Consider the following 57,671-nt stretch of genomic DNA (forward strand, 5'->3'; position numbering starts at 1 on the left):
ATCGCCACCACGGTATCGACATTGCCCGCCACCGGAGACGAGATCCGAGACCAGCTCCCGTTCCTCTGGGTGCGTCTGGTGAGTGGAAGCACCGATATCAACGCGGTCACCTATACCGCGAAAGTTCGTGTGGCGGCGATCGCCCAGACACGCGCTGCCGCGCAGCAGCTCGCTTCCAGTGCTCGCGATGCTCTGCTCGCCACGCCCGCGACCAGGGTGAACGGTGTGCTGATCGACTGGGCCGAAGAAGCGGCCCCAGACGATGTGAAGTACTTCCCGCCCACCCTGCAGCGCAGCCAGGGTGTGGCGGATCTACCGAATCTGGATCCGATCAATCAAATGGTCGAAATCGGGTTCACGCTGCACGCCCGCCGTCAGTAATCCGCTGGCGCGCACACCTATCCACGAAATGGAGAATCCATGCCTGCTACCAATCTGACCGCGCTGAAGGATGCCCAGCGCGAGCTGCTGCTCAAGCCGCTCGACGCCGCGGTATTCCTCGCACCGTGGTATACCGCCGCCCCGGCCGCCTTCACCGATACGAGCGGTGCTCTGCAGACCTTGCCCGCGGCCTACAAGTCGGTCGGTCTGATCGATAAGAAGTCCGGTGTCGCGTTCGCGCGCAACGTGGTCGCCGCACCGATCGAGTCCTATGGCGAGCTGGAGCCGGTCCGCAACGACATCACCAGCGACACCACCACCATCGAGTTCGAGCCGCAGCAGACCAACGCCATGACGCTGGCTCTGACCACCAACGCCAACCTGGAGCAGGTCAAGGCGGACGCGCAGTCCGGTGAGGTGTTCTTCGCGCAGCCGTCGTCCGAGCAGATCACCTACTACTCCGCGATCGTCATCGCCAAGGACGGCAACGACGCCGCGCCGATCTACGTGTTCAAGGTGATGCCGAAGGTCGCGGTCACCAAGTACGCCGGTGAGCAGTGGACCCCCACCACCATCATCTCCCAGAAGCTCACCCTGACCGCGTTCAAGGACGACACCGCAGGCTACTCCGTCGCCCACGGTTTCGGCGGCACCGGCTGGAAGAGCCTGCTCACCAAGGCCGGAATCGAAACCGCCACCGTGTAATTCGTGGTCCCCAATCGTGGTTGTTCGCCGCGTGTCTCCGGTCGCGGCGAACAACCACCCCTTTTGCCGCAGCACCGGAGAGAAGAAAGGTCATCATGTCTGCCATTCCCACCGAATACCCCGTAACCCTGACCGACGGCGAAACCGAATACCAGGTTTACGACGCCACCGCGTTCGTCAACGCGGTGTACTCGCGCGGCCACCGGCATATCACCGGCGCCGAAGCCGAACAGCACTGAGTTAAGCCCGCGAAGACCGCTCTGCTTTGCGGCCGGATTTTCCGCCGCGAAGCCGAGCGGTGTTCGCATCCCTATCAACCGGAGAAAACCATGGCATCACCACGCAAGAGCCCCGCGAAAACCGGCATCAGCGATGAAGGCCGCTTCTACGAGATCCAGCAGGAGCTGACCGCGAAACGGCGCGGCCCCTACCAGCTCACCAGTGATATCGCCATCCAGCCGATGACCCGCCGCCAAGCCAAAGCCCTGCGCGAAACCCAGGACGAGGAGGAGCAACTGGCCATCCTGCTCGGCGATCAGCACGAGGCGGTCGAGGAACTGTTCGACGACCGTCCGATCGATGAGTGGATCGCTTTCCAGGAAGACCTCTATGCCCACTTCTTCGGCCAGGGCTCCACGGAGCTGCCGGGGGGATCAGCGGGCTCGTAGAGTTCTGGGATCGTTTCGGTGCCGCGCTCGACTACGACCTACTCGAACGCGGCATCGATGTCCGGGACTGCTTCGGGCCCGAAGACCTCCGCACCCGCGATTGGCGCACCATCTGGCGGTTCAAAGACCGGCTACCGCGCGGATCGCAATACAAGACGGCACTGGCGATGGACCTGCAGCTGGCCGAAGAACTCCTCGCGCTCGAAACCGATGACGAATTCCCCGAAGCCGAGGACCCGACCCCTGATGGCTACACCCTCGACACCTATCTGCTGCTGACGGTCATCGACGGGCTACAAGGCGTGCAAGCCGCGGTCATCGCCGCAGCAGGCGCCGACCCGCCTCAGGTCAAACCGATGCCCAGGCCGGTGACCGCGCTGGACAAGGTCCGGGAAGAACGCAGACTACGATCTCTGCAAGATCTGATCGGAGTGTTCTCCGCCCAGCCGCCCGACGATACGCCGGACGGTACCGCGGAGCAGGAAGTGAGCGAGGTTCGGCGTGTATAGCAGCGGTGGCACTGTGGATGAGCAGTGGGCGCCGGATGAGGTTACGCCCGAGCCGGTTCTGCACCAGGGAGAATGATGGACTTTTCAGACTATGTGAATCATAAGCTGTTGTGGGACTCTGTCGATTCTCTCGATAACCCGGAACTGCAGTATCGCACTGTGGTCGACGGTGTGGTTTTGGAGATCCTGATAGGAGATTTTCCCGCGGAGTCCGCATACACACTTCTGGTCGATGGTCGCCCATCTGGTGAATTCGATTGTTGGCCCGAGTCGTGGACTCGGCAGTTCCGTAATTTCCAGGCGTAATTCGTAATACCTCGCTTCGTCACATCGATTCGTAATCTCTTGGCACGCGATCTCAGGCACGGATGCGCTGATCAACAGATTCCCCTTTCGAGCGCAGGCATCGGGGAAAAGCGCTTGTCGCCCCGTTGGGTTCCGGTGCTTCCTGGATGGTCGCAATGGGTGCTATAGGTCGGATACAAGCCCTTCTGGATATCGAAGCGCGTCGAATGATCTCTCCGGCGGAATTGTTCTGAACCAGAGTGGCGGCAATGCCCTCATGCGGGACTCGGTTATTTCATTCATTTTCGTCTTTTATTCAGCACTGGTTATCGGGTGTCAGATGGATTGTTCCACTCCGACGCAAGGGGTCTGAGTGCTATCTATTCATAACTCTCCTCTGGTGTGGTATCGGATGAAATGTAGCTCCGGGGAGATTCGCATTTCGCGGCATATGGTGGCCGCCTCTGCGATGCTACGACAGGTGTATTGATAATGATTTCTAACGATGGAAGAAAGCCTCCTGGTGAGTCTTCTGGAGATCCAGAGTCAAGGCGACATGTGTCCCGTTGGGAAGAAGACCGGGAAATTTATGAAGATTTGCCGTTCGGGCCACCTGATTCGCACCCGGTGCCGAGTAATGAGAATTTAGGTGAGTTCGCGCCGAAAGCTGGGGAGACACATGATGAGGCTGCCGTGCGTATCAGGAAGTGGTACGACGCGCAGGCAGCATCCATTCCCGAACTGGACAAGGAAGGTCTGGCCAGGGGACTGTCAACGGAAGAAAGAGCGCGTCGCGCACAGGGGATCCGGCATGACGCTCGTATGACCGCACGCGCAATGGATCCGGACCGTATCCGGGTACGTGAGCTTCGAAAAAGGGACTACAAATTGTACGGCAACCCCGATGGGCCGGCCTTCGATGATCTCGTCGAGAAGTATCGGAATCGAGGCCTGTCCGATGACGAGGTCTTCGAAACGATCATCGGCAGTTCGAACCGGACGAATGCCGAAGTCAACCAACAGCTGGGGGTGACAAGGGAATCCGAGGCAAATAACCGTTCCCGCCCGTCGTATCCTCCGGGCGGGGCTTCTGCCAAGGCAGCAGGCTCACCACGCAAGCAACCGGGTGCTGGCCCAGGTACCCCGCACCGGGATCAGATGAAGAAGCCGGGATGGCTCGGAAATCTCACGGGCAGGCTGAAGAACGCCCCATCGGCTGCGGCAGGCAAGTTCAAGAACCTGCCCGGTAAGGCAGGGCAGGCCGCTGGTGGCACCGCGGCCTTGCTCGGTGGTGCGGAAGCGGCGGCCGGGATGCTGCCGGAGTTGTCGGCGGCGATGAGCAATCCCATGGGGGCCACCGGGCAGCTGCTGGGTGAAGTATCCGGTATGGCGGGTCTGCTCGATAACACGGGCGGCGGCCAGGTTGCTGCGAGCCCGGCAGGAGGTGGCCGGGGCGGTTCTCCTGCCGCGGGGAAGGCCGCCAAGTCGAAGGGTGGCGGCGCGGCGAAGGCCTCGGCGGAGGCGGCGAAGAAGTCCACGGAGGCGATGAAGAAGTCCACGGAGGCGATGAAGAAGTCGACCGAGGCGGCGAAGAAGTCGACCGAGGCAGTGAAGAAGTCGACCGAGGGGTTCAAAAAGTTCTCCGGGGAGCTGAAGAAGTCGGCCAAGGCGCATAAGAGCGCGTCGTCGGCGACGAAGAGCATGACCGGGGCACAGAAGAACCTGAACAAGGCGATGCGGGCGAATCCGCTCGGCATGGTGGTTACCGTGATCACCACCGCGATCGGCGTGATCGGGTTGCTGGTGGACAACTGGGACAAGGTCAAGGTGGCCTTCGAATGGGTGCACAAGAATGTGTTGATCCCGGTCGGTAAATGGTTCTCCGACACCTGGAGTGGGACCGTTGTGCCCATGTTCAAGACCAGCATCGACACCGTCAGCGGGTTCTTCAGCGGGATGGGTGAAACGGTCCAGGGGGTGTGGAACGGCATCGTCGGCACTATCCAGGGTGTCGTGCGGACCATCGCGGACCTGGTCGGTAGTATTCCGCTACCCGTTACGCAGAACATCGCCGCAAGCCTGAACAACTTCTTGGGTCCGGAGAAGAAGGCCGATGGTGGCATGCTGCGGGGTCCGGGCGGACCACGCGACGATGTCATTCCGGTGCTGGCTTCCAACGGTGAGTACATCGTGAACGCCGAGTCGACCGCCAAGAACCTGCCGCTGCTCGAGGCGATCAACAGCGGTGCCACACCGAAATTCGCTGACGGTGGACGGGTGGCGCATTCGAGTTTCTCGGATTGGGCCGGGCAGTCGGCAACCGACGCCGTGAGCGGTTTCTTCTTCGGACCTGAAGGCAAGCCGGAACCCGAGTACGACGAGGACAAACCCCGGACACCTGAGCAGGCACGCGAGGATGCCGTCAATGGCATGTTCGACGGATTTTCCAACGCCGCAGGAATATTCGCATCGGGGATGGTTGGCAGCGTCATGTCCGAGCTGAATATCAGCCGTGTTCCGCCCTTGGTTCAGGGCCTCGTCAAGGCGGGTATCGCTATCGACGAGCACCGGGAGCAAGAGAAAGATCGCGCCGAGCGGAAAGCGCAAGCAGATGCGGAGAAAGCACAAGCAGCGGCGGAGAACGCGACCGGTGATGGTCAGACGGAGGCGGAGACCGATGCCGAGACCACACCGGAAAACGAAAAGGGTCTGTCGGAGAAGGCCGCGACGTTGATCGATCTCGCCAAAAGAGTCGAAGGCGCCCCCTACGACCCGGGCGGGATGCATTGGGGCGATTGCTCGGGTGCGGTATCGGCATTGGCGAACTTCGCGGCGGGCTTGCCGCCCTTCGGTTCCCGGTTCGCTACCGCCAACCAGCCCGGGGCGTTGGCCGATCGCGGTGCCAGGCATGGTCTGGGCCCGGCGGGCAGTTTGAACATCGGCTGGTATCACCGCGGCGGCGAGGACGGGCATACCGCTGCCACGTTGCCCAATGGTGTGAACTTCGAGATGGGTGGTCGCCGCGGGAACGGTCAATACGGTGGTTTCGCCGCAGGCGCCGACGACCCGGTGTTCACCGATCATGCTCACTTCCCGCCGGAGATGTTCTTGGCCGCGGGAGGTTCGGTATCGGGTGCGGGGTCTTCGATCGGGGATCTGATCCCGGCGTGGTTGTCGGATGGGGAGTTCGTGGTCAATGCCCGCTCCGCGGACGCCAATCGCTCACTGCTGCATGCGATCAACCAGGATGCGAGCGCGTTGTCCACCCTGGTCCAGCCCACCCCGGTCCCTACCAGGGCATTGGTGGGTGCGGGTGTCGGTGGCGAGAGTTTGGATCAGTCGACGACCATTCATCTGTCCACTCCTGATGTGGATACCGCGTTCCAGAAAGCCAAGACCTGGGAAGCGCAACGCGCACTGACCTACACCAGCCGGTGGGGGTGATCGGGGGAAGGCGTCATACAGTAGCGCGTTCCTGGGGTGGGGGGTCCGTTTCGACGCTCGTCATGGCCTCGTTTTCGGCCGGGGGCGTGGACATGCCAGCGGAGACGACTACATTATCCATTCAGGGCCAGGCCGAGGGTCTTGCGCCGAACCCGACAAACCCGACCCAGTGCTGACAGGAAGTTTCGATCATGTACGCCGACCTCGATGGTGCCGCCGCGCTCGCCCGCATCGCAACGGGATTTGATTGGACCTGGACACTCGAGGATGTGCCACGATTCTGTGCGATCACAGGCTGGAAAATAGTGATTCGTGACAAACTGGGGATTGAATTCGCCACCGATTTCGACGTCAGACGTCCTCAAGCAAACCTGTTCACTGATAAGGGAATGGCTCCTGAACTTGCTGCGGCAGGTGAGGAGATCGAAAATATCTCGATAACCGTAGCGGATTTGACTGCGGCTTCGCACTCGTCAACAGAAGCGGAGGTGGTGGAGTGCTGCGGACTTGTCGGACAGCGACTGATTACAGAGCTGGGTCCACCGAGGCGCCGGGTATACGAGACTGATCAGAAGCTCATCTGGGACCTATCGAAAGTTTCCATCCGCTTGTATCCGGTAACAAACGCGGTGATTCTGGGCTTCGTCAATCCTGCTTTTCAAGAGTGGATAGAGAAGCAGGCGGAGCTAGACGATATCGCGCCGGTCAAAGCCGGTGGTGCGTTTCATGTCCAGTGTTAAGAGTTCCCCGGCTGGGTAGCTGGTTGGGGCGCTGGTCTTATGGAGTGAATTTCTATTTTCGGCCAGACTATTTCCGATATGGCGATGCTGCTTTGTGAGGTACATCGATCATCGAACCTGCTGTTTTAGAGGGTCTGATTAAGCCTCGGGTTTCGAATAGAGTCCGTTAGTTTTAGTAGTGACTGTATGTGTCTCTCGTGAGAGGATCTATGAGTATGAAATCAGATATCGAAGGTGCGGTGCGCCTAGCTCGCACGGCCATGGAGTTCGACTGGACATGGCAGGCCGAGGATCTGCCACCTTTCTGCGAGAAGGTCGACTGGCAGGTAAGCGAGATCGATGAGAACGGTGCAACCTTGGTAACGACTCTTGATGTGTTCCGTAAGGATGCAATCGTCTTTTTCTCGGCCGATTCTTCTGGAAGGATCAGCTGGATGACATTGTTCGTCGCAGACGTCGAATCTGATTGTAGAGGAGTGAAACCGTCAGCAGAGCAGGCTGATATTTATTCGTTACTAGAAACTCGAATTATCAAAGAATTGGGTCCGCCGGATCGACGCTTGCCAGATCGGGGTGAGCCGAAAACGACTTGGGATCTGGAAAATGTATGCATAGAACTATATACGGTTAACAGTTCGATAGCATTTCACATTGTGAACCCAGAGTATCAGGAGTTGCTGGATGAACCGATTCTTCCGTTTTAGTTAGGCTCTCCCTGTGAGGTCCGGGAGAGCTGAAGAGGATATCACTGGCCGAGGTTGGCCGCGCGGATATCGTCCTGTGTCAAATCATTGAACAGAAGCAGCTGGTTATCGCCGGTTCGAGAGTGGCGCTCCTGGTGGATATCTCACAAATAGGAAATCTGAACGTTTCGATTCAGGGACCCTTTTCATCCTTGCTGCTGGTGGCGACCCGAGGTTGCCACCAGCAGTGTGTATCGTTTGCCGATATGGCAAAACCCCCTGGTAGAGAATATTATTGACAGAATCTACTGTTCGCCACCAAGAGGTTTTATGTGTTGCTCTGCCCTGCTGTGCTGTCATTGAGCCTTTTCATACTCGTGTGGACTGAATCTCGCGGTCCTGTAGGGCGTGGATGGCCTTGGTCAGGGGACCGGCCTTGTGCGGGCAGCAGCGTAGTTTGTGCAGCACCTTCCAGGTTTTCAACTGCGCGTTGGTGCGTTCGCCGCGGCCTCGCAGCTGCGCATGCTCATGGTTGGCGTCGGTCTGCTATGCCGGTTTGCCGCGCCCTTTGCACGGGGTGACAAACCCATCGATACCGTGATATCCCTTGTCCGCCAAAACGATCAGCCCGCAACGTTAGAGGTCGCGCAGGATCTGCCAGATCCACGCGGCCTTGCTACAGTGCACACTGTCGGGCAACGCGCCCGACGCCCACATGATGTATCTGTCGGGTGTGGCGATGATCTGGATGTTCATCCCGTGATTACGGTGCTTGCCCGAGTAGTAGGGTCGGTCGGCGGCCACCCGGTCGATCGGGATCAGCATGCCGTCCAGGGTCAGGCAGATGTGCCCGTCCTCCAGCTCCACGGTCTCGGCGACAGAGCGCCACGCGGTGGTCGTCGACACCTCGAATCCTGCCCCGAGGTCGCTGAAAGTTTCGGCTTACACAGGTGGGCCAGCACGAGCAGGGCCTGGCGGGCCGGGTCGAGCTTGAGTCAGGCCGAACCGATCGCGCGGCGGTGCCGACGGATCAGCTGCGCGACGAAGTGGAGGGTCTGAAGTGACTACGACAGCGCGGAACGGTAGAACAACACAGAAGCCACTGGTCGGACGGTGATCTCGGCAATCCCGCTTTACCAGGGGCTGCGCTTTTCGATCACGCGACACGCCGCACCAAACATCAACTGCCACAAAGTCATCCATCACAGATGAAAATGACTCATTATCACCTTCGACTCTAACTCGGATGTTGGATGTGATCCGTCGTCACCATATCAGGATCGGTTCGGCGTGACGACTGCTTGCCCCAGGTAGGTAAGCCCTTTCGGTTCCCAGCGCTCGCCACGATGCGTACGTATGGGTGGTGTCCGGGCTCGCCGCCGCGTTCACCGCCATCAAGGTGGGGCACCTATCCGCAAGCCATTCGGCCACTGGTTGTGCTATGCGGATGGCCGGCATCCGCGTAGCCGTCGAACGAGTTGTCGCCAGCCTGAAAACGTAACGGATGCTCAGCGCGGCGGGCGGTCGCTACTGCGCGCCGATCGGTAGGTGTTGACCAAGGCAGTGTTGTGGCTCTCCGAAGTTGACAGAAGTCACCACCAAGTCCCTGGCCAGGCTGCTTGAGATCGAACGCCACTGTCGCGGTACCTGTGCCGATCGGCGGGCATAGACCGCTTTCGCGCAAGCGGTGTCGGTACTGCGATGGTTGCTCGACCTCACCGGAGTCGTGCAGCAGGACTGTGGCAACGATCATCGGCAAGCCCACCGATTACAACTACATGCACGAAAGTATCGACGTACTCGCAGACTGAGTCCCAGATCGTGGTGCGGCATTATGTGAGGCGCACTTGTCCAGGTGCGAGTGTATCGGGGTGGGCGGCACATTCATTCTCCATCGACCGACTTCACGAACTTTATCCACGATTCGCAATGTCCAGATACACCGCACGTGACGAGTAGTCGCTTCGGTCGTCGCAGATGCGACCCAACCGCGAGCACAACACCACCGCGTTGCGCACCCATGCCGGTGTGCGCGAGGGACTGTCTGCCCGGGCCCGTTAATGCCCCACCGGTACGGGGTGATCTCCGCTATGAGGTCGAATCCGAGGTGGACACGGTAGCGGTGAAGAAACCTGCTGGTGGGCAGTTGCCGGAACAGCAGAAAGTGGCCGATAAAGCGTACAACAGCAAGCGAGCCATCGGTGAACGCGGCAACTCCTTGCTCGAAACTAAATCCGAGGTACTGCGGTGCGGCAGCCTGTTCCCTTGACGGATCGCAGTCATCGTTGTCGTTTCCTTTGTACTATTCCGCACTGAGTGCCGTCGGAAAGCATGAATTCATAGCACACCGATTGCTTGAAAGGCTTGTTGATCGTCAGTAGCGAGTTATTAATGCCGCAGTGGAACCTATTGGTAAGGCTGAAATTTCTGAAAATTCTAGCTCCGCCACCTTTCTAAAAGACTCGGTCGATCTTCATGGGATTGATCGATGTTGTCCGCTGCGTTTGTCTTCATTCGATATCCAATGTAACCACAGGTGCTTAAGTGACGAGGAAGAAATGGCCAGACCTCCGGGCAAGGAAAATCGGCTCGCGCGCAGTTCCGATTGATTTATCTCCGGCGGCGCGGGCGGAAATTAAAGAAATTCAACAGATTAAACAAGAATCCCTTAAGGAGGAGTTGGAGCACAGGGAGAGGGAAGTTAAGAGGTATTACGAGGAGGAGATAGGTGTCGAGAATGGCATAGGTACCGGGGGGGATGAAGGCGCCGAGGAGAATGAAGGTGCCAAAAAGAAAAAGAAGAAAAAAGAATCTATAAAGAGGTATCTCGATAGCATTAGGGGAGGGTCGGTATCGGGATCTAAAATTAGAAAACTCGAAAATCTTACACAGCTATATCTGCAGACCTTCAATAATCTTAACCGTCTGAGTGAGGAAGCTGGCGAGGTGGCTGCGCGAGATTATATCGAGCAGCGCATTGCGGAGGGGGGTGGGAGTTTTGTAATAGAAGGTGATGATGAGCGGCCAGGGAAAGATAAAAGGAATGTATTCGATCTGGTAGCTGTCATTGACGGAAAACTTGTTTTGATAGAGGCCAAAGGCCCTAGTGCGGGGCTAGGTAGCAGATGGGTTAAGGGTAAATCTGGAAACCATGTCTATGCTCAACAGGGGACACGGGAATATCTGGAGGCTACGCTTGCTAGTGACGAATATCTTCTACAAAAGCTGAAGGATGACCATCCAGAGATCTACCAGGCGTTATACGATGGCACAGCGCAGATCGAATACCGGATGGTTCGAGCTACCAAGGCTGGCGGGGCTAATACTCAACTATTTGATATCGGAGAACATCCAGTTGGACTGCCCGCTCGGTTCCCGAAGGGTGCAGTGCCGCCCGAGGGGTATCGAGGTGAAAAGGGTCTTCAGTCTGAAAGTAGGAGCATTCCGGATAGCCGAGGCGCTGGAAGCAACGGGGGCAAGCCAGGTGACAGGAGGAGTGCGCCGCAGCGGACCGGGTTTGCTGCAACAGCTCTACTTGCTGGGGCGTTCGTATCCGCTATGGTGTTCGGTGGTGGTAGCCCGGAGGCGCATGCTGCTAGCGCTCACGACACCACTTCGGTGGTGCAAGCATCGAATGCGCATGTTGTTTCGGCGAATTCGGCTACGGCAGGTCTGAAGGATTGGGCTGCTTCGGCGCGGGATTCGGCTGGTGTGCACAAGCTGTTCAAGGAGGGGGTGGGGGGGAGCGGGACGCAGAAGCTTGCTTCGGATGTGGGGATGTTCTCGGGGGTGTTGCAGAGTATATCTATCGCTACTCAGGTGTGGGCTGTCGCGCAGTGGGCGTTCAATATCGCGATGAATGCCAACCCGATCGGTGCTCTGCTCGTTGCCGCCCTCACTCTCGCTATTACCAATATCACTCTGGTGGTGACGTATTGGGATACGTTCAGGTCGGCTTTGGACTGGGTTTTCAAGAATGTTTTGATGCCGATGGGGCAGTGGTTCTCGGATACCTGGAATGACACTTTGGTTCCGATATTCCAGTCGTGTGCCGATGCTGTTTCCGCGGTCTTTCGGACGATTGCCGACTCGATATCCGGTGCGTGGAATTGGATTGTCGATCAGGTCAGGGGTTTCCTGCGGGGGTTTGCCGATTTCATCGACAGGATTCCGTATGCCGGGATCGGGCCGAATCCCCATGAATGGGCGGACAGGATTCGGGAATTCACCGATCCGGGGCAGGGGGACGACGACGGGGTGCCGCGGGATGAGGGCGAGCCGGGTGAGTATTCGGTGCTGGCATCAGCACCGGAGGGCGCGTCTGCTGTGGACGTGGCGTCGCGGCCTCAGAATGTGCCGGTGCCGGAGACGGCCGACTATGGCGCCGCCCCGGGGTTCGCTGCTGGTGGCCTGGTTTCTCTTCCGGTGTGGCGCGGGGTGGGTTGGGGGCTGGAGATACCGGAATCGCCGGCAGGTTTCGCAGTGCCTCACGGTTCTGTCGAGGCAGGCGCCGATCGTGCGGGTGCGGGGTCGGGGCAAGCCCGGCGCTCTGTGAGCCGGCGGCGTCGCGCAGGTAGAGCGCGTGCTTCTTCGGTGGCGGCGAGGGCGAGCGGAACGGCCGCTCTCGTGGCCGCTGCTGCTGCGGCGCACCGTGCCGGCTCGGTGATGCGGGCTGGGGTAGTGGGCCGGAACGCTGGGGGAGTATCGGGTTCCGGTTCTGGTTTCGAGGTCGATGGGTCCGATGCCCTGGCTGTGGATCGTGCTTTCGCCGCTTCCTCGGTGTTCGAGCATTTCGCTTCCGGTGATGGAGATGGCGCGGCTCGGTTGTTGGCTGCGGGCGGGTCCGTTTCCCGTGGGAGTGGGTCGGCCGGTGGTTTCCCGGATGCGAATCTGTCTTTGTTGCAGGTGATTTCTCAGGATGCGGGCGTGTTGTCCGGAGTACGTGGGCGGCAGGTCGTACCGACTCGCGCGCTGGGTGCCGGTGGTGTGCGCCGCCGTAATACCCGAATGGATCGTTCGTTGGCGATCCGTATTTCGGCGCCGGATGTGGATGCCGAGTTCAGGCAGGTCAAAGCGAATACGGCGCGGCGTGCGTTGACGTACGCCGGTCGCTGGTCGTGATACGCAAAGTAAGAAATGAGGTGAATCTCTGTGGCACAAGCCGCGATGATCGAAGTCGAAGGTGTCGATGGTTCGCACTGGACGCTGGCGGGTCCCGGTCAGGGGCGTGAGGGTGTCGAGCTGGGTACCACGCCGACCGGGCTTTATGACGCCCCGGTGACCACGATCTGGAACTCGACCGCTTTCCAGATCGGCGCCACCTATGGTGGGGCGAATTGGCAGAAGCGGGATGTGGTCTTCGGTGTCAATGTGTACGAAACTGATTCCGCCAGTTGGGAGTCGGTGGATTCGGCGTGGCGGAAGGCGTGGGCGTATGACCGTGATACGAAGCTCGTCGTCACCACCGAGTACGGTGCTCGCACGCTGCATCTGCGGATGTCGCAGCAGCCGGAGTTCAAGCCGCAGCGGGATCCGCATCTGAAGAAGTGGGGGCAGGTCACGATGACCTGCACCGCTGGGGTGCCGTGGTGGGTGGAGGAGGATGTCACCGCGACCGCGATGTCGACGATCGACACTCGTGGTGCGGGGCAGTCCGAAACATTGTGGCTGCCGGTGTCGAACCCGACCGATCAGCCGCTGTGGCCGCAGTGGGTGGTGACCGCGCCTGGGGTGTGGACTCTGCCGGATTTCTCCTGGACCGAGGATGCGGATAAGGCGCGGGTGCTCACGTTGCCGACGTTGGTGGCTGGCCAGGACGTGACTGTGGATACCGATCCGATGGAAGAGATGATCGTCGCCGCCGACGGCAGTTCGGTGTGGGCGCGGATGAACGGCAAGATGTTCCTGCATTCGGTGCCCGCGTGGACTCCGGAGACTCTGGTTCCGGTGACGGTGCGGGGTGCGGCGGCCGGGGCGACGGTGCAAGTGCGTTGCCCACGTAACTGGTCGCGGCCGTGGGGGCTGCAATGACCGCGCCTGCCGTCAGCGCCTCGGCGCTCGACCGGATGGAGACCATCCACCGTGATGCGCTCGCTGTCCGCGGAACTCGCAAGAACAAGCGGCTCGAACCGCCGCTGATCCGGCTATGGGACGGTGACTGGAACCTACGCGGTATCTGCCGGGCCGAGATCTCGGCCACCTTCACCTGGTTGCTCAACGAATCGGGCACCGGGCAGTTGGTGTTGCCTGCCGAGCATTATCTGGCCGAATGGATCATGAACGCTTCCGCGCGCTCGACCCAGAACGTGCACATCACCGTCGACAAGGATGGTGCGCGGTGGGGTGGCCGGATGAAGACCGCGACGCTGCAGAAGTCCGATACGGGTGTGAAGAGCGTGATCGTGCAGTTCATGCACGATTACGAGGAGTTGAAATGGATTCAGGCCTGGAGTAATCCGTTCCTGCCCGCGAGCTTCCAGTTCCCGAGAGTGTTCATGTTGGCCGGGCCGTCGATCTGGTGTTTGAAGCTGTCGCTGTTTCTCAATATCCTGCGGAAAGAAGCCAGCTTGTGGGCTTTGCCGGATGACCCGCTGGATCCTTCGCAATGGATCAACCTCGATCAGTCGAACTGGTCGATGGTGGTGGCGCCGAGTGGCTTCTTCTCCGACAGTTCTATCTGGACAGTGATCTCGTCCCGGTGGAAGGGCTGGCACGAGATGGCCGAGAGCACGCTGGCGGACGCTCAGCTCATGGTCACCTGCCGCCGCTACCTCGAGGGCGATCCGCCGCCCTGGCCGGGCGCGAACCTGCGCCATGGCTGCCTGGTGTTCGACATCGTCGACCGGTCGGGGTACTACAGCGGCACCTCGGAAGGCGGTTCGCTGGTCGACGGGCTGGTGCACACAGTGCAGAACTTCGTCAACGATATGGCCGAGCAGGAGCCGAGTATCCTCCCCGACCCCAATGCCCCGGAGGAGTATCACCAGCCCGACTGGTTGGGGACCAGGCCATCCAACCCCTGGGTGATCTACCGCGAGTCGGAATACACCGGCATCCAGACCTCGGAGTTCACGATTTCGCCTGCGACCGCGGCGCAGATCAACTGTGGCGGGCACAGTATGCCTGGCGTCAACGAGGTCATCTCCTCGGTGGTGCATATGATCGGCAATCTCACTTCCGCGGTGACATTGAGCATTCCCGGTATCGGCGGGGTGGGGGTCAGCCTGCCTGGGATGGGTGAGCCGTTGGACGCGTTCCTCAAACCGCTGTACGAGGACACGATCCTGGCGTGGATGTCGTATAAATCGCTGCTGCGTCCCTCGCAGATGGGCTGGTCGCACTATTTCGAGTTCTTCCAGTCCGGCGCGGACAAGGCCTACACCTTGTCGTCACTGGTGGCGATCCGCCAAGGCTTCTGGGAGACGCGCGGGACCACCTCGCACAAGATCACGGTCATCGATGGCGCGCCGTACTTCATCGGTGAGAACGGGCAGGGTCATTTCTTCCTCGGCGACCGGATCGGCGCCACGGTCGAAGGGCTGCCGAAGGGGCAGATCTTCGTGGAGCAGGTGACGGCGCTCGATCTCAGCTGGTCGCGCGGTGTTACGCCGTCGTGGCATATCTCGATCGGCACCGACAAAGTGCGGGAAGACCCGGTTGCCAAGTCACTCAGGCACATTCAGACCATCATGGGCGATTTGCATGAACTGGGAGTCATGTGATCGCCATGCGAGATCCGGAGAGAAACAATGCCACTTCCTTTACAGCACGAATGCGACCCCAACGATCCGGAGCAGGCGTTCCTCTGGGCGCTGATCGGATTGCCCGGCCCGCGCAACGGTCCGCTCCTGGTGCCGCAGCAGGTGCTGGGTAAATGGTCGAAACATTTGTGGGATCTGGGTTTCCGGCATCATCCCGAGGAGCAGACGCTGGAATATCATCCGTCCGTGCCCGGTGGGGAGCACTGGTTGGCGCAGTCCGGAAACTGGGTTCCGGTCGGTACGCCAAAGCCCGCCGCGATGACCGCGCCATCGGTGACCGACCTCTCGCTGGATGAACGGCGAGAACTGGTGCGGCAACTCCAGGCATCGGGTGAACTGGCCCATCTGATCGACCGTCGCGACCTCGCCCCCGATGTGGCCCACGACGGCACGTTCGAGGGCGAGGCGGGATGACCAGCCCCGATCGTCTCGTTCCCCAAGGCGCTTATAGCGGGCCCGGCGCGGGCGGAGAGATCAGCGGCGTTTCGCAGATCACCCAGGACACGGCGAAATCCGCGATGTCGAGTGGCATCGTTCAGTCCTTCGGCAACATCGCGATCAATTTCGGCGCCGTCATCGATGCCGGGGTGAAGGAATTCGCTGCCGACCTGTGCGATGCGATCACCGGCGCGACCGGTGGCCTGATCGATCTGAGCGGCTGGGCGTGGCAATTGCGCGCCGACGCCGACCAAGCCCTGCGGGATTCGGTGACCGCGCAGCGCAGCGCCTCGGGCGCGCAGTCCACCGCCGACAACCAGACGGTGATCATCGAGGCGACGAACTCGAAGATGCAGGTGGTGATCGACGGGCTGCCGATCAAGCCGTACTGGGAAACGATGAACCTCACCGAGGAGACATCGTTTCCGCGGAACCTGCTGCACAACGCGGTATGGGAGCTGTCGGCGTCGGGGACCACGGTGAGTGTGGACTACACGCCCGCCTACACGCCACCGGCGAACACTATGGAGGGTGCGTTCATCCGCTGCCTGTACAGCGGGGGGCGCAAGGTCGTCAGCTATATCCCTGATGCGGTGTCTTCGCCATGTGAGCTGTACGTGGTTGTCGGCCGCATGCTCGACAGCGGCGATATCAAGATCGAATGGGTGTCGGCGAACCAGACACCGGAGATCACCGCCAGCCGGGTGGAACGCACTATCGAATTGCCTTCCGAACTCGTCTTCGAACAAGGGGAGACGGCGTTCGTCGGCATCCACCAGCGTGGTTCGGGCAACCGCAGGCCACTGCTCGGGATCGAGGCCGCCGATATCCCCCGCCCGCCGACGGTGTGGCCGCCGCAGCTCAACGCGCAGTTCCCGACCTCGTCGGTGTTGAGCGCCGGGGTGACGCTGGCCGCGGGCACCTTGGATTTCACCTCGAGGAAGATCCCGTACGTTTCCTTCGGCAAATCGTCGTCGACCGGGGATCCGATCAAACTGAAGTTCTTCGAGGACTTCGAATCCGGCGGCATGCCGAGCGCGTTGGTGCGGTTGTCGGCCCGGGTGGCGAAGGTGTCCGACGGTGTGTTCGTGGTGTCCGGGTTGGACGACGGTCTGCGCCGTTATCTGTACGGCCAGCGGCTCAACTACGACGACCATATGGTGACCGGTCGCCTCCGCAATCCCACCGATCAGGGCGCGCGATTGTTCGTGCGATCCGACGCCGCCAACAGCTCCTACGTTTCCTTGACCGTGACCAGCGGCTCGCTGAGCATCGTGCGCTGGACAGGAGGGGAAACCGCCTCGGTGCTGGCCTCGGTGCAGACCACCACCGCGGATAACGACGAATTCCGGATCAAAGCGGTCGGTGATGTGTTCACCGCGGAGAAGAAGATCGGCGGCGTGTGGACCCAGGTCCTGACGCACACCGATTCGGGCAATGCGCTGCCGAAGGGGTCGAGCTACCGCTACACCGGGCTCGGCACCACCCGCTATTCCTGGGTGAACGGCGGCGGATGGGGCGATTGGAAGGCAGAAGACCTGTGAACCAGAACTGGGTTCTGTCCGGCTCCGGCGGTGCGCGATGACCAGTCCTGATCGGGTACTGCCCGAAGGCGCGTACAGCGCCGCACCCGGCGCCGCGCGTATCAGTAGCCTGGCCAGTGCCGCCGCGCGCTCCGCACACGATCAGATGTCGGCTCAGCTGGTGCGCTCCTACGCCGCTATCCCGGTCAATCTGGCCACGGCAGTGCGCATCGGCCTGCACGAATTCGCCGCGAGCTTCTGCGAGGCGGTCACCGGATTCACCGGCGGGCTCATCGATCTGAGTGGCTGGGCGCGAGTCCTGCGCGACCAGGCAGCGCAAGCACGTGCGGAGGCATCGACCGCGCAGGATTCGGCGATGCTCGCCGAACAGCTCGTCGCACAGACCGAGGAGGTCGCCCAAGCCACCAGTTCCCGGGTGCAGGTGGTGATCGATGGGCTGCCGATCAAGGCGTACTGGGAGACGATGAACCTCACCGAGGAGTCATCGATACCGCGCAGCCTGCTGCATCAACGGGCATGGGATGTCTCCGACAGCCAGAAGACGGGATATACCAGGTACTCCTACCAGTACCTCGCCTACTACGACCAGAACAATCTGCCGGTCTACAACACGCGGACGTTCTATGTTCAGTTCACGCCCGCGTATACGCCGCCGGCGAACACGCTGGAAGGCGCCTATATCCGCTGCCGCTACAGCGGCGGCCGGAAGATCGCGACGTTCATGGTCGAGGCGGTCTCCTCGGCGCCGTGCGAGCTGTATGTGGTCGTCGGCCGCGTACAGGACAACGGCGATATCCGGATCGAATGGGTTTCCGACGATCAGACACCGCTCATCACGAACTCTCGCTTCGAGCATTCGGTGGAACTGCCTGCCGAAATCCTTTTCGATGTCGGTGAATCGGCGTTCGTCGGCATCCAGCAGTGTGGTTCCGGCGCGGTGCGGCCGCTGCTGGGGATCACCACGACGGATCTGCCGCGCGCGGCGACCGCGTGGCCGCCACGTCCGACAGCGCGATTCGCGGCCTCGGCGCCACTGGCGGCGGGAACCACTGTGGCGGCAGGCACACTCGCCTTCTCGTCCAACAGCGTGCCGTATGTCGCGCTGAGTAAGGAACTCGTCACCGGCGACCCGGTGAAACTGGTGTTCTACCAGGATTTCGATACCGGCGCGATCCCGACGGCCTTCGCCAGGATGTCCAGCCTCGCCGCCACCGTCTCCGGCGGTGTCTTCGTGGTATCCGGCAGCACCGACGGACCTCGCCACTACCTCTACGCACAGCAACTGAACTACAGCGACCACATGGTCACCGGCCGGATCATCAATCCGACGGTGCGCCACGCCTGGCTCGTACTCCGCTCCACCGCGGACAACAAGAGCTTCGTCTCGCTCAACGTCACCCAGAACGCCCTCGTGCTCTACAGGTACACCGATGGCACCTGGACCTCGTTGACCAGCGTGGCGACCACCGTCACCAGCGGTGAGGTGTTGCGTGTCAAGGCAATCGGCACCGAATACATCGCACAACGCAAGACCAGCTCCGGCTGGGTGGACGTACTCACCTACACCGACACCGGCAACTCGCTGCCAAGCGGGCCGGGCTACCGCTACACCGGCCTCGGCACCGAACGGGCGTCCTGGGTGAACGGTGGCGGTTGGGACTATTGGAAAGCAGAGGATCTATGACAACACCTGTCACCATCGGCGGCCACGAGCTGGCGCTCGACGTGGACAACGGCATGCTCGTCGTCTCCATCGTGGCCGACGGCACCACAACCCGGCGCGGCAGCATCTTCATCGGCGAACTCGACCCCATGCCCGATCCGGTCTTCGTCGAGCCCGATCCCGTCGCACCGCAGTCCGATCCGAACTGAGGAAAACCGTGACCCAGAAACAACTCGGCTACGACCCGTCGAATCTCACGCTCGTCCTGTCCAAAGGCGCGGATTTCGTGCACACCATCGCCCTGGAGCCCGGTTCGGTATTCCCGGACGGCACCCAGGTGCGCATCGAGGTCCTGAATGCCGCCGACGCGGTGCTCGACACCTGGCCCGCGGTCATCGACGGCCAGGATGCCGTCTTCACCGTGCAGTCCGAACGGGCCGATGCCATCCCCACCGGCGCGAAATACCGCCTCTACGTGTCGTATCCGACCACCCCGACCACCGACTACCTCTGGTTCTTCGGAGCCATCCGCCGCAAGCAGTAGCACCGCCACTGCTTGCTCATCATTTCAACTATCCCAGGAGATTCATCATGACCATCGCTGTCGCCACCACCCGCCAGGCACTCGCCGACGCCTACAAGAACATCGCCGGATCCAATATCGCGTTCGTGAGCGTGCACACCGCCGACCCCGGCACAACCGGCGCGAACGAAGCGACCGGCGGCTCACCCGCCTACGCCCGCAAACAGACCACCTGGACATCCGCGACCAGCGGCGTGATCAACGGCTCCCAAGTGACCATCGACCTGCCCGCAGGCACCTACACCTACATCGGCCTGTGGAAGACCTCCACCGGCGGCACCGCCGACTTCATCGACAAGGTAGCGATCAGCTCGACCACCCTCGGCGCGCAGGGCCAGCTGCTGATCACCCCGACCTTCACGATGTCCTGATCGAAAGGCACGGCATGGCAACGCAACAACTGCGCACGCACGCCGTGCCGCCGGCGCCGCCCGTGACCGTGGCATCGGCGCCGGCGGCGGCCACCACCGCCGTACCACCCACGGCGGTGCGCACGGTGATCGACGTACAGGTGCCGGTCATCGAGCCCTACTCGATCGCCGGATACACCGGCAGCGGACACAGCACGGTCACACTCGACTCGGTGCGCGCCGCACCCGCCGCCCCCTTCACCGGATACGGCGACGTAACAGCTCACCAGCGGTGGACGGTCCCCACCCCCACCACTCTCGAGCACACCGGACACGCGGCAGCCCAGATCGCCATCGCAGCAGGCCCCGGTGTACTCGAGGCCGAACTCAGCGGAAGCGGTGACCCCGGCGCGGCAATCGATGCAAGCATGGCGACCGGAGCGGATTCGGATGGAACCGCATCGGTATACCTCACGGTAATCGCCACCGCCGAAGCGATTTTCACCTGTGAAGGACGCTTTTCGGCATTACCGCCGCTACACGTGGGCTACGGGGCCGAAGGCGCATTGTCCACCGGTATCGCGGCGGCCGGGAAAATCCCGGCCACAGCCGCGCACACCGCAGCAGGCACGCTGGCCGCCGCCACCGGCTCCCCGTCGCCTGCTTCGGCGAGCGGTTCCCTGACCGCGACCACCGGCCTCGCCGCGAATCACACAAGTAGCGGCGAACTGGCCCAGACCTACGCCGTATACGCGACATCGTTCGCCATGCCCGCGGCAGCAGGCACGCTATCGGCCGAGGCGAAGACCAGTTTCCAACCTTCGTCGATGACGAAATCCGGTACTTGGTCAGGGCTGAACACCGGCTGGAGCACCATCTCCGGTTGGGCCGCGGACACCAGCGGTTACCCCGGCTCATCGGTTGTGGGCGGTAACGGTCTGCTCTCCCTTGGCGGGAAATCCGATGCCACGATCACCGCGGCCGTGGTGTTCACCGCCAGCGTATTCAGCCAACCGAATCTGACGCTTCAGTTACTACTGAACAACGTGGTGATCGCCACCGGCATACCGAAAGCCGCCACCGCGAACGCGGCGACGACGATCACCGTTTCCGGTGTCGCGACTATCGCGGCCGGCGATGTCATCACTGTGCAGGCGACATCCAACAATGTAGTCACCACGTACAACCCGGTCGCCCACGCCGACACGGCGTCCTACGTGCGCATCACATAGCGGTGATTCGAGGAAGGGCAGTGTGGGCGGGGGTCGCCGCGGGCACCGATTCCGTGGTGACTTCCGCCCGCCAGGCAGTAATCCAGACAGCCGGGTGTGACTGCAGAAATAGTCATCTACCTGCACTGTTCAACGCTTTCTTGTGATCTGTCATGGAGTGTGGTGCTAGGCTGACGAGCCGTCGGAGATTGACCCCGAAAGTGCGTTATCCCGCCCGGCACAGCAGGCATCGTTGTAGTCACCGCGTACAACCCGGTCGTCTATACCGACACGGCATCCTTCGTGCGTATCGCTTAGCGGTGGCTCGAGAAGGGTAGTGCGGGTGGAGTCGCTCCGGGCACAGATTCCGCGGTGACTTCCGCATGCCGGGCAGTAGTGCAGAAAACTGGATCTCCCTGAAGATTTCCATCTATTTCGATCCAGATTTCGATCGAGGCTCCGCCATACGGCGGGGCCTCTGCGACTCCCGCGTCAGGTCATCCGGAACCCTCGGCTGCATACCTGGCATCTCCCCGGAACCTTTACGAACGGTTCGTCGTAGATGGCCGGTTGCTGTACGGCTCTACCAGCCGCTGATATGGCCAGGAGCCCAGCTGTCGACAGCAGTTCTGGAACCCATATCACGTGAATTGAAAATTTCGAAATCTCGAGGCGGCCCGGATGTTCCGGGTCGCCTCTGTTTTGCCTGTCTTCCTCCCTGGTGGGGGTGATCGGGTAGCGAGCCTGTGAAGGTGGTGAGGTCATGGCGATCACCGGGTTGTTCGGTCTGTATGCCGTGGAACGCGAGCATGAGCGGTTGCGGCAGTGGGCGGATCGTCGTAGTGCTCGTCTGGCTACGTTGATCCCGGCCGGCGCCGACTCGGCCGAGCAGTCCGCGACTGGTGGTGGGAAGGTGCACACCTTCCATGGGATGAATCCTGATTCGGCTGCTCGCATGCTCGAGCGTATCGATGTGCGTCGTGAGTTGGTGGCAGGTGCTCGTGAGGTCGTAACTGTCGCTGATTCCTTTGATTTGGGTGCGTCGGTGCAGTCGCCTGCAGTCGCGGAGCCTGTTTCCGAGGGTGAAGTGCCGTCGGGAGTGCCTGGGCGGCAACCGTTGCCGATCATGACCCCGCTGGGTTGGCAGTTGCCGAAGATCGCTTCACCGGGTTCGGGGTTGCAGTTCGTCAACGGGCCGTACTTGTCGCCGCTGGAAGACCCGAAGACCAGGGGTGTGTACGCGCTTTTGAAGGGGTCGGAGAAATTCTGGCGGGAGGAAGCCGAATCCCTGTCGCCGGATGACCCGAAGTACGACGCCTACAGGGGTAGTGCGGAACGAGCGGCAGAAACCTTGCGTGACTTCGAGCAGAACTGGGCGGAAGCTCAGCAGGAAAGCGATCAAGGGTCCTCTGCCACCACCCCGGATTCGTCGGGTTCGGTGGGTGCTGGGTCGCAGGCGCCGCAGCACGGTATCCCTGACACGAGTTTGCTGGATATGCCGGACACTACCGGTCATGCCCCGGGTGATGTCTGGGAAGGGTCCATGCTCGATGGGCGACCGGTTACGTACAGCATCCCGGAAGGCAATGGCACCAATACTGTCGATCTGGAGATCCTCAATCCTAACGGCACGGTCGATCGGTACGGAAAAACCCATAAAAGCAGTTACTGTACCGAACGCGCCGAAATACCCCAGGTAGTATCCAACCGGTATGATCAATTAGTAATGGAGTGTATCGAATATGCCATCCGTCCCTCTCGATGAGCAGCATCCAATCGATATGAATATAGGAGATGCCGTTCTTTGTGAAATGAATGACGAAGAGTATTTTGCGGAACTTTCGATTGAGTTGGTCGAAGGCGGAATCAAAGTGGTGCTTGCATCGGATCTTCGCTCCATGATTGTTCCTGATGACGATCTCTATCAGGCGGTTGGCCAGTTGGCCAATGCGCATGAACGGTCCGGGTCGGGGCTCATTAAAGCAATATATGAATTCCAAAAGAATTCTAATGGAGAATGGGATATGGTTGGTCGATTTTCATATAACAAAGCATGATATCGGTCTTGGAGCGTGTCTTATTGATCCGGAACTGAATGTTTGTGGTTGTGGGGTGTGTTCGTGTAGATCTGCGGTGTGGGCAGGGCTCCGGCGTTCTTGATTTACCCCCGCTGACCTGAGCTGATACGCCCCGGTGACACGCCAACCCAGATGCGATAGGACACAGGCACTTTCAGGTATCGATGAAGGTTCCTAGGCCAAGATCGATCTGGAGTGCCCGTGCCCGCAGTAACAGTATCGCCGATATCGATTCCCGACACACTCGATCGCCACGACATCATCGGGATACCCGATGATGCGCGCCCTGGTTTGCTGGAAGTGCTCGCAACAGTGCCCGACCCAGGGCTCCGGCAAAGTCCGGTTCCAGCAGGTGAAGAGTAGTTCGTTGAGGTCGCTGAGTGTCGGTTGATCGGTCTCAGGTCTGTTCCTGGCCGCAGCGATCTGCACGTTGGTCCCTGGCGGGATGAGCCTTCACGGACACCGGCCCTGGATCTGCCCTACCTGTTCCAGGTAGGGCAGATGGTGCATGCCATCGACCGGAGAGCACCCATCGACCGGGGCAATCCAGCGCCTTCGGTCTGCCTCGCGCCGGAGCGGTATCGGTTGGTTGCCCGATCGATACCGTCGACTGTGTTCTCCGTGCCGGATGCGCCGGGTTGGTCTTCTGGGTGTGCCGCATGCCTGAGTGCGGCAGTATCGGCCTCGTGGGTATGCATCCCGGCGTTGCTGTTCGCAGGCGCTGGGGATCGATCGTGAAAACGTATCTCTAGCTGCGGTTTTCCGTCGATTTCGATTCAGGTGTTGACAACTCGGTAGTCCTTAAGCCAAGATCTTCGCAGCGCCAGAGCTGCGCCCAAATCCCGAAAAACCGGGAACACTCCCTCCCCCAAGAACTTCCGATCAAGGCTCCGCCCACACCCGGCGGGGCCTTTGTCATTCCCACACCAGGCCAACGCAAACCCTGGCCCCACACGTGGCACGCCCCCGAAAACCCGTCGACAACAACGACACGCGGGCAGAGCCTGCCACCACACCACGCCCCGATCACACACAGGTCTCCCGCTACCCCTCACACCCAGCGGTCGCAGACCCAGCCGGCGCATCGGGGCGTCCCACCCCGCCCCCGGTCCCCTGTACCGGGGGCGGGGCCCCTACCGGCACCACAACAACTGCCGGAAAGACCAACGCGGTCAGCGGCCCCTTGCCCTGACCGCCCACCACATCCACCCGCATCACACCCGAGAAGGAGGTGAATCCATGGGCACCATCATCCTCGCCCTGCTCGAACTCGTTATCGACATCGCACCGGTACTCTTCCCGCTCCTGGGCCTGTGATTTCGCCCGACCCGGCCACCCGCACCCCAGCGTGCGGAGGGCCGAACGGATGCGCCGCATCCGGATTCCGCACGAACTATTGCCACAGGTGGTGACCACACGCCTTGTCCGACAAGGAAATCATCGAATCCGTCCAGTTCGCCAACCATCAACCCACACCGAACTACGTGCCGACCGAGGGCGGTCAGCTGGTGACCCCGGAGTTCCTGGCATTCATCCAACAGGCATTGAGCGGCACACTCGCCGACAACGCCGAAACCCAGGAACTGGACCCACAGGTCAAGGCACTGGCCGAAGAGCTGTCGGTGATCCACCTACCCGCCTGGCAGAGTAAGAACTCACCTCGGACCGCGGAAGCCACCGTCACCGGCATCAAGCAGGCGACACGAGTAGCGGAATATCTCATCCAACGCGGTGTACGCGTACACCCCGAGCTGGAGGAGATCCGCTGGGTCGCCACTCCAGGTGGCCCACCCGGCGCGTTCGACACCGGCATCCACATCACTAAAGATGCCGACGGCCGATGGCCCGCACCGGACCCGGAATCGTTCTACGACTTCGACGATATCGAGGTCACCCAAACTGATGCAGGCGCCTGGTGCGCCGTGCATCCCCGTGGCCTTTCCTTCCAGGCCGCGACCAAGACCGAAGCCTATGCGGGTGTGGTCGATCAGCTACGACAGCGGATCGAACAAGCCCGAGGGCAGCAATAGCTCACGAAAGGCGGTGACGCGGTGACCGAACGAATCGTGTTCCCCGACATCGAGAAGACGCTGGTCGACTACCTGGCCGCGGAACTCGCGGCGGCCGCTGACCCCTCGACAGTCGTCACCCGCGTGCCGGACCCGCGTCCGGCCCAGATGGTCCGGGTGGTCCGCGACGACCGCAAGCAGCGGTTGGATCACGAGGACGGATACGGCAAGCGTGGTCCGAACCTGATTCTGGACCGCCCACGGGTGATGTTCGAATGCACCGACGACTCCGGCGGAGCCGCTGGATTGGCCGCGCTGGTTCGGGCGATCCTGGCCGGTGCGTCCCCCGGTTATCTGGGCACGGTGTGGTGCGACGCCATCGAGGATGTCGGCGTCGAGAACGACACCGATCCGGAGACCGCTGCCCCACGGTATGTGATCACCGCCGATCTGTTCGTTCGCGGCTCGATTCTCACCTGAATCCGCGCGATACGGCTCTGCCGGGTCGCGCGGTCCCCCAAAACGTGCGGGGCGCTGTCCTCGCCCGACTCCCGTATGGGAGCCGAACCGAATAACAGAATCCCGATGGGCCTGCGCAACGATCCCAAAGGGAGAAAACGAAAATGGCTCTGCCTTCCAGCAAGTACATCGGCGCCGGCACCCCGATTTCGGTGACCGGTGGTGTGTTGGTCGCCCCGCTGGGCGCCACGCTGCCTATCGGCACCTCGGAAACTCCGGATGCCGCATTCAAGCCTCTCGGCTATGTGTCCGAAGACGGTATCGAGTCCAAGGGCGAGCGCCGGATCGAGATGGTCAAGGACTGGAACGCCGATATCATCGCGAACCTGCAGACCGAGCACTCGGTCCGCTTCGGTCTCACCCTGTACGCGGTGTGGGACCAGGATGTTCTCACCGAGGTCTTCGGCGAGGGCAATGTCACCCCGGCCCCGGCCACGGCGGATAACGGCAAGCTGTACACGGTCACCGAGACCGGTTCGGTGCTGCCCGCGCGCTCGTGGGTCTTCGATATGAAGAACGAGAACAAGAAGCTGCGGATCGTGCTGCCGAACGCCAAGATTTCGCAGGTCCAGGAGCGGAGGTTCGTCTCGCGGGAGCTGGCAGGCTTCACCATCACCGTCGAAGCGTTCAAGGACGACGCCGGTGTGAAGGCCTACCGCTACCTCGACGACGGCATCGTCACCGCCTGATAAGCCCCCAGCGGCGGCGGGATTCACCCCTATGCGCAGGCCCGCCCGCCGCCGCTGGGCCCTTTACCCAGAAATCGCCTGCGTACCACTACATATAACGAAAGGGTCTGTGCGCCATGACTTCCCCGAAAGCCCCGATTACGCTCAACCGTCCGACCCAGGTGAAGGACGATTTCGTCTACCAGGTCGACGGCGCCGAACTCCGGCTGCCCTCCCTGTCGTATCTCAAGCCCGGCCTGATCCGTCGTATCCGCCGACTCGGCGACGTCGACGCGATGTACACCCTGCTGGAGCTGACGCTCTCGCCTGAAGCGCTGGCCGTGCTGGATGATATGGACCCGGACGCCTACCACGAGCTGCTGGATGCCTGGCGCACCCACTCGGGGGTCAACCTGGGGGAATCCTGAGCCTCGATGCTCTGCTCGAAGAGCATTCCGAGGCGATCGAATACGACCTGATCACCCTCGGCTTACGGTTGCGTCAGCTGGGCAGCGAACTGTTCGGCTGGCGTGACCTCAAGGCCATCATCCATGGGCTGCCCGCCGATTCCGCGCTACAGCGTTCGCTGAATCCGGAGAACAGTCGCTGGCAGCTCGACAGTATGTTGCTCGCCGATATGGCCGATTCGCTGCGCTGGCTCATGTGGTCGAAGACCGAAGACGGGGTCCGTGGCCGGAACCGGCCGGAGCCGATCCGGCGGCCGGGCAAGAAGTCCGAGCGCGAGCGCGTCGGCACAGCTGTCGACATCGATCAGATGAACGACTTCCTCAACTGGGGACGGTAAAGGGCCGCCTGCGGCTGTATTTCTGGCCGCAGGCGGCGGCGATCCGCGGAAGTGGCCGAGAAAGTAGATGTGAATGTGGAGAAAACGATGAGCTCCAATGTGCGGATACCGCCGGACTCTAGGCGCCTTTCGGCGTCTGATATCAATACTTCTCGGCCCGAGGGGTCGCGCCCGGCGCTGATGTCGATGCCCGACATCCTGGCGATGGCGACCAACGGTCACCCCGCGCCGGGCCGGAAGCTGACCCTGCCCAGCGGAGCCGTATGGGCGGGCGGCGCGACCAGCGGGACATCGGTGATCACCGTGCCCGGTGCCGAGGCGACCGAGTTCGCCGCCGACACGGCGGCGAACGAGATCACCGGCGGTGCGGGCCGGATCGATTCGCTCGCCCGTACCTTCCACGAGATCCTCAGCGCGGTACCGACGTTCGTCGCGAGCTGGATCAGCGGCACGGTAGCCAGGGACGCGGAGCGGGCCAAAACCGGTATCAGTACCAGGATCGTCAAGGTCACTTCCCGCACTACCATCACCAACCCGGCCGGGAGCCCGACCGACCATGGCGCGGGTGATGTCATCGAGCAGTTGCCCGATGACGCCGCCGTGGTGGGTGATTCTGGTATCGACGACCGGACACCGATCCACCGGGCGGCAGGCGGCAAAGTATCCGGGCCGGGCGGGTCGCGCGAGGATGCGATCCCGGCCTGGCTGTCCAACGGCGAGTACGTGGTCAATGCCGCGGCTACGTCGAATACGCTTCCGTTGCTCGAGGCGATCAACGCGGGCTGGGTACCCTCGCCCGCGTATCTGTCGGGCATGGTGGCCGGATTCGCGGACGGCGGCCTGGTCGGTGATGCCGCATCGGCCGAGCGTTGGCGTGACCTGCTCGCGGATAATCTGCAGGTACCGAGCAAACCGGCAACCGAAGGGTTCCGCCCGCAGGATTTCGGCCTGTTCGGTTGGGCCGCTGATGCGCTCGGCACGCTGGGGAACTTCGCCGCCGATGCCGGTGGCGCGGCCGGCGCGGCGGTCGGCTCGGCTGTCGCACCGCTGTTCGCGCCGAACGGCCTGCTCGGCACGATGCTCGGTGGTTCATACACCGCGTCGACCGAGCCGACAGCTACCCAGCGCCGGACTTCGGATGTCGGCGCAGCGCCGGACCCGCTGACCGCGTCTCTGCGCATCGAACCCAAGGGAATTCCGCAGGGGCCCGCGGGCCAAGGGGTGTTCACCACCCCGATGGGCACGCTCGCAGATCTGCCCGCAGGCACCCAGAGCGCAGGGCTCACCCAGATGGGTGCGTTGGCCGATGCGTTCGGCCGTGGCCTCGAGGGCGCCGCTATGGCGGCAGGCAGCCGAGTCGGCGCCGCACTCGGCGCGGCGATCGGCCCGGCTCTCGGCCCTGCGGGCGTATTGGCCCCGGAGATCGGCGCCGAGCTGGGCAGTCTGATCGGTTCCCGATTCGGTGGGAGCCTGCGTGCGTCGATGACCGTATCGGGCCAGACCGGTCCGAACCCGGCGATCATGAGCAAGGACGGGACAGCGGGCACCGAGCTGGTGCCCGGTGTGGGGCTGGGCGGCAATCCGGCCGAGGAGAGTTTCGCACCGAGCCAGGTAGACGCAGGCGGTGTTGGTGGTGGCGGAGGCAGCGTCGGTGGTGGCGTGGGCGGTAGCTCCCAGCCGTCCTCCTCGGGGAGCGCGAATGGCGGCACCGGTGGCGGGGAGTGGAAGTATGAGCCGGACGCCATAGAAGGTGTCACCAGCGGTCCGTCCTGGGTGCACACACCCCCTGGCAGTAAGGCCAGCATCGCTTACCCGGCGGATCCGAACGGCCCGCTTGTCGTGCCCGATGTCCGTGGCGGCCTTTCTGTTCAGGACATTGTCAACGACCTGCGCAAACATCCGAAACTGTCGATCGGTGAGACCGGTGACGCGGCGGTGCCCGCAGGCGAGGCCGATGAGGCAGCCGCACCGGATACCGCGGTACCGGATACCGCGACACCGGACATCGCTGTTCCCGCTGTCGATGGTCTGGAGACTGATACACCCGAAAATCCGGTCAAGTATTACAACCAGTACGAAGGAAACTTCAACGATCTGAGCAAGCTGGCTGGTCAGAAGGTCGGTTCGGACTTCGGCAACACGGTCGATGCCATGCTCGGCGGAGGCCAAAGCCTGTTCGGTGGGAAAGAGGGCATATTCGGCACACTGGGCGCCCGGTTCGGCGACGCGATCGGCACGGCGTACGAAGACGCCGACCCCGACAACAACTGGTTGCACACCATCGGCACGATGGTCGGTAACGCCACCGGTATTCCATGGACACCGCTGGATCAGCAGCCGCCGCCTCCACCCACCTTCGAACAGCAGCTCGGTATGGTCGCCTTGCAGAGCGGTATCAGTGGTCTGCAGCAGGGCGGCCTGGTCGGCGGTATCACCGGCGCTGTTCGCGGTGTCGGGTCGGCGCTCGGCAGCACGGCAGGTCGGACCCTTGGCACCTTGGCGGCTCCATTCCTTGGTCCGGCGGGTGCGTTGGCCCCCTTTATCGGCGAGATGATCGGCTCCGTAGTCGGCTCGAGCGCCGCCGATTTCCTCACCAAGCCGATCGAGCTGGCGGCCGGTGCGGCCAAAGAGGAGATCGGCAGCGGCTTCGGCCTGGTCGATCTCGCCAAAGGCCAGGGCGGCCGGACCGCCCGTGGCGATATCTACAACTTCAACGGCATGGATCCCAAGAGCGCCGCTATCGCGGTGGAACGGGTCCGCCGACGCCGCACGGTGGCACAACAACGCGGAGGAGGCCTCGGCAGATGACCCACCAACTACTCGATGTCCACGACACCAAGATCGTGGTCTGGGACGTGAACGGCCGGGTATGGCACCTGTCCGGCGCGAATGCCGGACGCGAGGGTGTTCGGCTGTCCAATCAGCGGGGGTTCATGTTCGCCCCGACACAGCTGCTGGTATCCGAGGGCGCACGCCAGGACGGCGCGACCTTCCTGCGTTCGGTGCGCGCCAAGAAGGAGTGGGATTTCCTGGCGGTCATCGCGCCGTCGGCGAAGAACACCGGCGCCAACGCGGTCCGGGATTTCCACGCCGTGCACGATGCCTGGTTCCGTGGCTGGTCCACCGATACACCGAGCACGCTCGGGTTCTTCACCCGGCATCAGGGCTGGCGGTTCCAGCAGGTGCAACTGGACGCCGAACCCGAACCGATCAGCGAGATGGATCCGGCCCGTAACGCCCTCGCGGTGTACCGGATGTCGGCCACCGCCATGGACCCGCTGCAGCACCATTTCGAGGAGACCTCGGTATGGACCAACAGCGCGGGCCTCGGCGAGGGGATCGTGCGCGCCCGCAACGCTGCCGACCAGCCCGCATGGCCGCGCTACACCATGAACGGGCCGGGGCGCTGGGCGATTCTGGACCCGACCGGCGGCGATGAGCTGCGCCTTGTGCAGACACCGCTGTTGGAGGCCGGGCAGACGCTGCGCATCGACACTCATCCGCGCCATCGCACCGCACAACTGTATTCGGCTACCGGCTCCACCGAGCGGAACGTCTGGGCGCAGCTGGCCGGGCGCCGCTGGCTCGCCTCGTTGCCGCCGTGGAGTTCCACCGATATCACCGTCCAGGTCGAGGGCGGCACCGTGGAGTCGAGCTTGATCGTATCGGTGACGCCGCGGTCGTCGAGGCCGTTCTGATGGGGGCGCCGATGTGGGACCCGCAGGCCGAAGCACTGCGTATGGACCAAGTGCGACAGGCCGAGCTGGAAGAGTATCGCAATCCCGAAGTGCTGGTCCGTTATTGGGACAAGCTCATGCGTGAAGTGGGTGAGGAGCACAGCTACCTCTCCCTCGAATTCACCTATCCGCGCAATGCCGCGGGTGGTTTGAAGATGATCTGCCCGCGCGACATGGTCCACTTCGACCACCTGTTCAACAATCCTGACGGCGAAGACGCGACCATCCCGATCACGGTGAACACCAAGGGATTCCGTTGGGACGGCTATATCACCAAGGCGTCCATCGTGCGCGATGAGCACGGCGTGGAGACCGTTGATATCGAGGCCATCCACTGCTGGAATCACATCGCCACGATCTGCTGCTGGGCCAGTCCCTTCGCACCGATCCTGGCGCAGTTCCCACGGCATATGATCCAGTTCGGTCCGGTGCGCACCATCATCACCAACTACCTCACCGCGAATCTGATGCGGCTGCAGGCGCCGGGCTGGGCACCGCCGGACTCGGGGGACGATCCGGACTGGGACGGGGTCGGTAATACGCTGTTCCCGATCGCGGTGGTTCCGGTGAACCCGCTGACCGATACCAGTGGGTGGAGCGCCGCCTCGGCCCGGTTCGATATGGCCGACAAGCTGTTCGCGCCCATGCTGGAGGACTCGGGTGTGCTGCTCACGGCCCGGTTCTTCCTGCCGGGTGAGGACGAGCAGCCCGCACCGGAATGGTTCTACCTGGACCGGCCGACGGTCGTGTTGGAGACGGTGGACAAATCGGGTGTCACCGGCCCCACCGGCTCTTTGCTGGACGGAATCATCTCCTGGATCGAGGAGTTCAGCGATGACGGCACCACTCCGGTCCGCTACCCGAATTTCAACTCCACCACCGATTACGAGGCGGTGTACGGCGAGTACGGTCCCCGCGGAACCTTCAAGAATTTCCCGTGGGTGTGGTATTTCGAGGGCGAGTACTCCGGTATCGGACGCTCGGAGATCGCGCTGCACAAACCCACCGCCACCGACGTCATCATCGGCGGCCGGTCGCCGGGCTGGGTGAACGCGGGTATCGAGTTCGTGTTCAAGGGCCTGCTCTCGTTGGTCGGCCTCGACTTCCTGTATCGCGGTCAGCTCAACGACATCTTCCTGGCCTGGATGGTCTACCGGGATATGGAGCGGGTCGACCGGGCAGGCCCCTATGCCTTCCGTGAGCTGTACATCACCGGCAGTGATAAGGCCTTCAACCTCGACGGTCTGGTCGCCGCCCGCCAAGGCATGCACCTGACTCGTGGCTACACCAGCAAACGGGTCACGGTCGAAGACGGCGCGCCCTACATCCTCGGTAAGGACTTCCATCTCGGCGACCAGATCGGGTTCGCGATCGACAATCAGATCTTCACCGATTACGTGACCGAGCTGACCTTCACCGACGACCGCGAGACCGCCGCGCACTGGCAGATCGTCGTCGGCGACGGCTCCGACGAAGAGGACTCGATCGTCAAGGCATGGCAGCGGCTCGGCCGGGTCGCCGCCGCGGTCAAGGATTTGGCCACCGACGTCGGCGCCGACCTCGACCTGCTCATCTTCTGATCTCGTCTGTGAGGAGAAAACATTGGCCGACATCACTTTTCCGGCCCACATCACATTGCGCCGGACACCGGACGCCACCGGTCTGCCCGTCCTCACTGGTGAGGTAGCGGTCACCGACGAGGTCGCCCAGCTGCCGTTGCCGCCGGGCCCAGCGGGCCCACGGGGACGGGCCGGGCAGCCACGGACCACCTTCCGGAAAATGGGAGAGATCCCCAACGCGACGGGCCGCCCGACCGATCTGGGACCGGATGACCGTGGCAAGTGGTGGCACCGGCTCGACAACGACGGTATGGACGTGTGGACCGGCTCCCAGTGGCAGCATTCGCCGCAGGCCGTCGGACCGCAGGGGCCGTTGGCCTCGGCCAACACCATCACCGTCGCCGCGACCACGCACAAAGAGGAGCTGACCACGCCCGCGGTGGAGTTCACCGGCAGGGGCGCTGATCAGCAGCTGACGGCCACCGCACCGGCGGGCCCGCAGGGACCGAAGGGGCCAGCGGGTGCCTCCGAACCGATCGCGTCGGCGGATGATTACGACACGACGACCGGCCCGGCCCCCGGCTCGATTCTCGCGTATCACCGTGCCACGCAGAAGTTCCGGCCGATGCCACCGCCACTCGGTACCGGACCGTGGTCCTGGTATCAGGAGGATTTCAACGACAACCAGGAGGGCGATGCCAATGTCGCCCAGCTGATCGCGGGAAGCTTCCCCGTGCCCGCGCAGCCGTTCGACTGGCGGCCGATAGTGCAGGGGCATATGTCGGTGTTCGGCAGCAGCTCGAGTACCGAGGCGACGGTCCGGCTCGGTGGCTCGGATGGCGACGTGGTCGCCGCGACACCCAAGTCCAGTGGCGGTTATCTGATGTTGCCCCTGATTCCCTGGTACCGGGACAGCCAGAACAGCAAGTCGCTTTCCTCGGGCTCCACGTTCGGCACCGTGCCTGCGGGGCAGCCGGCAACCCTGGTAGTGACCGTGCAGCGTTCCAGCTCCGGCGGCGTCATCGGCTACAGCAGGACCATGGCCTCGCTGGTAGTCCACGCCCAGCCCATCTGATTGAGGTGACATGTCCACTGTAGGTGAATACTTCGAGACCACACTCATCCGTGGTATCGACGAGAACGCTGGTACGCCAGGGCTGCTCCAGTCGCTGCACGGCACCCCGCACGCAGGCGCACTCGAACTGATGACCGGAACACCGGGCCCGGAGGGGCTACAGGGTGAAGCGGGCGCCGCCTTCCGCTGGGAGGGCGATATCGCCGACCAGGCAGCACTGGCCGCGGTGGCGTCGAAACTGACCACCGCTCACGCGGGTAAGACGTGGCGATTGCTTGCCACCGATACCCTGATGTACTGGAATGGAACATCGTTCGACACCTTCGTCGACGCCTTCGGTGCAGCGGGCCCGGACGGTGAACCATGCACGGTGAACATCGGGACGGTCGACACCGGCCCAGCAGGCTCCGATTTACAGGTCACTGTCACCGGTACTCGGCCGAATCTGGTGCTGAATCTCACCGTGCCGCGCGGTATCAAGGGCCGTAAAGGCGAGCCAGGTGGCCCCGGACCCATCCGGCAGGCGCCGGACTATGCCGATGGCCCGCATGTCGACCGTGCGGTCCCGGTATGGGACGAGACAGCGCAAAAATGGAAACCGGGCCCTTATCCGGGCCTGCGCGGCCCCTGGTCGATCCTGGAGACCCAGGCATGGGACGGCGGCGCCGGTTTCGCCGAACCACAGAGCAATGTCTCTGGACCACTCACCGTCGCCCAGCTGCAAGTTCCAGCACAGGACACCGACTGGCGACCGGTCCTTTCCGGCGGCGTCATCACGGCGACCAACGAGTCGGTCGGGAACTTCAGCACTCGCGTCGATGCCGAGGTACGGATCGGCTCAGCCACCGGGCAGATCGTCGCACTCGGTACCGGGCTCCCATTCGGAGCACAGGGGTACTGCTATTTCCAGCCGTACTACGCCACCATGGATTTGACTCCCGACAGCACGATCGGGGTGATCCCGGCCGGTGAGCAGGCCACCCTCTTCGTGGTGCTGCGACGCAACAAAGGTAGCTCCAAATTCAGCTACATCCGCTCGAAGGCCCAGATCATCTGCTGGGCAAGACCTGTCGCAGCACAGTGAGACGGAGAACGAAATGACCGATCAACACAGCGTCGTCTACGACGACGACATCATGATCACCATGCGCGGGGTATCCGACTCGATCGGCTTGCCCTACACCGTGAACCCGCTCGAACTCATCGACCGCGAGGCGCTACTCGAGCTGCGCGAGGGTTCGCCGGGACCGGAGGGCGCGGAAGGCGACCCGGTGTGGCCGTGGCAATGGCAAGGCGATATCGCCGATCCGGCGACACTGCAGGCTTTGGGGCTTACCATCGCCGATGCTCGCAAGGCGTGGCGGGTGATCTCCGAGAATGCCATCTACTTCTGGACCGGGCTCGAATTCATCGCCTTCGACCAGGCATTCGGCCGCACCGGAAAACCCGGCGCGGCCAATGTACTGACCGGCGCCGCGGTCGCAGGCGCTACCGGCTCCTCCGCAAGTGCCAGGATCACCGGCTCGACTCCAGGACAAAAGCTCGAAATCACCTTCCCCGCAGGAGAAGCCGGTGATGTCGGTGATCCAGGCGCCGGTGGCAGACTGCAAGACGCCGCCGACGTACTGGTAGACGAGGAGCATCCGCTCGGCCAGGATTTCGTCCTGTCGTGGAGTACTGCGGCGGGCAAGTTCGTACCGATCCCCTCCCCGCGCTTGGGCGGACCTTGGGCGATCGGCGAGACCCAGTTCAGCGATGCCTCGAATCTGAACGATCCGAAAGTGCTCGCGGCTATCACTATTCCCGGTCAGCCGACGGCATGGAGTCCGCGAGTCATCGGATCGGTCGCCGTCTCGACGAGCACCGGTTCACGTGTCGACCTGGAGGTACGCATCGGTGGACCGGAGGGCGAACTCGTCGGATACGGCGTCGGCTACAACCTATCCAACTTCGGATGGATACCGATCGGTCCGAAGTTCAGCTTCCCGAAGTCGCCCGATTCAGACCTCGGCATTGTGCAACCCAATCAGACGGTGACCCTGTATGTCATCGCGAAACGCGTACTCGGTAACAGCACCTTCACGGTCAGGTCCAGTTCCGCGCAGCTCATCGTCTTCGCGGAAAGCGTCTGAGTTCGCGTCTCCCTATTCATCGCGACCGGTGTCTTCCTCTCCGGTCGATCCCATTTCGCATGCCGAATCCGGCTGCGGCTGTTCGAAAGGCATTGATCCATGGCCGATCTGCCCCCGTTGAAGTACGGAAAAGTCGTCGGGCGATTCCTCGCCAATGTCATCGACGGCCCCGATCTCGGCGATCTACCGGAATTCCCACCGCTGAGCGGCACCATCACCTTCACCGCCGACGCACCGAAGGTACTGGTCGCAGGCGCACAGCCGAATCCGGCCACCTATGTCCAGCTACCCAAGCACTATGAATGCCAACTGGACGAGTTCGGGTATCTCACCTGGCGCGGAAAGCCCGGTGTGCGGTTGGTCGCACCCGGTAGCGCGACCAATCCGGCCGAGTGGACCTGGCGGGTGTCGTTCGACCTGGCCTACGACGGTGATCGAGTTCCGCTCGATTCGTTCAGTTTCGTTGTTCCCGAATATATTCCAGGTCCTGACAGCGACGATCCCGATACCGGTTCGGTCGGGCTGGTCGATCTCACCCTCGCCTCACCCGTGCCCGCTTCCCAGGGCAATGCCGTGGTCACCGGACCGCGTGGTGCGGGCATCCAGATCGACGGCCAGGTCGCCACGTACAGCGAACTGCCTGCGACTCCACAGGAGGGCGCACAGTACATCGTCATGGCGGACGAGCTGCTGTACGTGTATCACGAGGCGGCTGGCGGCTGGACCACGGATGGGCAGGGCATCACGGTGCGCGGGCCCGCCGGCGCCAGCGAGTGGGAAGGCATCACCGGCAAACCGGCAACCTTCCCGCCCACCATCGGCTCCACCTCGACCACCGCCGTCGCAGGCGACGACCCCCGGTTATCGGACGCGCGGACCCCGACCGCGCACACCCACACCTCGAATCAGCTCACCGACTCGACCGCCATCGGCCGTTCCGTGCTGACCGCGAGTGACGCCGCTGCGGCTCGCGCGGCCGTCGGTGCTGTCGCTACCGACGACCCCCGGCTGACCGACGCCCGCACCCCCACCTCGGCTGGGCAGATCTACGACATCGCGTTCAAGTCGCACAGCGGAACCCGTGCGGTAGGTGCGGGCAATGTGATGCCGGAGGGCGTGCGCATCGAGCGCACGATCACGGTCAGTGCGGTCACCTACCGCGGCGAGACCGCGGGCACCGGCAACCTCGTTGTAGAACTCCGGCGAAACGGGACGACCGTCGCGGGCTCCTCGGCGACTATCGCGGCCGCCAGTCAGACCGGTGACACGACGATCACCCCAACCACACCCTGGACGTTCAACCCCGGTGAGCGGATCACCGTGCACATCACCACGGTGGATACCAGCGCGGGTAAGGGTCTGCAGGCCAGTATGAAGGGCAGTGTCGTCGCATGACACTCCTGGTAGTGGGTGGCATGCAAGTACTGATGCCGATGGGTATGAATAAAGCCACCCCGGAGATTCCTTTCTCGAAAGGCCGCGCTCCGGTGAAGATCACCGGATGGACTGCACGCGACGGTTACCCCGACACCGTCATCAGCGGTGCCGACGAGTTGATCGTCAATGCCTCTGGTGTTGTCACGGTGCATTGCCATATCGAGCTTTCGGGCAGTGTGGGATTTGGTGAAAAAAGACAATTCGATCTCATGCTCAACGACGAGTCGAAGAGTTCGATCGAAAGCAGCGCGAATTCGATAGACCTGACTTCTCCACCGATCGCTCTGACGGCGGGTGACCGTCTGTGGATAAGCATGATCGGATCTGCTTACTACTCCACGACTGTGAAAGCGGGCGTGGACACCTATCTCTCCTTCGATCTCGCCTAGTCGTCGCACCGAGCCGCTGGCTTCGGCCGCATCGACCAGTGGCAAGAAAGGCGGCATCGTCGCATGACACTCCTCGTGGTAGGCGGCACGCAAGTGCTGATGCCGATGGGCATGAACAAGAACACCTCGAACCAGCCGATCCCATATGGCGACCCGGTGAAGATCACCGGGTGGACCGCACGTGACGGCTACCCCGGTACCGTCATCAGCGATGACGAGTTGATCGTCAACGCATCCGGTGCGGTCACGGTGCATTGGCATATCGAGCTTTCAAGCGGCTCGGGATTCGGTCCGAAAAAAAGACAATTCGATCTCATGCTCAACGAAGAGTCGATGAGTTCGATCGAAAGCGGCTCGGATTCGGCGAACCTGCCCGATGTATCGATCACTCTGACGGCGGGTGACCGTCTGTGGATAAGCATGATCGGATCTGCTTACTACTCCACGACTGTGAAAGCGGGCGTCGACACCTATCTCTCCTTCGATCTCGCCTGATCAGGCGGACCGCGGCGGCTTGAATTCCCATCGAACAGCCGCGAGAAAGGCAAGCAACCATGTCATGGACCGGTGATCCGGTGTGGCTGGCGGATGTGCTCCGCGCCGAGGGTTTATCGGTAGTGGAGTTTCCCGGCTGGCGCGACCGTGGCCACGGCGACTTCCGCGAAATCTGGGGCATCGTCGCCCACCACACCGGCAGCTCCCGCACCCCGCCCCGCGAGATCGCCTACGGCCTGCCCACATTGAAAGGCCCCCTCTCGCAGCTGCATCTGGCCCAGGACGGCACCGTGACCGTGGTCGCGGCCGGTGTCGCCTGGCACGCGGGAGTAGGCCGCTGGCCCGGGTTGCCGGAGGACAATGCCAACGCCAACACCATCGGTATCGAAGCCGTCAACAACGGCACCGAAGGATGGAGCCGCGCCCAGTACGACGCCTATGTCGCTTGCTGCGCGGCGATCCTGCGGCGTCTCGGACACGGCGCCGAACGGGTGATCGGTCACAAGGAGTGGGCCGGCCGCAAACAGGGCAAATGGGACCCCGGCGGTATGGATATGGATCAGTTCCGCGCTGATATCGCGGATCGTTTGAAAGGTGAGGTGTTGCCGGTGCTTTCGGATTCCGAGCAGCGTGAGTTGTTGGACAAGGTGCGGCGGGTGCATTTGGAGTTGACCGGTGCGTTCCAGTCGCGGGTGTCCGATTCGGGGTATTGCGACACTCTTGCTGGGTATGTGTTGAATTCCGATGCCGCTGACTATCGCAATGAGCAGCGGTTGCGGGCGTTGGAGTTGAAGCTGGATCGGGTGTTGGCCGCGGTCGAGGAGGCATCCTGATGCGTATCACTCGTTTTCCCGAACCCGCGTTGGTGCGTTCGGTGCTGGTCGCGGTGACCGGTGTGCTGGCGTATCTGCTGGGCCGTCAGCTCGATACGTCTTGGATCGAGCCGGTGTTGACGCTCTATGGCTTGTTGTCACCGATTGTGGCCGGGGTGTTGATCCGGCCGGTGGTTACTCCGGTCGATGGCCTGGACGGTGGGAGTTGAGGTGGATACCTTTCTGGATCCTGAGTTGGTTCAGGCGTGCGGGGTGGCGCTGGCGTCGGTGATCGGTGCGGTCACCGCGTGGGAGGCGCGGGAGGTATCGAAGCTGCGGCGGCGAGTGGAGTCGCTGGAGCAGCAGGCCCTCGATGACAAGAAGCGGTTTCGGGAGGCGATTGTGTTGATTCGTGCGTTGCAGCGGCATATCGATGAGCTGCGTGGTTTTCTGCGTCTTCATCTGCCTGGTCATCAACCACCCACGCCGGATTACCGTATCCCGCCGTCGTTGCAGGAAGAGATCTGACATGACATGTATTTACCGATTGCCGGTCGATGTCACCACGGAATGGACCGATGTCCTGGTTCCCGTTGATGGCCGATTGGTGCACGCGCGCACGGAGTTCGGTCGTTTGGTCACGTATTGGAGTCATGAAGGCGATTCCGATACCCCGGTGACCGAGGTGTGCCGTGTGCGTATCGATTCGTTGCCGTTGGCTCCTGGTGCGGGGCCGGAGTTCGTTCGTGGGGTGTCCGGGTTGCCGGGTGCGGTCGCGTTCGTGGTCGAGGAGCGGTTGTTGTGGGTGTATCAGCAGCCACCGGACACCGATCCCGATCCGGGGGAGGGCTCCGTGGCGGGTGAAGAGCTGAGCGAGGAGCCCGCTGCTGAGGGTAATGGCTGAATCGTGTTTGTGGCGTGAACTGAAAATTTCGAAATCTCGAGGCGGCCCGGATGTTCCGGGTCGCTTCTGTTTTGCCTGTCTTCCTCCCGGGTGGGGGTGATCGGGTAGCGAGCCTGTGAAGGTGGTGAGGTCATGGCGATCACCGGGTTGTTCGGTCTGTATGCCGTGGAACGCGAGCATGAGCGGTTGCGGCAGTGGGCGGCTCGTCGTAGTGCTCATCTGGATACGTTGACCCCGGCAGGCGCCGACTCGGCCGAGCAGTCCGCCACCGGTGGTGGGAAGGTGCACACCTTCCACGGGATGAATCCTGATTCGGCTGCCCGCATGGTCGAGCGTATCGATGCGCGTCGTGAGTTGGTGGCAGGTGCTCGTGAGGTCGTAACTGTCGCTGATTCCTTCGATTTGGGTGCGTCGGTGCAGTCGCCTGCAGTCGCGGAGTCTGGGGCTGAGGGTGTCACGCCACCGGTAGTGCCTGGGCGGCAACCGTTGCCGATCATGACCCCGCTGGGGTGGCAGTTGCCGAAGATCGCTTCGCCGGGTTTGGGGTTGCAGTTCGTCAACGCTCCGTACCGGTCGCCGAAGGACGACCCGGACGCCCGAACGATGTACTCGGTTTTGCAGGGGCAGGTGGAGTTTTGGGAGAACGAGGCGGAATCCCTATCGCCGGATGACCCGAAGTACGACGCCTACAGGGGTAGTGCGGAACGAGCGGCAGAAACCTTGCGTGACTTCGAGCAGAACTGGGCGGAAGCTCAGCAGGAAAGCGATCAAGGGTCCTCTGCCACCACCCCGGATTCGTCGGGTTCGGTGGGTGCTGGGTCGCAGGCGCCGCAGCACGGTATCCCTGACACGAGTTTGCTGGATATGCCGGACACTACCGGTCATGCCCCGGGGGATGTCTGGGAGGGGCCCATGCTCGATGGGCGACCGGTTACGTACAGCATCCCGGAAGGCAATGGCACCAATACTGTCGATCTGGAGATCCTCAATCCTAACGGCACGGTCGATCGGTGGCGGATTGTCCGTAACGAGCGTGGTGGGGTAAAACACTGGCACGACGACGCCAATGGGCACTCCTCCTACGCCAGCAAAGACACCGCGGAAGACGACTGGTATTTCCAGAGTTTCGCCCCGGGGACCTCGACCTCCGGTGCGCCCAGTCACGAGTTCACCGCTGATGCCGAGCTCAAAAACATTTATACGCCGTCCTACGACGCCGACGGAAACTTCATCGGGCTCGATATCGGTGTCCTCAACGACGAAGGCCTCTACGACAACCAGCACGTCGACCAGTACAACAACACGACCTTTACCGACACGGTCCGCGATCCCGGTGGCGGCTACGGCAGCGTGCTGACGGGGCAGGTCGACAACACCGGGCACGGCTGGAAACTCGATAAAAACGACCAACTATGGGATGTGCTTCCCGACGAAAACGGGAAAAGCATGTACCGGCGCTATGACCCGGAAACCAAGGAATACAGCTTCATCTACAACCACGGCCCCAATCTGCGGGTAGAAACCCACAATTCCTCCGGGCGGGTGGTGAACTCCAAAACCTTCGGCCCGGATGGGAAACTGCTGTCCACCCTGCAGCGGGTCGGTGGGCTGTTCATCGAGGGAAAACTCGGAGAAGACGGCGAGTTCGTCTACGACTTCATCAACGAGAAAGACGGTCGTTCCACCAGTAGAGGGACACTCGAATACCTGCCAGGCGGCGGCATGCTGCTGCACTACGACAACGGTAAGACTGTCGAAGTAGACGCCGACGGCAACCCGGTCGATACCCGGAACCTACTGGAAAAAGCTATAGACCTCGACTCATCTATACGCGGTGGGATAAGAGATGCCGCAGTCGAATCCGCGATAGGACTCGGAGTATTTACCGGTCTCCTTAGGGGATTCCCGAACTTGCCGACACAAGAAGAGGCTGCCGATGAAATGAGGCAGGGCATCAACACAGCTGCGCATCTGAGTGTTGAAGCTGCCAAGGAAAATGCTATAACGTACGTTTCGTACCAGCAGGGGAAGATGCATATCGGTGAAGCTATCGGCGAGTATTGGAATAACAGCGACGAGGCCCTGAATGAGTATTCCAAACTCTTATTCGGCACCGACTGGAACAATTTCTCGAGCGATCCCGGTGGCACCTTGGGTCGGTTCGGATTCGGCCTCGCTACCTTCATCGCACCGGGTCCCAAAGGTTTGGGTGCTGCCGGGGCCGGTGCGAAAGGCGCTGCCGGGGCAGGCCGAACCGGCCGGGTCGCCGCCGAATCCAGCGGTGCCAGTAGCCGCGCGACCGCGGAAGCGATCCGAAACGCTGCCACAACACCCGATGCCCCGTCAGCCGTGCCTTTCCCCTCCCCCCGCGAAGCAGCCATCGGCACCGATATCAAACAAGGTATCAGCCAACCGAATTCGACCCTGCAACCGAATACGACGAAGGGAAACCCGAGCCATCCACCAGCGGAAACGAGGATTGCCGATCATTCAATACCCGATAAGCCCTCATCAGGATTATCATCAACCGTTCGCGCGGCCGTAGAAGCCGAGATCACATGGTGGAAAGAAATACCGGGCAGGATGTTCGAGGGCATTAAAAGGGAAGTATCCGCAGCCCTAGATAATTTCCTGCCGAACAAACTAGCTGCAGACGGCGTATCAAACGCAACCGCCCGCCTCGGCATGACGTACCCCTCTCGCGGTTCAATCGGCGTCTTCAAAGCCTCTATCGAACTCGGGGAGCCTCCGATCAGAGGTTTCGGTCCATACGACTTTCCGGATGGGCTGAGCTTCACAGGAGAACACCCCATATCCCCGGTCAAAAATAGTGACGCGAGGGCAACGCACCGACCGGACGAATCTCCAGAATTCCCATCGCTCGACGATCGAAAGCATGGATGGGTCACGCAAGCCGATGAGCAACTGAAACAAGTTGGGATCAACCCTGCCGATATATATGGTGACCTGCCTGCGAATCATCCAGGAAGGGCCCGAATGAGTAGCGTTCTCGCAACGACAAGTTTCGCTAAAGATGCCCACGGCATGTTGGAAAAAGCGGCCCAGTTTGCGGCGGAGAAAAGTACGCCGGGGAATCCTTGGAAATTTGCGAATGCATACGAGTACGCCCATGCTAAGTTCGGACAGTTCAGATCATTATTGGATTACTCACCAAAGAGGGCGACGGAATCCAATAATGCATACGCCGCCAGGATGTTCGATCTTGAGTATGTCAGGGCGGCATTGGCCGAAGATCTGAAGATCGTCGAGTCCAGTGGTGGAAATGCTCAGAGGATCGATCCCACACTGCGAGGAGATCAACTCGATGCTGCTGTGCGAGAGGTCGATAATCTGGGTTTCGACGATCCTGTAGGTGCCGCATATCATGCTATCAAGCATCGAAAGGAGATACCCAAGAGCGAGCTTGCGGACAAAGGTATGATTGTGGGCTATCTGGATAGCGCGGCAGAGACCGTGCGCACCGGCACCATCCCCTTCCCCCATGAGTTGGAAGCGGCCACTGGCGCAATCAAGATCCTCTTCCATCGAACTGTCGGATCAGAAGGAGCGATCTTGGAAGCGATTGTCAAAGTAGAGCGTGATGGTACAGTGCGCATTGCAAGCTATGGTCATCGAAAGGTGGGCAAAAAATAGTGTACGATGGACTAAAAATATTGTACGATGGATTTGATTCCACGCAAAAGAGTATGGAATCAGTAATAGATGGATTTTCTGTATCTCGCGAACTTGAGCAATTGAAGTCCGAGGATAATATTCTGCGAATAGTATCCTTCGAAAGGGCAATGTATTCCCTGGTTGGAGTCCAGATAGGGCTTAGTGAAGGGAGCGCCCCTTCGGCTTCGGATCTGGAAAATTTTCGTGTTCGAGTAGTCTCGCTCATAGCCGGAAGTAGTCATACATTTTTCAACTACCTGTGTGACGTGTTCGATTATGTTTTCGCCGCCTGGGAGGATGGTTGGGAAAAACCCTGTTACTGTAGATCCGCTATCCAGCTACTGATCGATGACTATCCTGGCGCGGCGAAATTGGTTCACGAAGATGACGAAATTCGGGGAATGCTGGAAGAGGTCGATGATGCACTTCGCGAACGTGGAGTGGAGGAAGATCCGCTACAGGAGGAAGACATTCCTGCTAGTCTGCCTGATAGTCATTGGTGGTGGCGCCTACCTGCCGGTGGCGCGGTCGTCGAGTAAATGGAGAGGTCAGGGTTGAGGCGTTCTCGTTTGATCCTGGCCGACTGAGCAGTCCCCGATAACGAGTCCACCCGGGACCAGAGCCAGGTGATGTCGTTCCGTGTTCAGTTGGTTCCGCCCGCTACCGGGTGGTGGGTGTGGGCGCAGTCGGCTGCGTACTCCGTCGGTGTCCGGTAGCCCAGCGCGGAATGCCGGTGCTGGGCATTGTGGTCGTGCTTGAAGTCACCGATCACCACCCGGGCCTCGAGCAGGCTGGTCCAGTGGTTGCGGTTCAAGCACTCGGTCCGCAGCCGCCGGTTGAATGATTCGATGTAGGGTCGGCCACGGGCGCGGTGCTGAAACCGGTTGGTTTCCAGTCCGGTTCCCGTGACCGCCCTCCGAACCCGGCGTGCCCATTCCTGAGCACCGGGCTCTCCCCGAGTCGGCGGGTTATGCTGCGGTTTCGTTGTTCCATGGGGTCGGGATGCGGGTGCCGCGGTAGCGGTATCGGCTGACCTTCGCCGTGTCCGCGTAGAACAGTGTCACGTCGCCGTCGGTAGGCTTCCAGTCCGGGAAGTACTGTCGTCGCAGTTTCCGGACCGGGGTCTTCGGGTGGCGTTTCACCGTCCAGTTGAACACTCGCCGCCAGGTGTAGGCGGCGAGGTAGGCGAACGTGGTCTTGGATGCCGCGTGCCGGAAATACGTGCACCAGCCCCGGATCATGGGATTGAGAGTCCGCAGCAGGTTCGCCAGATTCCTGGCGCTGTTTCTGCGGGTGGTTTCGCGGACCTTCCCGACGATCGAGGTCAGTGCCTTCTTCGACGGATAGGTGTATACGAACCGTTTGTTCGGGTTTCCCTTCTTGCGGGACCGCTGGATGCGGAACCCGAGAAAGTCGAACCCGTCATCGATGTGCGCAACCCGGGTCTTGGTCTGCGACAGGCGCAGCCCGAGGGGGTGAGCACTCCCGCCACTTCGTTCCGCAGCGCCTCGGTCTGCCCATCGGTGCCGCGCACGAGGACGACGAAGTCGTCGGCGTAGCGGACCAACCGGCAGATCGGGACACCCTTGCGGGCGGCGGTGTGACGCTGCTTGCGGCTCAGCACATTCCAGCGGCGCTCGAAATGCTCGTCGAGCACGCTGAGTGCGATATTGGCCAGCAGCGGGGAGATGATGCCGCCTTGCGGGGTGCCGGTGTCGTTGGCTTCCAGCTGTCCCAACTCGGTCATGACACCCGATTTGAGGAAAGCCTTCACCAGCGCAAGGACTTTCTTGTCTCCGATCCGCCGCCGCACCCGCCCCATGAGGGCGGTGTGGTCGATGGCATCGAAACACGCCTCGATATCGGCCTCCAGCACCTGCTCGTAGCCTCGCGAGGTGAACTGGTGGATCTCGGCGATCGCGTCCCATGCCCGTCTGCGCGGCCGGAACCCGTAGGAACACGGGCGGAAATCGACCTCGAAGATCGGCTCGAGCACCAGTTTGAGCGCGGCTTGCGCTACGCGGTCCCGAACGGTCGGGATGCCCAGCCGACGCAGCTTGCCGCTGGCTTTCGGGATCATCCTCTCCCGCACGGGAAGAGGTGCAAATACTCCGGACAGCAGGTCCCGGCGAAGTCCGTCCAGAAACTCCGGAACTCCGACAGTCTGCTCGATGTAGAAGACCGTGCGGCCATCCACTCCAGCGGTTTTCGCACCACGATTGCCCCGCACCCGTGTCCACGCCGCAGCGAGGAACGCAGGGTCGGCGACCAAGTTGAACAAATCGCAGAAACGGCGGTCCGGGTCCTGGCCCGCCCACCTGTGCAGTTTCGTCTGGATCTCCCGTACCCGTCCAACCAGCCGGGGCTGCTCGACCGGAGCGACGGTATTCACCACCGCGTCTTCAGGCATTCCAGTCCTCTCCTGTATGACTCGCTGCCGCCCTTCCCCCTGTGCCGAGCTTTCCCCGGCTCCGAGTACTACGGCGGCTCCACCCCCGCCCGTTCCCGTCAGTGGTCCGATGCACCTGACCGGCGGCCGCTCTGGCTCGGCGGCCGTGGTCGGGAACGGGAAGGTTCCCGTGTTCACTGATGATCGGTCGGCAGGGTCGGTGCCCGACTGTGCCCCTGCGGCCATCCACAAGTACGCCGCAGACCTTCCTCGTGGCCTTCCGAACCTGCAGCCACACCACATTCGAAAGTTGCCCGTCACACGGATTCAACGACGGACACTCAGCCGCTTCCCGGCCCATATCCGCCAGGTTGGAGCCGGTTGAACACTGAAGGGGCTTTCTCGCCGGTTCCTGCACGTACACCTTTCTGCCTTGCTCGCCGGACCCGCACCGTCTGGCAGTGCCGACGCGCCCCGGCTTTGTCGGGGCTGCTCCCGCCCTCCTCGGCATCGACCCGGATCAGGCTGCCCCCAGCTTCATTCAGGTTGCTGCGACAACCCGAAGGTGCAGGTCTCTCACCTCCACTCGATCAATCAGCGCCTCACGGCGCACGAACCCATTGTTCCATGGCGTACCAGGCGGTATGTAGGACATACCGACCTTGTCGGCGCAGAACTGTCGCAGCGCGACGGAAATGAACTCCGGCCCGTTGTCCATTCGCAACACCCGTGGCGGGCCACCTGCCGTGGTGAACACCTTCTCCAACTCGGTGACGAGCCGCTCGGCGGTGATCGAGCGCTCCACGATGTTCAGCAGCGACTGCCTGGTGTGTTCGTCGATCATCGACGCGATCTTCACCGCCCGACCATCGACAGTCGAGTCGAACTGGAAGTCCAACGCCCACACCACCTTCGGCGCGTCGGCCTCGACCGGCGGCACCGACGGCACCCCGGCGCGCTTGCGCGGGTGATGCGCGCGGATCTGTAGCCCTTCCTCTCGCCACAACCGGTGGACCTTCTTGATGTTCACACCGCTGCCCTCGTCGAACCGCAGCGCGGCCCAGGCGCGACGGAACCCGTGGCCCTGGTGTTTCACCGCGTAGGACCGCAGCCAGGCCCGCAACGCGGCGTCCGGGTCGGCCGGGGTCGCCGCGGAGGGCAGCCGGCGGCAGGTGGATCGGTTCAGCCCGACGACCTTGCACGCGAACCGTTGCGACGTGCCCATGACCGTCATGAGCATGTCCACGGCTCGGCGCTTGGTGGCCGGGTCTAAAATTTTCCCTTGGCGATCTCCCGCAACGCGTCTTTCTTCAGCTCGGCGTCGGCGAGGAGCCTTTTCAGCCTTGCGTTCTGCTCGCGGAGCTCTTTGAGCTGCTTCGCGGCGTCGGTGTCGACGCCGCCGTACTGGCGTCGCCAGTTGTAGAGGGTGGCCGCGGAGATCCCGAGGTCGGCGGCGATCTCCTCTCCGGTCTTCCCGGCGGCGGTGAGTTCGTCGGCACGGCGCAGTTTCCGCACGATGTCCTCGGCGGAGTGCCGTTTGCGTCCTGCCATGTGGATCAGTGTCCTCTCCTGGCCTCAACAGGACTCTAATTCCAGCTTGATCCGGCCCCCGGAGAGGGAGCCAGGGTTACGAGAGTTAAGACTCGGGCTGGATGGTGTGCCATAGTGTTTCATACTCGTCAGGGCTCAGGTGGCCGAGGTAGCTGTGGCGGCGTTCAGTGTTGTAGAAATTGTCGATCCAGTCGGCCATCGCAGCTGTGAGTTCGAGGCTGGTGGCCCATTTCCTGGTGTCCAGTAGTTCTGTTTGCATCCGTCCCCAGAATGCCTCGATAGCGGCGTTGTCGAAGCAATCGCCGACGGTGCCGAGCGAGGGAATCAGGTCGTGTTGACGCAGGTTCTCGCCGAACGACCAGGATGTGAATTGCACGCCGTGGTCGGCGTGCAGGATCGCCCCGTGGAACTTCGCGCGTTCCCGCACAGCCATGTTCACCGCGTTGTTGACCAACGCGGTATCCGGGATCGTAGAAAACGATCGGCCGACGATCCGCTTGCTGAAGCAGTCGAGAATCGCGCAGCAGTAGACCTTTCCGTCACGCGCGGGGTGTTCGGTGATGTCCGAACACCACAGCCGGTTCGGCCGATCGGCCGTGAACACGCGGTTCACCAGGTCCGATGACGTTTGGACACCGAGAAGGTTGGGTTTTCGTCCCTTCTGCCGCGGAAGACCGGAAAGCTGCAGTTCACTCATGATCGAATGGATCAGTTTGTGGTTGACCACCATGTCGCACTCACTGAGCAACGCCGCCTGGATTCGCCGACGCCCATAGGTGCCGCGGGAACGGAGATGGATCTTGCCGATCTCGTCGGCCACGACCGTCCGGCGTAATATCCGGGTTGACAGTGAGGGTTTGCGCCGTCGGTAAAAAGTGGCGCGGTGCAGGCCGGCGACCCGGCAGGCCGCACGACCCGAATGACCGCGTGCGATCAGCCTTTCGACGATCGCGTATTTCCTTTTGGGGAAGTCACCACCTGCTCGTCGAACAATTCGCAGGCATCCCTGGTGAGTTTCAGTTCGGCCTCGAGCTGAGCGATCCGGCGATGCGCTGACGCCAGCTCGTCGGCCTCGACGCTCGGCACTCCTTCACGCACTCCGGCATCGACCAGGGTCTGTGCCTTCCACTTGAACAGTGTGGCCTCGGAGATACCGGTCTCGGCTGCGATCTCGGCGACACATTCCCCGGAACGCAAGCGAACACACACCTGCCGACGCAACACGGGCGGATACGATTTCGGCATCAAGACCTCCTGGTGGTCAAGTCTGCCTCAACTCTCGCAACGGTGGTCACGTATCCGGGGGCCGGATCAGATGGACTCATCTACTGGGGGCGGCTCACATTTGCTAATGCGTACGAATACATCAAGATCAACTGGGATGAATTCCATAAGGCTTTTGATTTTACAGCCAAAAAGACAAAAGAAAGCGATGCGGAATTTGCTGCACGAAATTTCGACATAGAGAGTGTGAAACTGAATATTGTCGATGACGTGAAGGAGTTTCATTCACTGGGGGAAGGAAGTCGGCGCATATCTCCTAATCTGCAGGGAGATGCTCTGGAGGCTGCCATACGGAGTCTCGACGGCCTGGGTTTCGGCGACGGCGTCGCTGCTGCGTATCATGCACGTGAGCATATCAAGGAGTTGCCTGGCAGTGAGAGGGTCGGAAGATCAGCGATTGAAGCTTATCAGAGAAGTGCAGCACAGACGGTGCGGACTGGAGTTGCGAAAGGACCATTTCCGGAACCTGATGGTGTCGTAAAGATATTCTACTATAGATCTGTCGGGAACGAGGGTGTGACTTTGAGGGCTATCGTCAAAGTCACGCGTGACGGCACCGTTCGTATCGCAACCTACGGTAAGCCGCATAAGGGAGAATAGTTATGGACATTGTATTCAATACCTTGAAGTGCTGTATGGAAACTATCATAAAGAATCTTAATCTTACGCTTGAGTTGGATAGGTCCGCTTCATCGGACCATGATCTCCGCATCCAATATTTTACGGATGCAATGCATGGGCTCATCAGAGTGCACGTCGGATTGAGTTCGTGTGGTTCGGTCCAGTCGACAGATAGTCAATTGAAAGAGTTCCGTAGTCGCGTAGTCGAGCTGATTTCACTGAACAGTCGAACGCTTCACCAATACATCTATATATCCTGGAATCTTACTAATCAGTCGCTCTTCGAGGGTTGGTGGGAGTCTTGCATCCGTCGTTCCGAAATTGCGCTGTTGCTCGATGAATACCCGGGTGCCGCCGATGTTCTTGGTCAAGAAAATATGGAGATGGTGGAGGAAATGGACGAGGTGCTCCGTGACAACGGGCCCGACGTGCCACCTCTACGGCATCAGGATATACCTTCGGGTCTGCCGGACACTCACTGGTGGTGGCGGTTGCCATCCGGGGATCCAGAAGAACATAGGAAATTTTTATCGAACTTCGACGAGTATTACTGAGCTTGAATTCGTGGTGTCAGACCCAGGGCTGAGGCGTTCTTGTTTGACCCTGGCTGACCTGGGCTGACGAGACCAGGCATCGCCGTGCGTATCGCCCGCAAGGGTATCGAATCCAGCCAGAAACTCGGTAAACACCCAGGGCTGCGGCGTTCTCGGTTGCCTCCCGCTGACCAGCGCTGATACCACCAGGCGACACGCTGATCGAGATACTGGCGGGCACAGGCACTTCCAGGTACCGATGAAGGTTCTCTACGCCATCCCGGAACTGGAGTGCCTGTGCCCGCGGCAATACTATCGCCCGACTCGATCCCCGACACCCTCGAACACCACGACCACCTCACCTCGACCGATCCGTCATCCCCACCCGAACCGGGTTTGCTGAGAGTTCTCGCGACTGTCCCAGATCCCCGCGATCCCCGCGGGCTGCGTTACCCGATGGTCATGCTGCTGGCGATGGCGATCCTGGCCACCGCCGCCGGTATGCGCGGGTACACCGGCTACGCCACCTGGGCACGCACAGCCTCGGCCGACCTGCTCGCCGAACTCGGGCTGAGCAAGAAATACCGGCCCAGCGACAAGACATTCCGCCGCGTGTTCGCCCTCATCGACCCCACCGACCTCGACCACCGTCTCGGCGCCTACTTCACCGCACTCGCCCTCACCGGCGACGACTCGCCGCTCGTGGCGGTCGCGATCGACGGCAAGACCCTGCGGCTGGCCCGCCGCATGGGCGCGACCGCGGCCCACCTGGTAGCCGCGTTCACTCACCGCACCCGCCTCGTGATCGGCCAACTCGCCATCGACGACAAAACCAACGAGATCCCGACCGTCAGAACACTTCTCGAGTCGATGCGGTCAGCGGTCAAAGCGACCGGATCGAAAGTGAGACTGATCATCTCGATCGACGCGATGCACACCCAGACCGCGACCGCGCGGTTGATCCGCCGCTACCTCGGCTGGCACTACCTGCTCGTGTGCAAGGACAACCAACCGAGCCTGCTCACCCGCCTGACCGGGATGCCCTGGACGCACGCCCCGGTCGTGGCCACCGACTCGATCGACAAGCCCGCCCACGGCCGGATCGAGACCAGAACCTTCCAGATACTGACCGCGCCAACGGAAATCGGGTTCCCCTACGCCCGGCAAGCGATCCGGGTGGTCCGGGAACGACACACCGTGAAGACCGGGCTCCGCACCACCGAGATCATCTACGCGATCTGCTCGGCACCGTTCGAACTCGCCAAACCCCAACAGATAGCTGAATGGTTGCCTGGCCGCCCACCCGGAGAAATCGTGACCACTCGATCAGAGCTCTACTGACTGCCGACGGGGGATTCAGATGGTCGTTGCTGGTGCGGGCAGTCCAGACGTTGGTGCGAACGTCGCGGGTTGCCGATTTGGCTGGCCTCGAGCACGGTTTGGTTGGCAGAAAAATAACATTGAATGGCGAACATCTACAGTAATTTAGCTATTATTGTGCCATGGCTAAGGATGGTCATGCCGCACAGTTGGTGGGTTTGGCGAGCGAGCAGTGGGGCCTGGTGACGAGTCGCCAGGCCGGTGCCCGTGTGGGCGTGAGCCCACAGCAGCTCAAGCAGATGGCCGATGCGGGGATGCTGGAGCGGGTTCGTCACGGTATGTATCGGGTAGCGCGGTTCCCCTATGACGAGCGCCAGGCCGTGCGCGTCGCGTGGATGGCCCTCGATCCTGAGCGTGTGGTCTGGGAGCGTCTGGACGATCCGGTACCCACCGGGGTGGTGTCGCATCGGTCTGCCGCGGTGATCCACGGACTCGGTGACGTGGATGCCGATGTAGTGGAGCTGACTGCGCTGCGCCGAGTACGGCTGTCGATGCCAGAGGTCGAGATCCATCGCGCTCACCTCGACCGTGATGACTGGCAGGTGGTGGACGGGCTGGCGGTGACCACTCCGTTGCGCACGATCGCTGATCTAGCGACCTCGGGACTCGACGCCGGACATCTGGCGGGTGTTGTTCGTGACGGGCTGGCGCGGAGCCTGGTCACCCCGGACCAGGTCATCGCCGTCCTGTCTGAGCACGCCCACAGCTACGGCTATGTGCCGTTCGATGGGCGGGGTTTCCTCGATGCGCTCATCGAGATGGCCGGGGTTCCATCCTCGGCGGTGTCACTGGCCCAGATCGCGGGCCAGCACGCCGTTGCCGACGCCGCCGACACCCGTTCGCTCGTCGCCGCGCTCGAAGCACTGCTGCCGCCGGGCCAGCTGGCTGCGGCGTTCAACAGGATTCGCAACGAGATCGCCCACGGCGGCTCGGGTGCTGTGCTGCTCGCGATGATCGCCTCGGATCCTGCGCTGCTCGCGATGATCGACACCACGCAGCCGATACCCAATGCTGGGGGGCGGGCTCAGGCGGCGCTGGATCCCGACACGGTGCGGGCCCGCCTCGCGCGAGAGCGCACCGATGGGCAGGTGGGGCGGTGATGCGCTCTCCGGACGCAGTGCGTCGCAGTATCACCGATCACCTCAGATCGCACGCGAAGGCGACCGAGCAGGACTTCAACACCGTCGCCCGCAAGTTCGTGATGTCGCGCTTCCTGGCACGAGTGTTCGCTGTCGACCCGGACCGATGGATCCTCAAAGGCGGTGTCGGGATGATGGTTCGACTGCCGGAGTCCCGGTACAGCCGTGATATCGACCTGCTGGTAGTTCCCCAAGGTCAGGACTTCGATCCAATCACCCAGTTGCGCAATGCTGTTCGCGATAACCACCTCGATCACTTCCGCTTCGAGGTCGCCGCGCCTGCACCGCTGGCCAACGGCAAGGGCTCGACGGTGACGGTGCAGGCTCTGCTGGGTGGCCGGGTGTTCGATGCGTTCTCCATCGACGTCGTCGATGCCCGGCGCGAACTCATCGGCCCGATCGAGTACCAGCCGGTACCGCGGCTGATCGACAACGATGATTTCCCCGGCCACGCCAGGATCGCGCTGTATCCGTTGGCCGACCAGATCGCCGACAAGATCTGCGCCCTCTTCGAGCGTCATGGCACGGCCGGGGCTTCATCGGGGCGATACCGCGATCTGGCCGATCTGCTGCTGGTCAGCATGTACCTGCCGATCGACCTGGAATCGACAGTCTCCGCAGTGGAGGCCGAGCGTGCCCTGCGCGGAATTCCCGAGCTGCCCCGCACTATGCAGGCTCCCGGTCCGGACTGGGCTGTGCAGTGGTCGAAAATGGCGAAGAGAGTGACCGGTCCCCGATGAGGCGACCACCTGATCTGGTCGCTTCATCGGGGACCAGCCACCTGCGTCAGATCGTCCGAAAGCAGTTGCTGTGCCCGCTGCCCCGATGACGAGTCTTACGGGGTTGCCGCATGGTTGGTGTTGTAGGCTATTGCCGTGGGTAATACGAGTATCGCCGTGACCAGGATCCGCCGCTTCTAGCGGCGGCCAGCGGACCTTCCGATACGCTCCGCCGCTTTCAGCACGTCAGTTGCTGGGCGGCTCTTTGCGCTGCCCGGGCCATTCCATCCTTGCCCGGAGTCTATTCCATGCCTACCTACCGTGCCGGTCGCCACGAGCTCGGCCAGAACTTCCTCACCGACCGCAAAACGGTCGACACGATCGTCGATCTCGTATCCCGGACGGACGGTCCGATCGTCGAAATCGGCCCCGGCGGTGGGGCATTGACCCTGCCGCTGCAGGCCTTGTGCCGACCGATTACCGCGATCGAGATCGATTCCCGATATGTGCAGACGCTTCGTCGCCGCGTCGACCCGAGTACGACGATCGTGCACGGCGACTTCTTGCGCTATCGGCTTCCACGAACACCGCATGTCATCGTGGGGAACCTGCCGTTCCATCAGACCACAGCGATACTGCGGCGGCTACTGCATACCGATCACTGGACGAGGGCGGTCTTGCTCGTGCAGTGGGAGGTCGCGCGACGCCGCGCGGCTGTCGGTGGAGCGACGATGATGACCGCTCAGTGGTGGCCGTGGTACGACTTCACTTTGACCGGTAGGGTGCCTGCTTCGGCATTCGCTCCTCGGCCTGGTGTCGATGCCGGGCTGATGACAATCACCCGGCGGGCTGTTCCGCTCGTCGATCCTGCGCGGCGCGGCCGGTACAACTCCTTTGTGCACGCCGTTTTCACCGGTAAAGGCCATGGGCTGCATCAGATCGTGCCAAGGATGGCTGCTGTATCGGAGAAGGCTGTGGTCAAGAAATGGCTTGCTGCCCAGCACTTTCGAGGAATACCGCTGCCGCGGGATCTCTCCGCCGAACAGTGGTCGGAACTCTTCGCGATCGTCGACCGGTACTCCTCGGCTGCTGATCGGATGCGGGCCGTGGACCGGCGATGACATACCCCCGTCCGGGCTTTTCTGTGCTCCCTTCCTGACTGTTCCGGACGACAAAGGCCCTGCCTCGCACGGTAAGTGCGAGGCAGGGCCTTATGGTCGTTGGACGCCTGGGGCGTCAGACGTCAGGATCAGAACGCGGCTTCGTCCAGTTCCATGATGTCGTTGTCGAGGTTGGACAGCACGCCGCGGGTGGCGGTCAGCTCGGGCAGGACGTTGCGGGCGAAGAACTGCGCGACCCCGACCTTGCCCTGGTAGAACGCCTCGTCGGCGCCGGTGGCGCCGTTGTCCAGTGCCGCGATGGCGATCTCGGCGTGGCGCAGCAGTTGCCAGCCGATGAGCAGGTCGCCGACTGCGAGCAGGAAGCGTACCGAGCCGAGGCCGACCTTGTAGAGCTCTTTGGCGTCCTGCTGGGCGCCCATCAGGTGCCCGGTCAGGGTGGCGGCCATGGCCTGCACGTCTTCCAGTGCGGTGGCCAGCAGCTTGCGCTCGCCCTTCAGCCTGCCGTTGCCCGCTTCGGAGTCGATGAACTTCTGCACCTGGCCCGCTACGTGGCCGAGGGCGACGCCGCGGTCGCGGGCGATCTTGCGGAAGAAGAAGTCCTGCGCCTGGATGGCGGTGGTGCCTTCGTAGAGCGAGTCGATCTTCGCGTCGCGGATGTACTGCTCGATCGGGTAGTCCTGCAGGAAGCCGGAGCCACCGAGGGTCTGCAGCGATTCGGTCAGGTACTGGTAGGCGCGCTCGGAGCCGACACCCTTGACGATCGGCAGCAGCAGGTCGTTGACCCGTGCGGCCATATCGGCATCGGCGCCGGAGACCTGCTGGGCTACATCGGCGTTCTGGTGGGCGGCGGTGTAGAGGTAGATCGCGCGCAGGCCTTCGGCATAGGCCTTCTGCATGGCCAGCGCGCGGCGGACGTCGGGGTGGTGGGTGATGGTGACCCGGGGGGCGGCCTTATCGGTCATCTGGGTCAGGTCGGCGCCCTGGACGCGCTCCTTGGCGTAGTCGCGTGCGTGCAGGTAGCCGGTGGACAGGGTGGCGATGGCCTTGGTGCCAACCATCATGCGGGCGTGCTCGATGACCTCGAACATCTGCGCGATGCCGTTGTGTACCTCGCCGACCAGCCAGCCCTTGGCGGGAACACCGTGGCCGCCGAAGGTGACCTCACAGGTGGTCGAGACCTTCAGGCCCATCTTGTGCTCGACGTTGGTCACGAAGACGCCGTTGCGCTCGCCGAGCTCACCGGTCTCGTGGTCGAAGTGGAACTTGGGCACGAAGAACAGCGAGAGGCCCTTGGTGCCGGGGCCCGCACCCTCGGGGCGAGCCAGCACCAGGTGCATGATGTTCGGGAACAGGTCGTCGGAGTCGGCGGAGGTGATGAATCGCTTCACGCCCTCGATGTGCCAGGTGCCGTCTTCCTGCTTGATCGCCTTGGTGCGGCCCGCGCCCACATCCGAACCGGCATCGGGCTCGGTGAGCACCATGGTGGCGCCCCAGTTCTGGTCGGCGGCGATCTTCGCCCAGCCCTTTTGCTCTTCGGTGGCGTTGTTGTAGAAGATGTTCGCGAATCCGGGGCCGGCGGCGTACATGAAGGCGGCGGGATTCGCGCCGAGCATCAGTTCGGCGAGGGCCCAGTAGGCCGCGCGGGGCATCGGCATACCGCCGAGCTCCTCGTTGACGCTCAGCCGGTCCCAGCCACCGTCCTGCAGGGTGCGGTAGCTCTTCTTGAACGATTCCGGCAGCTTGACCGAGTGGGTTTCGGGATCGAAGACCGGCGGGTTGCGGTCCGCGTCGGCGAACGACTCACCGAGCGGGCCCTCGGCCAGGCGACGCACCTCGTTGAGCATCTCCTTGACAGTGTCGATGTCGAGATCGCCGTAGGCGCCGCTGTCCAGAATGGAACCGAGGCCGAGGACCTCGAAGAGGTTGAACTCCAGGTCGCGGACGTTGCTCTTGTAGTGACCCATTGTCTGTACTCACTCTCCGTTGAGTTGGTGCGGTCGGTTGGTTGCCGTTCCCGCCCGTTGGTCGCTCTACCGGGTAGTCTTGCCGGTTTTCCGCATACTACTCGCGGGTAACTTTATGCCATATTACCGACCAGTAACGGCGCTACAAAGAGCTGAGTAGGCAATGTGACATTTTTTACACCGTTTGAACGGGTGGCGCCGAGGCGCTGTGATGTCGCTGTGCCCCGAGTGCCACGGCATGGTCACAGACAGTGTGGTCACGGGCCTACGGTGAGGTGTGCTCATCGAGACCGGTGCGGGACCGGCCGAGGTCGAACTCGACCAGCCGCGTAAGCCCGCCTTCCTGTTGCTGCTCACGCACGGTTCCGGCGGTGGCGTGGATGCGAAAGATATTCTTGCGGTAAGGGATTCGGCGCTGCGGCTGGGTGGCGCCGTCGCGCGGGTTGTGCAACCCTATCGAGTTGCGGGGCGGCGGGCGCCCGGTGCGGCGGGGAAACAGGATCAGGCCTGGCTGGAGGTGGTCGCCCAGCTGCGTGGGCGCAAGCGGATCCCCGTGATCCAGGGCGGGCGCAGTAACGGGGCGCGGGTGGCCTGCCGTACGGCTGCCGAGGCCAGGGTTCGTGGGGTGCTCGCGCTGTCCTTTCCGCTGCACCCGCCGGGTAAGCCGGAGAAAACCCGCAGGGAGGAGTTGCTCGCCCCTGGGCCTATCGAGGTGGTTGTGGTCAACGGAGCCAATGATCCGTTCGGCATCCCGGATCCCGCCGACGCGGCCGAAGTCAGGGTCATCCCAGGTCAGCCGCATTCTTTCCGCGCGGGTTTCGACCTCATCGCCGAGACCGTTACCCCGTGGCTGGCCCGGTGGGCGGGAATCGGATGATGCTCGAGCGCCACCTGGGGGCGTCCGAGGCGGTTATTCGGCCGGTCGGGTGGCGATGACCAGGGCGTCGATGGCGTCGCGGGCTTCGGTCGGACGGTAGACGCGGTCGGCGATACGTACCCGGACCTGGTTGGCGCCGATCGCGGGGCCGAGATCGGCGACGATATCGTCGGGAGTGAAGAGGATGGCCGGGTCCTGTGGTCCGCCGAAGCCATCGGTGAGGTTGGTGGTGTCGTGGCCGAGGATCAAGAGGGTGCCTTCCGGTGCCAGCAGTTCGGCTGCCGCGCGGACCACCGTACGGCGTTGTTCGGCGGGTAGGTGCAGGAAGACCAGCAGGATCAGTTCGAACGGCCCGGTGATCCCCGCCTCGTCCAGGTGGGTGACATCGGCGCATTGCCAGGTGATGCGGCCGCGCACCGAGCGGGATAGCTGGGAGGCCACGGTGCGGCCTTTATCGATGCCCATCTGGGAGTAGTCGACGGCGTGTACCTGCCAACCGTGTGTGGCCAGCCAGAGGGTATTGCGGCCTTCGCCGCAGGCCAGGTCGAGTGCGCGGGGGAACTCGGGTGGCTCGCCGTCCGGGGTGGCGGCCCGCAGTGGGGTGTGGCGTTCCAATCCGTAGACGTGCTCCACCACGGTGTTGTTCGGTGGCGCCCCCCAGACCAATTCTGTTTGCGCGTAGCGCTCATCCCAATCGGTCGCATCCATGGTCGTGAGTCTATCGATCGGTGTCACGGCCGGATGGTCGCGCGGGCCCGGTCCGATACCAGCGGCGGCCGGCGCGGTGACGGGTGCACCGCGCCGGCTCGACCGGCCGTACTACAACGTGGTGCGC

General features: G+C 62.2%; 58 protein-coding genes and 2 pseudogenes (2 of these 60 cut by a window edge). 48 read left to right on the forward strand and 12 right to left on the reverse strand.

Going from position 1 to position 57,671, the window contains the following annotated elements; translation table 11 throughout:
* The 8 genes from ACL02S_RS05560 to ACL02S_RS05595 form a co-directional block, all read left to right on the forward strand.
* Positions 1-381: the 3' portion of a phage tail termination protein gene (locus ACL02S_RS05560; RefSeq protein ID WP_412801207.1), read on the forward strand. The gene continues 72 nt to the left of window position 1, outside the view; 381 of the gene's 453 nt are visible here — the last part of the coding sequence; the start codon falls outside the window, past its left edge; its stop codon occupies positions 379-381.
* A 39-nt stretch (positions 382-420) separates the two neighbouring features.
* Positions 421-1,086, forward strand: coding sequence for a phage tail tube protein (locus tag ACL02S_RS05565; RefSeq protein WP_412801208.1), 666 nt, complete (start codon positions 421-423; stop codon positions 1,084-1,086).
* A gap of 95 nt (positions 1,087-1,181) precedes the next feature.
* Positions 1,182-1,325, forward strand: coding sequence for a hypothetical protein (locus ACL02S_RS05570; RefSeq protein WP_412801209.1), 144 nt, complete (start codon positions 1,182-1,184; stop codon positions 1,323-1,325).
* 90 nt (positions 1,326-1,415) lie between these two features.
* Positions 1,416-1,754, forward strand: a complete 339-nt coding sequence (locus ACL02S_RS05575) for a hypothetical protein (RefSeq protein WP_412801210.1) — start codon at positions 1,416-1,418, stop codon at positions 1,752-1,754.
* Between the two features lie 167 nt (positions 1,755-1,921).
* Entirely contained in the window at positions 1,922-2,263 is a 342-nt protein-coding gene (locus tag ACL02S_RS05580) for a hypothetical protein (RefSeq protein WP_412801211.1), read from the forward strand.
* A gap of 978 nt (positions 2,264-3,241) precedes the next feature.
* The gene (locus ACL02S_RS05585; RefSeq protein WP_412801212.1) at positions 3,242-5,992 is read left to right on the forward strand and encodes a phage tail tape measure protein; all 2,751 of its coding nucleotides are present in this window, start codon (positions 3,242-3,244) and stop codon (positions 5,990-5,992) included.
* A 191-nt stretch (positions 5,993-6,183) separates the two neighbouring features.
* Positions 6,184-6,732, forward strand: a complete 549-nt coding sequence (locus tag ACL02S_RS05590) for a DUF6301 family protein (protein WP_412801213.1) — start codon at positions 6,184-6,186, stop codon at positions 6,730-6,732.
* A 215-nt stretch (positions 6,733-6,947) separates the two neighbouring features.
* Positions 6,948-7,436, forward strand: coding sequence for a DUF6301 family protein (locus ACL02S_RS05595; RefSeq protein WP_412801214.1), 489 nt, complete (start codon positions 6,948-6,950; stop codon positions 7,434-7,436).
* 348 nt (positions 7,437-7,784) lie between these two features.
* On the opposite strand, the pseudogene ACL02S_RS05600 reads toward ACL02S_RS05595, so the two are convergent.
* Both ACL02S_RS05600 and ACL02S_RS05605 read right to left on the reverse strand, forming a co-directional pair.
* Positions 7,785-8,246, reverse strand: a pseudogene (locus ACL02S_RS05600) (transposase family protein); the annotation flags it as partial.
* Between the two features lie 30 nt (positions 8,247-8,276).
* A pseudogene (locus ACL02S_RS05605) lies at positions 8,277-8,449 on the reverse strand (transposase family protein); the annotation flags it as partial.
* A gap of 1,088 nt (positions 8,450-9,537) precedes the next feature.
* Between ACL02S_RS05605 and ACL02S_RS05610 the strand changes: the two are divergent.
* The 33 genes from ACL02S_RS05610 to ACL02S_RS05770 all read left to right on the forward strand — a co-directional run bounded on the left by ACL02S_RS05610 (position 9,538) and on the right by ACL02S_RS05770 (position 43,797).
* Positions 9,538-9,684 (forward strand): hypothetical protein, encoded by a 147-nt coding sequence (locus ACL02S_RS05610; protein WP_412801215.1) that lies wholly within the window; start codon positions 9,538-9,540, stop codon positions 9,682-9,684.
* Between the two features lie 275 nt (positions 9,685-9,959).
* Positions 9,960-12,536, forward strand: a complete 2,577-nt coding sequence (locus ACL02S_RS05615; protein WP_412801216.1) for a hypothetical protein — start codon at positions 9,960-9,962, stop codon at positions 12,534-12,536.
* Positions 12,537-12,566: 30 nt separating this feature from the next.
* Positions 12,567-13,445: a phage tail protein gene (locus ACL02S_RS05620; RefSeq protein ID WP_412801217.1), complete on the forward strand. Its 879-nt coding sequence runs from the start codon at positions 12,567-12,569 to the stop codon at positions 13,443-13,445.
* Positions 13,442-15,136 carry a Gp37-like protein gene (locus tag ACL02S_RS05625; protein ID WP_412801218.1) on the forward strand — a complete coding sequence of 565 codons (1,695 nt, stop codon included), beginning with the start codon at positions 13,442-13,444 and terminating at the stop codon, positions 15,134-15,136. Before ACL02S_RS05620 ends, ACL02S_RS05625 begins: the two co-directional genes overlap by 4 nt.
* 27 nt (positions 15,137-15,163) lie before the next feature.
* Complete coding sequence (locus tag ACL02S_RS05630; RefSeq protein ID WP_412801219.1) at positions 15,164-15,589, forward strand: phage gene 29 protein family protein; 426 nt, start codon at positions 15,164-15,166, stop codon at positions 15,587-15,589.
* Positions 15,586-17,157: a hypothetical protein gene (locus tag ACL02S_RS05635; protein WP_412801220.1), complete on the forward strand. Its 1,572-nt coding sequence runs from the start codon at positions 15,586-15,588 to the stop codon at positions 17,155-17,157. Before ACL02S_RS05630 ends, ACL02S_RS05635 begins: the two co-directional genes overlap by 4 nt.
* Positions 17,158-17,194: 37 nt before the next feature.
* Entirely contained in the window at positions 17,195-18,841 is a 1,647-nt protein-coding gene (locus tag ACL02S_RS05640) for a hypothetical protein (RefSeq protein WP_412801221.1), read from the forward strand.
* Positions 18,838-19,029: a hypothetical protein gene (locus ACL02S_RS05645; RefSeq protein WP_412801222.1), complete on the forward strand. Its 192-nt coding sequence runs from the start codon at positions 18,838-18,840 to the stop codon at positions 19,027-19,029. The genes ACL02S_RS05640 and ACL02S_RS05645 overlap by 4 nt, the downstream gene beginning before the upstream one ends.
* Before the next feature lie 8 nt (positions 19,030-19,037).
* Positions 19,038-19,364, forward strand: coding sequence for an LtfC-like domain-containing protein (locus ACL02S_RS05650; RefSeq protein ID WP_412801223.1), 327 nt, complete (start codon positions 19,038-19,040; stop codon positions 19,362-19,364).
* Positions 19,365-19,411: 47 nt separating this feature from the next.
* On the forward strand, positions 19,412-19,774 hold the full coding sequence (locus tag ACL02S_RS05655) for a phage tail fiber protein (RefSeq protein WP_412801224.1): 363 nt from the start codon (positions 19,412-19,414) through the stop codon (positions 19,772-19,774).
* A 14-nt stretch (positions 19,775-19,788) separates the two neighbouring features.
* A complete protein-coding gene (locus ACL02S_RS05660; RefSeq protein WP_412801225.1) occupies positions 19,789-20,985 on the forward strand; it encodes a hypothetical protein in 1,197 nt (398 codons plus the stop codon).
* A 934-nt stretch (positions 20,986-21,919) separates the two neighbouring features.
* Positions 21,920-22,729 (forward strand): hypothetical protein, encoded by an 810-nt coding sequence (locus tag ACL02S_RS05665; RefSeq protein WP_412801226.1) that lies wholly within the window; start codon positions 21,920-21,922, stop codon positions 22,727-22,729.
* The gene (locus tag ACL02S_RS05670) at positions 22,707-23,021 is read left to right on the forward strand and encodes a hypothetical protein (protein WP_412801227.1); all 315 of its coding nucleotides are present in this window, start codon (positions 22,707-22,709) and stop codon (positions 23,019-23,021) included. Before ACL02S_RS05665 ends, ACL02S_RS05670 begins: the two co-directional genes overlap by 23 nt.
* A gap of 1,442 nt (positions 23,022-24,463) precedes the next feature.
* On the forward strand, positions 24,464-25,072 hold the full coding sequence (locus ACL02S_RS05675) for a hypothetical protein (protein WP_412801228.1): 609 nt from the start codon (positions 24,464-24,466) through the stop codon (positions 25,070-25,072).
* Positions 25,073-25,093: 21 nt separating this feature from the next.
* Entirely contained in the window at positions 25,094-25,531 is a 438-nt protein-coding gene (locus ACL02S_RS05680) for a hypothetical protein (protein WP_412801229.1), read from the forward strand.
* A gap of 143 nt (positions 25,532-25,674) precedes the next feature.
* Positions 25,675-26,259: a phage tail tube protein gene (locus tag ACL02S_RS05685; RefSeq protein ID WP_412801230.1), complete on the forward strand. Its 585-nt coding sequence runs from the start codon at positions 25,675-25,677 to the stop codon at positions 26,257-26,259.
* 116 nt (positions 26,260-26,375) lie between these two features.
* Positions 26,376-26,666 (forward strand): hypothetical protein, encoded by a 291-nt coding sequence (locus ACL02S_RS05690; protein ID WP_412801231.1) that lies wholly within the window; start codon positions 26,376-26,378, stop codon positions 26,664-26,666.
* 68 nt (positions 26,667-26,734) lie between these two features.
* Positions 26,735-27,043 carry a DUF5361 domain-containing protein gene (locus ACL02S_RS05695; RefSeq protein ID WP_412801232.1) on the forward strand — a complete coding sequence of 103 codons (309 nt, stop codon included), beginning with the start codon at positions 26,735-26,737 and terminating at the stop codon, positions 27,041-27,043.
* Between the two features lie 186 nt (positions 27,044-27,229).
* Positions 27,230-29,851 (forward strand): hypothetical protein, encoded by a 2,622-nt coding sequence (locus tag ACL02S_RS05700; protein WP_412801233.1) that lies wholly within the window; start codon positions 27,230-27,232, stop codon positions 29,849-29,851.
* The gene (locus ACL02S_RS05705; protein WP_412801234.1) at positions 29,848-30,741 is read left to right on the forward strand and encodes a phage tail protein; all 894 of its coding nucleotides are present in this window, start codon (positions 29,848-29,850) and stop codon (positions 30,739-30,741) included. The genes ACL02S_RS05700 and ACL02S_RS05705 overlap by 4 nt, the downstream gene beginning before the upstream one ends.
* Positions 30,741-32,360: a Gp37-like protein gene (locus ACL02S_RS05710; protein ID WP_412801235.1), complete on the forward strand. Its 1,620-nt coding sequence runs from the start codon at positions 30,741-30,743 to the stop codon at positions 32,358-32,360. The genes ACL02S_RS05705 and ACL02S_RS05710 overlap by 1 nt, the downstream gene beginning before the upstream one ends.
* Positions 32,361-32,382: 22 nt before the next feature.
* The gene (locus ACL02S_RS05715) at positions 32,383-33,414 is read left to right on the forward strand and encodes a hypothetical protein (RefSeq protein WP_412801236.1); all 1,032 of its coding nucleotides are present in this window, start codon (positions 32,383-32,385) and stop codon (positions 33,412-33,414) included.
* A 10-nt stretch (positions 33,415-33,424) separates the two neighbouring features.
* Positions 33,425-34,498, forward strand: a complete 1,074-nt coding sequence (locus ACL02S_RS05720) for a hypothetical protein (RefSeq protein ID WP_412801237.1) — start codon at positions 33,425-33,427, stop codon at positions 34,496-34,498.
* Positions 34,499-34,511: 13 nt separating this feature from the next.
* The gene (locus ACL02S_RS05725; protein ID WP_412801238.1) at positions 34,512-35,546 is read left to right on the forward strand and encodes a hypothetical protein; all 1,035 of its coding nucleotides are present in this window, start codon (positions 34,512-34,514) and stop codon (positions 35,544-35,546) included.
* A gap of 99 nt (positions 35,547-35,645) precedes the next feature.
* On the forward strand, positions 35,646-36,941 hold the full coding sequence (locus tag ACL02S_RS05730; RefSeq protein ID WP_412801239.1) for a hypothetical protein: 1,296 nt from the start codon (positions 35,646-35,648) through the stop codon (positions 36,939-36,941).
* Positions 36,938-37,372 (forward strand): hypothetical protein, encoded by a 435-nt coding sequence (locus tag ACL02S_RS05735; protein WP_412801240.1) that lies wholly within the window; start codon positions 36,938-36,940, stop codon positions 37,370-37,372. The genes ACL02S_RS05730 and ACL02S_RS05735 overlap by 4 nt, the downstream gene beginning before the upstream one ends.
* 63 nt (positions 37,373-37,435) lie before the next feature.
* A complete protein-coding gene (locus ACL02S_RS05740; protein WP_412801241.1) occupies positions 37,436-37,867 on the forward strand; it encodes a hypothetical protein in 432 nt (143 codons plus the stop codon).
* Positions 37,868-37,926: 59 nt separating this feature from the next.
* Complete coding sequence (locus ACL02S_RS05745; protein WP_412801242.1) at positions 37,927-38,700, forward strand: N-acetylmuramoyl-L-alanine amidase; 774 nt, start codon at positions 37,927-37,929, stop codon at positions 38,698-38,700.
* Positions 38,700-38,909, forward strand: a complete 210-nt coding sequence (locus tag ACL02S_RS05750; RefSeq protein WP_412801243.1) for a hypothetical protein — start codon at positions 38,700-38,702, stop codon at positions 38,907-38,909. Before ACL02S_RS05745 ends, ACL02S_RS05750 begins: the two co-directional genes overlap by 1 nt.
* Before the next feature lies 1 nt (position 38,910).
* Positions 38,911-39,207 carry a hypothetical protein gene (locus ACL02S_RS05755; RefSeq protein WP_412801244.1) on the forward strand — a complete coding sequence of 99 codons (297 nt, stop codon included), beginning with the start codon at positions 38,911-38,913 and terminating at the stop codon, positions 39,205-39,207.
* Between the two features lies 1 nt (position 39,208).
* A complete protein-coding gene (locus ACL02S_RS05760; RefSeq protein ID WP_412801245.1) occupies positions 39,209-39,583 on the forward strand; it encodes a hypothetical protein in 375 nt (124 codons plus the stop codon).
* Between the two features lie 132 nt (positions 39,584-39,715).
* The gene (locus ACL02S_RS05765; protein WP_412801246.1) at positions 39,716-43,237 is read left to right on the forward strand and encodes a hypothetical protein; all 3,522 of its coding nucleotides are present in this window, start codon (positions 39,716-39,718) and stop codon (positions 43,235-43,237) included.
* A complete protein-coding gene (locus ACL02S_RS05770; RefSeq protein WP_412801247.1) occupies positions 43,237-43,797 on the forward strand; it encodes a hypothetical protein in 561 nt (186 codons plus the stop codon). The genes ACL02S_RS05765 and ACL02S_RS05770 overlap by 1 nt, the downstream gene beginning before the upstream one ends.
* A 104-nt stretch (positions 43,798-43,901) precedes the next feature.
* Here ACL02S_RS05770 and ACL02S_RS05775 read toward each other — a convergent pair whose 3' ends face one another.
* The 7 genes from ACL02S_RS05775 to ACL02S_RS05805 all read right to left on the reverse strand — a co-directional run bounded on the left by ACL02S_RS05775 (position 43,902) and on the right by ACL02S_RS05805 (position 48,443).
* Positions 43,902-44,153, reverse strand: a complete 252-nt coding sequence (locus tag ACL02S_RS05775; protein WP_412801622.1) for an integrase core domain-containing protein — start codon at positions 44,151-44,153, stop codon at positions 43,902-43,904.
* 73 nt (positions 44,154-44,226) lie between these two features.
* Positions 44,227-44,688 carry a group II intron maturase-specific domain-containing protein gene (locus ACL02S_RS05780; RefSeq protein WP_412801623.1) on the reverse strand — a complete coding sequence of 154 codons (462 nt, stop codon included), beginning with the start codon at positions 44,686-44,688 and terminating at the stop codon, positions 44,227-44,229.
* The gene (locus ACL02S_RS05785; protein WP_412801248.1) at positions 44,583-45,668 is read right to left on the reverse strand and encodes a reverse transcriptase domain-containing protein; all 1,086 of its coding nucleotides are present in this window, start codon (positions 45,666-45,668) and stop codon (positions 44,583-44,585) included. Before ACL02S_RS05785 ends, ACL02S_RS05780 begins: the two co-directional genes overlap by 106 nt.
* Positions 45,669-46,188: 520 nt before the next feature.
* Positions 46,189-46,872: a DDE-type integrase/transposase/recombinase gene (locus ACL02S_RS05790; RefSeq protein WP_412801249.1), complete on the reverse strand. Its 684-nt coding sequence runs from the start codon at positions 46,870-46,872 to the stop codon at positions 46,189-46,191.
* A gap of 44 nt (positions 46,873-46,916) precedes the next feature.
* The gene (locus tag ACL02S_RS05795) at positions 46,917-47,198 is read right to left on the reverse strand and encodes a transposase (protein ID WP_412801250.1); all 282 of its coding nucleotides are present in this window, start codon (positions 47,196-47,198) and stop codon (positions 46,917-46,919) included.
* An 85-nt stretch (positions 47,199-47,283) separates the two neighbouring features.
* Positions 47,284-48,198, reverse strand: coding sequence for an IS3 family transposase (locus ACL02S_RS05800; RefSeq protein ID WP_412801624.1), 915 nt, complete (start codon positions 48,196-48,198; stop codon positions 47,284-47,286).
* The gene (locus ACL02S_RS05805; RefSeq protein WP_412801251.1) at positions 48,132-48,443 is read right to left on the reverse strand and encodes a transposase; all 312 of its coding nucleotides are present in this window, start codon (positions 48,441-48,443) and stop codon (positions 48,132-48,134) included. Before ACL02S_RS05805 ends, ACL02S_RS05800 begins: the two co-directional genes overlap by 67 nt.
* Before the next feature lie 42 nt (positions 48,444-48,485).
* On the opposite strand from ACL02S_RS05805, the gene ACL02S_RS05810 reads away from it, so the two are divergent.
* From ACL02S_RS05810 to erm(46), 6 genes are all read left to right on the forward strand, one after another.
* Positions 48,486-49,082 (forward strand): hypothetical protein, encoded by a 597-nt coding sequence (locus tag ACL02S_RS05810; protein ID WP_412801252.1) that lies wholly within the window; start codon positions 48,486-48,488, stop codon positions 49,080-49,082.
* Positions 49,083-49,084: 2 nt separating this feature from the next.
* Positions 49,085-49,657 (forward strand): hypothetical protein, encoded by a 573-nt coding sequence (locus tag ACL02S_RS05815; protein ID WP_412801253.1) that lies wholly within the window; start codon positions 49,085-49,087, stop codon positions 49,655-49,657.
* A 276-nt stretch (positions 49,658-49,933) separates the two neighbouring features.
* Positions 49,934-50,977 (forward strand): ISAs1 family transposase, encoded by a 1,044-nt coding sequence (locus ACL02S_RS05820; RefSeq protein ID WP_412801254.1) that lies wholly within the window; start codon positions 49,934-49,936, stop codon positions 50,975-50,977.
* A gap of 161 nt (positions 50,978-51,138) precedes the next feature.
* Complete coding sequence (locus ACL02S_RS05825; RefSeq protein ID WP_412801255.1) at positions 51,139-52,116, forward strand: type IV toxin-antitoxin system AbiEi family antitoxin domain-containing protein; 978 nt, start codon at positions 51,139-51,141, stop codon at positions 52,114-52,116.
* Positions 52,116-52,895, forward strand: a complete 780-nt coding sequence (locus tag ACL02S_RS05830) for a nucleotidyl transferase AbiEii/AbiGii toxin family protein (RefSeq protein WP_412801256.1) — start codon at positions 52,116-52,118, stop codon at positions 52,893-52,895. The genes ACL02S_RS05825 and ACL02S_RS05830 overlap by 1 nt, the downstream gene beginning before the upstream one ends.
* Positions 52,896-53,182: 287 nt before the next feature.
* Positions 53,183-53,995, forward strand: a complete 813-nt coding sequence (gene erm(46), locus ACL02S_RS05835) for a 23S rRNA (adenine(2058)-N(6))-methyltransferase Erm(46) (RefSeq protein WP_412801257.1) — start codon at positions 53,183-53,185, stop codon at positions 53,993-53,995.
* A 128-nt stretch (positions 53,996-54,123) separates the two neighbouring features.
* Here erm(46) and ACL02S_RS05840 read toward each other — a convergent pair whose 3' ends face one another.
* Complete coding sequence (locus ACL02S_RS05840; RefSeq protein ID WP_412801258.1) at positions 54,124-55,959, reverse strand: acyl-CoA dehydrogenase; 1,836 nt, start codon at positions 55,957-55,959, stop codon at positions 54,124-54,126.
* A gap of 277 nt (positions 55,960-56,236) precedes the next feature.
* On the opposite strand from ACL02S_RS05840, the gene ACL02S_RS05845 reads away from it, so the two are divergent.
* Complete coding sequence (locus tag ACL02S_RS05845) at positions 56,237-56,836, forward strand: alpha/beta hydrolase family protein (RefSeq protein ID WP_412801259.1); 600 nt, start codon at positions 56,237-56,239, stop codon at positions 56,834-56,836.
* Between the two features lie 33 nt (positions 56,837-56,869).
* On the opposite strand, the gene ACL02S_RS05850 is transcribed toward ACL02S_RS05845, so the two are convergent.
* Both ACL02S_RS05850 and ACL02S_RS05855 read right to left on the reverse strand, forming a co-directional pair.
* Entirely contained in the window at positions 56,870-57,544 is a 675-nt protein-coding gene (locus ACL02S_RS05850; protein WP_412801260.1) for a class I SAM-dependent methyltransferase, read from the reverse strand.
* Positions 57,545-57,655: 111 nt separating this feature from the next.
* Positions 57,656-57,671 carry the final stretch of a glycoside hydrolase family 183 protein gene (locus ACL02S_RS05855; protein WP_412801261.1) on the reverse strand. The gene runs 1,091 nt beyond the window's last position, so only the last 16 of its 1,107 coding nucleotides appear in the window; the start codon falls outside the window, past its right edge; it ends in the stop codon at positions 57,656-57,658.

Origin of the sequence: Nocardia spongicola (genome assembly GCF_047200775.1) — a bacterium.
Lineage (GTDB): Bacteria > Actinomycetota > Actinomycetes > Mycobacteriales > Mycobacteriaceae > Nocardia.

What these genes read in the sequence shown, in the direction of transcription:
- ACL02S_RS05565 (WP_412801208.1), top strand. Translation starts at nt 421, where the DNA reads ATGCCTGCTACCAATCTGACCGCGCTGAAGGATGCCCAGCGCGAGCTG.
- ACL02S_RS05570 (WP_412801209.1), top strand. Translation starts at nt 1,182, where the DNA reads ATGTCTGCCATTCCCACCGAATACCCCGTAACCCTGACCGACGGCGAA.
- ACL02S_RS05575 (WP_412801210.1), top strand. Translation starts at nt 1,416, where the DNA reads ATGGCATCACCACGCAAGAGCCCCGCGAAAACCGGCATCAGCGATGAA.
- ACL02S_RS05580 (WP_412801211.1), top strand. Translation starts at nt 1,922, where the DNA reads ATGGACCTGCAGCTGGCCGAAGAACTCCTCGCGCTCGAAACCGATGAC.
- ACL02S_RS05590 (WP_412801213.1), top strand. Translation starts at nt 6,184, where the DNA reads ATGTACGCCGACCTCGATGGTGCCGCCGCGCTCGCCCGCATCGCAACG.
- ACL02S_RS05595 (WP_412801214.1), top strand. Translation starts at nt 6,948, where the DNA reads ATGAAATCAGATATCGAAGGTGCGGTGCGCCTAGCTCGCACGGCCATG.
- ACL02S_RS05625 (WP_412801218.1), top strand. Translation starts at nt 13,442, where the DNA reads ATGACCGCGCCTGCCGTCAGCGCCTCGGCGCTCGACCGGATGGAGACC.
- ACL02S_RS05630 (WP_412801219.1), top strand. Translation starts at nt 15,164, where the DNA reads ATGCCACTTCCTTTACAGCACGAATGCGACCCCAACGATCCGGAGCAG.
- ACL02S_RS05635 (WP_412801220.1), top strand. Translation starts at nt 15,586, where the DNA reads ATGACCAGCCCCGATCGTCTCGTTCCCCAAGGCGCTTATAGCGGGCCC.
- ACL02S_RS05640 (WP_412801221.1), top strand. Translation starts at nt 17,195, where the DNA reads ATGACCAGTCCTGATCGGGTACTGCCCGAAGGCGCGTACAGCGCCGCA.
- ACL02S_RS05645 (WP_412801222.1), top strand. Translation starts at nt 18,838, where the DNA reads ATGACAACACCTGTCACCATCGGCGGCCACGAGCTGGCGCTCGACGTG.
- ACL02S_RS05655 (WP_412801224.1), top strand. Translation starts at nt 19,412, where the DNA reads ATGACCATCGCTGTCGCCACCACCCGCCAGGCACTCGCCGACGCCTAC.
- ACL02S_RS05660 (WP_412801225.1), top strand. Translation starts at nt 19,789, where the DNA reads ATGGCAACGCAACAACTGCGCACGCACGCCGTGCCGCCGGCGCCGCCC.
- ACL02S_RS05665 (WP_412801226.1), top strand. Translation starts at nt 21,920, where the DNA reads ATGCTCGAGCGTATCGATGTGCGTCGTGAGTTGGTGGCAGGTGCTCGT.
- ACL02S_RS05670 (WP_412801227.1), top strand. Translation starts at nt 22,707, where the DNA reads ATGCCATCCGTCCCTCTCGATGAGCAGCATCCAATCGATATGAATATA.
- ACL02S_RS05685 (WP_412801230.1), top strand. Translation starts at nt 25,675, where the DNA reads ATGGCTCTGCCTTCCAGCAAGTACATCGGCGCCGGCACCCCGATTTCG.
- ACL02S_RS05690 (WP_412801231.1), top strand. Translation starts at nt 26,376, where the DNA reads ATGACTTCCCCGAAAGCCCCGATTACGCTCAACCGTCCGACCCAGGTG.
- ACL02S_RS05700 (WP_412801233.1), top strand. Translation starts at nt 27,230, where the DNA reads ATGCCCGACATCCTGGCGATGGCGACCAACGGTCACCCCGCGCCGGGC.
- ACL02S_RS05705 (WP_412801234.1), top strand. Translation starts at nt 29,848, where the DNA reads ATGACCCACCAACTACTCGATGTCCACGACACCAAGATCGTGGTCTGG.
- ACL02S_RS05710 (WP_412801235.1), top strand. Translation starts at nt 30,741, where the DNA reads ATGGGGGCGCCGATGTGGGACCCGCAGGCCGAAGCACTGCGTATGGAC.
- ACL02S_RS05720 (WP_412801237.1), top strand. Translation starts at nt 33,425, where the DNA reads ATGTCCACTGTAGGTGAATACTTCGAGACCACACTCATCCGTGGTATC.
- ACL02S_RS05725 (WP_412801238.1), top strand. Translation starts at nt 34,512, where the DNA reads ATGACCGATCAACACAGCGTCGTCTACGACGACGACATCATGATCACC.
- ACL02S_RS05730 (WP_412801239.1), top strand. Translation starts at nt 35,646, where the DNA reads ATGGCCGATCTGCCCCCGTTGAAGTACGGAAAAGTCGTCGGGCGATTC.
- ACL02S_RS05735 (WP_412801240.1), top strand. Translation starts at nt 36,938, where the DNA reads ATGACACTCCTGGTAGTGGGTGGCATGCAAGTACTGATGCCGATGGGT.
- ACL02S_RS05740 (WP_412801241.1), top strand. Translation starts at nt 37,436, where the DNA reads ATGACACTCCTCGTGGTAGGCGGCACGCAAGTGCTGATGCCGATGGGC.
- ACL02S_RS05745 (WP_412801242.1), top strand. Translation starts at nt 37,927, where the DNA reads ATGTCATGGACCGGTGATCCGGTGTGGCTGGCGGATGTGCTCCGCGCC.
- ACL02S_RS05750 (WP_412801243.1), top strand. Translation starts at nt 38,700, where the DNA reads ATGCGTATCACTCGTTTTCCCGAACCCGCGTTGGTGCGTTCGGTGCTG.
- ACL02S_RS05760 (WP_412801245.1), top strand. Translation starts at nt 39,209, where the DNA reads ATGACATGTATTTACCGATTGCCGGTCGATGTCACCACGGAATGGACC.
- ACL02S_RS05765 (WP_412801246.1), top strand. Translation starts at nt 39,716, where the DNA reads ATGGCGATCACCGGGTTGTTCGGTCTGTATGCCGTGGAACGCGAGCAT.
- ACL02S_RS05785 (WP_412801248.1), bottom strand. Translation starts at nt 45,668, where the DNA reads ATGCCTGAAGACGCGGTGGTGAATACCGTCGCTCCGGTCGAGCAGCCC.
- ACL02S_RS05790 (WP_412801249.1), bottom strand. Translation starts at nt 46,872, where the DNA reads ATGGGCACGTCGCAACGGTTCGCGTGCAAGGTCGTCGGGCTGAACCGA.
- ACL02S_RS05795 (WP_412801250.1), bottom strand. Translation starts at nt 47,198, where the DNA reads ATGGCAGGACGCAAACGGCACTCCGCCGAGGACATCGTGCGGAAACTG.
- ACL02S_RS05805 (WP_412801251.1), bottom strand. Translation starts at nt 48,443, where the DNA reads ATGCCGAAATCGTATCCGCCCGTGTTGCGTCGGCAGGTGTGTGTTCGC.
- ACL02S_RS05815 (WP_412801253.1), top strand. Translation starts at nt 49,085, where the DNA reads ATGGACATTGTATTCAATACCTTGAAGTGCTGTATGGAAACTATCATA.
- ACL02S_RS05825 (WP_412801255.1), top strand. Translation starts at nt 51,139, where the DNA reads ATGGCTAAGGATGGTCATGCCGCACAGTTGGTGGGTTTGGCGAGCGAG.
- ACL02S_RS05830 (WP_412801256.1), top strand. Translation starts at nt 52,116, where the DNA reads ATGCGCTCTCCGGACGCAGTGCGTCGCAGTATCACCGATCACCTCAGA.
- ACL02S_RS05840 (WP_412801258.1), bottom strand. Translation starts at nt 55,959, where the DNA reads ATGGGTCACTACAAGAGCAACGTCCGCGACCTGGAGTTCAACCTCTTC.
- ACL02S_RS05850 (WP_412801260.1), bottom strand. Translation starts at nt 57,544, where the DNA reads ATGGATGCGACCGATTGGGATGAGCGCTACGCGCAAACAGAATTGGTC.